Here is a 57,671-nt window from a genome sequence, read left to right as displayed (position 1 = left end):
GATCACGATCGCTATCGAGAGGACGGAAAAGTGCCCGATGCGCGCCATGGAGGCGCGAGCGAATATAATGGCCGGTAGCCAAAGCATCCGCCCCCAATTCACGTGCGGTTGCTAATAAATCAGCAAACTTGACAGTTTGATTGCATGAGACACATGGCACAGGGGTCTCTCCATGCGCATAACTTTCTGCAAAAGGATCAATCACTGCTTCGCGAAACCGCTTTTCATAATCAAGAACATAATAAGGGATCCCCAATGTTTCTGCTACGCGGCGAGCATCTTCAATATCTTGTCCAGCACAACACGACCCTACCCGATGTGTTGCAGCGCCATGATCATAGAGCTGCAAAGTAATGCCAATGACATCATAGCCTTCCCTTTTTAAAAGACCTGCAACAACCGATGAATCAACTCCCCCCGACATTGCTACAACAATACGGGAGTTCTCAGGTGGTCCTGGTAAATCAAGACTGTTCAAAAACATGTACTCATTCTCTATCAATAATCATCCATTGGTTAAGAGCGTTATGCGCGCCGTTCATTCATTTTTTATATTGTTTTTTTATTTTTTTCACAACCAATAGCATCACTTTCTTTAAAGAAGCTGCAAACAAAAAAGACTGATAGAAAGAAGGCACGATGAAAATCCTTTTTACTCTTAAAAAAACGCCAACAAAAGCATTGTAAGACGCTCTTCTATGCCTTTCACTTTGGAGCCTAATTTTTATATGCTAGCTTAGTTTATTAATTTTTTCTTTCAACGTGTTTAGTTCTTTTTTAAATTTCATGTTTTATAAACGAATCAAGTCCTTGACTAAAGGTAGAGGATACAATGACCAATTTGATAAAAACACAAATGAAATATGTTATTGGGCCGGATGGAAGTCCACTGACAATCGCTGATCTACCGCCAAAAACAACACGGCGCTGGGTGATTCGTCGCAAAGCTGAAGTTGTTGCGGCTGTTAGAGGTGGATTGTTAAGTCTTGATGAGGCGTGTCAACGCTACACTTTGACCGTAGAAGAATTTCTTTCATGGCAAAGTTTGATCGATGAACACGGTTTAGCTGGATTACGAACGACCAGAATCCAACATTATAGGCATTAGTTACGCTTGATAATGATTTGGTAACGGCTATCCCCCTAAAACAGCCGAACTTTTATCAAGTTTGGCTGTTTTTTTGTGTTTTCGGCATAATTATCGCAAAGAATGTCTTTTCAAGCTATAGCCTTTATCATCCAGTCCCTTTATCATCCAGTCATTGAGTTCGAGGGAATTAAAAGACTCTCATCATCTACTGCGGCCTTCTTTTCCCGTGCCTCAAGAAGCTGTGCGTGTTGCAACTCCGTATTGACTTCATGGAGAGCAATTTCAGCATTTGTTTTTTGAACCTGCAAATCACGAATCGAATTTATAAGATTATCGCGCCTTTGCCGCGCAGCCCGAGCAAAAGCAGAATAAGCAAAATGGTGAACGTCATTATTTCCAGATTTACGTTCTTCGTTAACAATTTGCGCTTCCAGTTCTAACACCATTCGCTCAAATTCTGCGATCATCATATCAAGCTGTGCAATTTCACGACGCTTCCCACGTGCTTGAAACATCCTCAATTGCACCATACTTTTTCGTGGCTTCATACTTACTACTCCTCGACTGCGCAAACTCAAAACTTGCATTCGCACTTTTACATATGCTTTCAGCTATACCCTTTCTGACGAAAACATCCGTTTTTAATTTGTAACTCGATCGTTCGTCTTCCCCTAAAGCACCTGTGAACACAGCCTGCTTTAAAGAGATATAACTTTTTCTTTACTTTTCACCTACACTATAGAAAGAGATTTAAAGCTCAGTAAATAAACACTGAAATTTAAAAAGTACTTTAAAAAAATCTTTTAATAAGGTGTTTTTTAAAGTTAAAGTGAGTGAAACAAGCGCAATTTTTTTTATTTGTTAAAAAGATGCAATTTTTCTAAAATAATTTTATAACCTCTTTTAAAAATGAAAATATTTTGTTAACCACTATCATAGATAGTGGGGGAACTCAGTGGTGATTGTTACGCGTACCGCTGAAATATTCATAGACACTTTCATTATAAGTGTTTGATTTCATGAATTGTTTTTATAAACAGTGGTTTTACCAGCTGTATAAAACAAAACTGTTCCTCTTGATTCGGAGGAACAAAGTGAGGGATCTAAAATGCGCGTATTATTAATTGAAGATGATAAAGCGATGACTCAAAGCATTGAGTTAATGTTAAAGTCCGCAAACTTTAATGTCTACATCACCGATCTTGGTGAAGAAGGAGTCGATTTAGGAAAGCTTTATGATTATGATATCATTTTGCTTGATTTGAATCTTCCTGATATGTCAGGATACGATGTTCTGCGGACCCTGCGACTGGCAAAGATAAAAACTCCTGTTCTTATTCTTTCTGGTATGAATGCCATTGAAGATAAGGTGCGTGGTTTTGGCTTTGGTGCAGATGATTATATGACCAAGCCCTTCCACAAGGATGAGCTTATTGCGCGTATTCATGCCGTTGTTCGTCGCTCTAAAGGGCATGCGCAATCCGTTATCGTTACCGGCGATCTCACCGTTAACCTTGACGCAAAAACAGTCGAAGTTGCTGGGCACCCCGTTCATTTAACTGGTAAAGAATATCAGATGCTAGAGCTTCTTTCTCTACGCAAAGGCACTACCCTCACCAAGGAAATGTTTCTTAATCATCTCTATGGTGGGATGGATGAACCAGAACTTAAAATTATCGACGTGTTTATCTGTAAACTACGGAAGAAATTAGAAGCAATCTCTTCTCATGTAAACTACATTGATACAGTTTGGGGACGTGGTTACGTTTTACGTGATCCAGTTGAAGAAAACGTACGTAAAACCGCTTAAGCAGTAAAAATGCACATCGTAAAATCTCGGAGTATAGCGGGCCGAGATTTTTTCTCTGTTGCAATAAAAGTCTCGTACACAAAAAATCTCTTATGTATGAGAATATTTAAAGCGCAGAAAGACCAACATTCCCCTTTACGGGTATAACCTTATCGCTCACCAATACAATCTAAACCCTCTTTTCTCGACATAGCTCAATCGCCTTTATCTTATTCAAAGCTTTTTTACGCTTTCCAAAAGAATACAATTTTCCGTTTCATTAATATTTATTTGCATATCTGTCATCTCAACAAGTAACATCGTATAATAAAATTGGATAGCATGAGCATCGATACATTTTTCCTGAATTTCTCTATTATATAATGCAATAAAATGAGAAGGAATACGTAAAGATTTACCGGAAATTTTAAAACGAAAAGAACGTTTATTTTCTTCCTGTAAAATCATAACAACGATTTCGCCCCCACGAGAAGCTGTTGCATTTGCAATCAATACTAAATTAAGCAAAAGTTTAATTTCATTTTTTGGTAAAAGGAGAGAGGGAGCTTGCCAATTTAAAATTGCTTTTTCTTCCTTCATATATTGTTGTGCAACCTGCTCAGCAGAACGTGTCTCTATTTGTTCCCCATTAGCCCCTGCAAATCCAAAAGCCAACCGTGCAAATTGTAGACGTGCGGAAGCACTGGCAACGGACCAACGCACCAATTGCAAAGCATCCTCTTCAGCCCCCCCTTCATCATAGAGCTCCATCGCATTTTGAATAGCACCAACAGGTGAAATCAAATCATGACAAATACGACTACAGAGTAAAGCAGCAAGATCGGCAGGCTTTAAAGAAACAGCTAACATCATAATTTTGAGAACTCCTAAGATTTAAAAACAAGCTTCATTTTAAAGAAAAACTCTTAACATCCCATGCACACATACACGGAATTTTAACAATCACATTAAAAATGTTTAAAAAAAAACAATTATTTAAATAATCTTCCATCTTATTTTTTATTTGAGTAGAATGAAAATGCTAATATTATCTTTTTGTTTGTAACTAAGGGAAAATTTCTATGGCTCTCTCTCTTCTAAACCGCTGGTACAAAAAGATTGTATCTGTAATCTTCCTTTTATTCATCATCACCAATACGGCAAACGCTCAATTCCGACAAATAGAACAAAACGAACCCCATTATTCACTACAAGAAATTATCGATTCCGGTCATGCTTTTTTTGGAAAAACTGCTAGCGGTATAGCAGTAGCAATTCAAAATATCTTTTCACAGTACGGTTATCCAAATGCCTATATTTTAGGGGAAGAAGCTTCTGGTGCTTTTTTTGCTGGATTAACCTATGGCGAAGGAACAATTTTTACCAAACTTTATGGTCAACACAGAGTTTTTTGGCAAGGTCCCTCTGTGGGATGGGATTTTGGCGGACAAGGTTCTCGTTTAATGATCTTAGTTTATGATCTTAATCATATAAATAATTTATGGGGACGCTATGGTGGTATTTCGGGTTCGGCCTATTTAATTGCAGGTGTTGGTTTTCATGTCCTCAAACACCACAATGTTTTGTTAGTTCCAATCCGCACAGGAATTGGTGCACGTCTTGGCATCAATGTGGGGTATTTAAAATTAACACCGAAACCGACATGGAATCCATTTTAGAGCCAACTCTTATTGAAAAGAGAACTTATGTTTATACAATCGTTTCTTTTTTTTATTTTTGGAATTGCTTGCACTTCGTGGTTACTTGTGCTTTTTGCCCCTCTTATTTGGCGCAAAGCCATTCATTTTGCTCATAAACATGTTTCTGCACAAATTCCCCTATCATCCATTGAAATGCAAGCAAACTATGATTTTCTTCGTGCAAAACATGCTGTAGAACAAGTGCAAAATGAACAAAAGTACAACTCTTTGTATAAAAAATATGCCCAACAAAAAATACAGCTTAGCCAAGTAACCGAGCAGCTTTATAAATTATGTCTCCCCACACAAAACACATCTTCTCCTTCACAAGAGAAACTTGTAACCGAGCAAAATGGTCTTACAACAAACAGTTTTACAATGGAAATCAAAACTATGCGTGAAAAAATCGCACATTATCAGCAACTTTTACAAAAAATTCAAACCAATGCACTTGACACCAAAACAAACCGCCAACTCTTGGACGAATTGCGTGAAGAAATAAAGGAATTAGCAGCAACATTAGCTGCACAAATAGCATTACAAGAAGGTGAAGCATCCCCAATCAACACATTGATCCAAAATGCTAAAAGTAAAAACGATCTAGCATCACGTATTCGCGAAAAAGTAACCTCCAGCAAAAAAACGCCCCTTCCATAAGTTACTTAAGAAAATGACTCAAGCGAATATGCCGACACTCTCATGATGCAAACATCTTCATTGTCATACTGTGTAAAGTTTATAAGGGATGTCTTGGAGAAGTAAGCTCTTCTTTTAACAGAAGAGATAATCATTCTAACTTTATTTTTAAATTACAAATCAAAAATCTCTTCCAAGAAGAAAACCAACAACCAAGCCCCCTCTTAAGCAACTTTAAGGGTAAAAATATTTGCTCAAGAATGGTAAAAGTCTCTTATTGTCTGGATAATCATATCCTGATCAGTTTTCATTAAATAAGGATGCATTGGTAAACTTAAAACACAGTTTCCTAAAGTTTCAGAAACAGAAAGAGAGTCTTTTACATAGGAAAAATGTTTATAAGCTAGCTGTTGATGCAATGGAGTCTTGTAATAAACTGTTGTAGGAATAGATTTTTTTTGTAAATATTCCTTTAATTTATCACGTTCTCTCACCTTAATAGTATATTGTGCATAGGCACAACGGACATTCTCTTCCATTTGTGGAACGGTGACAATATCTCTTAAACCCTCAGAATAATGTTGGGCAATTGCCACACGTTTTTCCATCTCCTCTTCAAAGATCACAAGCTTTTCAAGCAAAATTGCTGCCTGAAGAGTATCGAGACGTGAATTCATACCGATACGCACATTGTCATATTGAGTCTCACCTTTCCCATGGAACAAAAGAGAACGTAAAAGTGCTGCCAAATTATCATCATTGGTCATCATAGCACCTCCATCACCATAACATCCCAATGGTTTTGCTGGATAAAAACTTGTTGCAGAAACATTACCAAAAGCCCCACACATAATATTATCGCGTCTTCCCCCTATCGATTGAGCAGCATCTTCAATAACAAAAAGATTTTCTTGTACAGCTATTTTAGTAATTTGCCTATAATCAGCAGGAAGGCCAAACAAATCAACAGCAATAATTGCCTTTGGTTTAAGACGCCCCTCTTTTTTAATCATTTCGATTGCTTCACAAAGTTTCTCAACATCAATATTGAATGTATCGGGAAGGACATCAACAAAAACAGGTTCAGCCCCTACCAAAGCGACAACTTCAGCAGTTGCACAAAATGTGAAGCTAGGACAAAACACAGCATCCCCTGGACCAATATTTTGAGCCATAAGAGGCATTTTCAAAGCATCGGTTCCATTAGCACATGCCACCACATGTTTAACACCAAGATAATCTGCTAATTTTTCTTCAAACTCTGTTACTTCTGGTCCTAAAATATACTTACCACTCGCAACTACTCGTGCAATTGCAGAATTAATCCTCTCTTCAATATGCGCACGCTGCGCTCCAAGGTCGATGAATTGCATATTAACTCCATTGCTCATCATAATAATGCAAAAGTGCTGCTTATCTTTTTTATCTAATAAGATTTGACACTCGCAGCAGTTAGAATCCGTAAAACAGCAAGAGCATCATCACCATTTGTGCGAGGTGATCGACGCGTTTCAATACAATGTAGGAAGTGTCGCAATTCGCAAGTAAGTGGCAAATTTTCACAAACATCGATATAATGCAACGCATCAGTGCTAAAAGCCCACTCTTGTTTTTCCTTCCAAACAGCAAAACGATGCAATGCCAATTTACGATTCCATGGTTCCATATCATCAAAAACAAGTATAGCCTTTGTACCAACAACAGTTAAACGCCTTTCACGATAGGGGCTAACACGTGAAGTAAAAAGGTGACTCCGTATACCATTTGGAAAAATCATATGAATATGGGCAAAATCAGAAAGCTGATCAATGACAGCAGAACCTTCACCACGAACTTCAGAAGGTTCACATCCTGTCAGAGCTAAAATCATTGAGAGATCATGAGGAGCAAGGTCCCATAAAGCATCGCTTTGAATATGGAATTTTCCAAAGCCTAATCGATGAGAATAGATATAGCGTACCTCCCCTAATTCTCCCTTTTCTACCAATTCACACATTTTTTCAAAAGCAGAATGAAATCGCAAAATATGGCCCACCATAAAAATTCGTCCATATTTACCAGCAACTTCGAGTTGATTTTCAGCATCTGCTACATTCAAAGCAATTGGTTTTTCAACCAACACATCTTTGCCATTTTCAAGAGCGCATAGCGCATTCTCTGTATGGAATTGCGGAGGTAACGCGAGCACCATTGCATCAATATCTTTACGCGTAAAAAGATCTTCAGGTGCAACAACATCAACACCGTACATGCAAGCAAAGCTTGCAGCACGCTCAATATTCATATCAGAAACTGCTGCTAAAGCACCAAGTCCATGGAGAGTTCGTATATGATTCCCACCCCAATGACCGCACCCTAAAACCGCTACACGTGGCACCATTTTTATGCCTTACCCTACTCATCCCATAAAAATTATATTCTTCTATACTCCATATCGAGGATAAAATAGAATGACAAGCAAAAAGCTTAAAACGATGCTTGACATCTTACTATTCTACCTCTTATATCCGCAAAAGATGAGATAAGTTACAATCATATTTATTAATTTCGGCGGAGTAGCTCAGTAGGTTAGAGCAGAGGAATCATAATCCTTGTGTCGGGGGTTCAAATCCCTCCTCCGCTACCATTCTCTTTCTTGGAATATTTTTCAAAGCATTGTCTTTAGCTTTATATCTTGCCACTAGGTTTTGCAACAATTCACTTTTTTCACAGCATTTTTAGGCGGTTTTCAAAGCAGCTTTAAGAGAGGTGTTTAGAGCCGCTTTCATGAATCTTATTTTGCTCTGCTCAGAATTACAATTTATGATGATCCATCTTTTGCAGCACCATATCATTTTACACCTAAAATCTGTAAAATATGTGCGTAGACATCAATGAATTTTATATAATTTGCATCATATTTTGTAAAAATAACCTCCTTTTCAAGGGATTTTCATTTTTTCAAAGGGCTCTCAAAGGGGCTTCAAAGACCTTTCCAAAGATCATTTGAAATCTCCAAATACTTTGTAAGAATTTCTCAAAACCTCTCCATCTGATTTTGACCTTCCTATCTGATTTTGAAATGACAACATAAAAAAAATCTTCCATTTGCACGGTTACAGTTGCGCAAATCCCCCTATTCTCAATGATTATTTTTCTTCTTGTTTTATTTTCTCTCTTATTTTAGATCAATTAAGATTAATACAAAATGATGTTTAATATTAATAAAAACATCAATATAACAATATAATTCTTATAAGAATTTAATTTTATTATAGAAAAACAATATTAATAAAATTCAAATAGAACGGAATATAAAATCAAACAAAGCATTCTGTATTTTACTATAAAATTATTATTATACTTTACATAAAAATAAAAACAATCTAAGTCATCATAAAGATAACCATCCATTTGATATCCTTCTTGTAAGCGGGGGAGGAATGTGTGGGTTTATAAGTTAGGAAAATATCAATGTATAAAAAATTTCTTTTATCCTGTACAGCTGCCGTAGCTGTTATGCTTCTTAATACCCATTTCAACGCGTATGCCGAAATTCTTAGCGCTAAAAGTGGAGAAGAAAAGACTGCCCCTAGCGGTAGTTCCTATGATGCAATTGAGGTAACAAGTGGTGGAAAAATAAACGGCGAAAATTTAAACGTAATCTCTTCTGATCCTCAAAAAATTCACACTGGTGCGTCATCAAAAGGTGCTGGTAGTGAAATTAATTTAATGGGGACGACAACCATTAAAAATTTCAAAAATGGGCTTGAGGTAAGCAATGAAGCAACAATCAAGATGACCGATGGTTCTATTGTAGCTTCTCAAATAGGTGCTCTTTTTAATGAGGGCAAGAATGCTGTAAGCATGCTGGAGAATGTAACGCTATCGAGTGGTAAAGATGACACCTTGATGGATAAGGGAATAAGTGCCGAAAAAAGCACCGTGACTTTAAACAAAGTAACCGTCACTCAAGCAACGACAGGCATATTTGCAAATAATGACTCCACAATAACAGTTTCTGGAGGATCATTCGATGGAAAAGCTGATGGTGTATATGCTGGAAGCAACAGCACCGTTATATTAAAAGACAGTGCTACAATCACATCCTCTGAAGGCAGAGGTCTCCATGCAGAGGGTCTAGGATCTCAGATCACAATGGCAGGAGGAACAGTAACAACAAAGAATGAAAGCCCTGCATTAACTGCGGAAAAAGAGGGACGGATTGATGCCACGAATGTTTCTCTAACAACAGGTGGCAAAGGAACTGGTGCGGTTGCACTTGGCAAAAACAGCATAATTCAATTGCATGGCGCTACAACAATTAACAATACTTTAAACGGACTTGAAGCCGTTGACAGTGGTAAAATTACCAGCGAAAATTTAACAGTCATTGGTGGTGAAGTAACAAATGAAAAATCCAACAAAGAACGCTCTGGTATATGGGCCGCAGGCTCTGGGAGTGAAATTAAGTTAACGGGCAAAACAATCATTAAACATGTTGATGAAGGTTTTTATGCCGACGGTGGAAGTAAAATCATTAGTGGAGATTTAACAATAACCGGTAGCGATTCCGAAGAAATAACAACCGTTGGTATAGGAAGTTATGAGCCTAATAGTGCAATTGAATTAAATGGTAAAACAATCATACAAAATTTTGATACTGGACTTGCTGCAGTCAATAATAGCACGATTAAGATGAAAAATGGTGATGTTGGTGCAACACAAAATGCAGTAGAAAATAAAATAGCGGCAAAAAAAATTGCACTAACCGTAGCAGTTGGTGGACATATTGAAGTTACAGATGTTACTCTAACAACAAATGACTTCGGGATCGGTGCAAATGCCAATGACTCTGGAAGTATAATTGAATTAAAAGGCCAAACAACCATTGAAAATGTTAAAAATGGACTTATAGCAAAAAAGGGAAGCAAAATCACCAGCGAAAATTTAACAATCATTGGTGGTGAAGTAACAAATGAAAAACCCAGCGATAAAAATTTCGACAAAGACCGCTCTGGTCTATGGACCGCAGGCTCTGGGAGTGAAATTAAGTTAACGGGCAAAACAATCATTAAAAATGTTGATGAAGGTTTTTATGCCGATGGTGGAAGTAAAATCATTAGCGGAGATTTAACAATAATCGGTGGTGAAAGTAAAGAAATAACAACCGTTGGTATAGGAAGTTATGAGCCTAATAGTGCAATTGAATTAAATGGTAAAACAATCATACAAAATTTTGATACTGGACTTGCTGCAGTCAATAATAGCACGATTAAGATGAAAAATGGTGATGTTGGTGCAACACAAAGTGCAGTAGAAAATAAAATAGCAGCAAAAAAAATTGCACTAACCGTAGCAGCTGGTGGACATATTGAAGTTACGGATGTTACTCTAACAACAAATGACTTCGGGATCGGTGCAGGTGCCAATGACTCTGGAAGTATAATTGAATTAAAAGGCAAAACAACCATTGAAAATGTTAAAAACGGACTTATAGCAAAAAAGGGAAGCAAAATTACCAGCGAAAATTTAACAGTCATTGGTGGTGAAGTAACAAATGAAAAACCCAACAAAAAACGCTCTGGTATATGGACAACAGGCTCTGGGAGTGAAATTAAGTTAACGGGCAAAACAACCATTCACAATTTTGATAAAGGTTTTCTTGTAGAGGATGGAAGCAAACTCATTAGCGGGGATTTAACAATAACCGGTGGTGATTCCAAAGAAATAACTACTGGTATTAGCAGTTCGGAGCCTAATAGTGTAGTTGAATTAAATGGCAAAACAACCATTCAAAATGTTGATATTGGTCTTGTTGCAACTGATGATGCTACAATTAAAACAAGTAACAGCACTATTGATGCTCATTCTGAAGGTTTAGATAACAAATTCAGTGCTTCGAAGAAAAATAAAATAGCAGTAAAAAAAGTTGCTATATTTGTAATAAATGGCGGATATGTTGATCTCCAAAATGTTTCTATAACAGCAGAAAAAAGTGGTTTGCAGTTCTTAGCTATCTCTGATATTGATAAAAGTGATCCATATGATCCACTAAAATGTCAAAGCAATGAAATTAATTTAACCAATGCAAATCTTCACGTTGAAAATGGCACAGGAATTTTTGCTGGAGGTTTTACGAACGATAGCATTCAAGATTTTTCAGGTTTGTCGGTTGGTAGAGTCAATCTCAAAAACTCAGAAATCCATGCCGACGTCCTATTAGCAGACGGGATGTTTGAGGATCCCCAATTTACACTAAAAAGCACTTATTGGGACGATAAAAATGTTAAAGCGATCTCCAATGGTACCTTCACATTAAACGCAGATCATTCTACCCTAGAGGGCAGAGCGAGTATTGCTGAAAACAGAAATGTACACTTTGATCTGAACAACACCACATGGACATTAAAAAACAGCACGAAAGAAAAAGATAAGGATGGCAATCTACTTGATATTGCGCAAAGATCACGGTCTGATGTTTCTGTGCTTAATCTCAATGACAGCTCTGTTATTTTTAATGATCCAACAGAAGAGCATTATCACACATTGCACATAGGGTCTGGTAAACCAGACACACAAGAAGTCTACAAGGCAACAGGGGAAGCGAAGATTTACTTTAATGCTGAATGGAGTGATGGTGCAGCAATTGCCGATCAAAAAACCGACAGACTTTTGATCAATGGCGATGTATCTGGAACAACAGCGGTTTATGTCACAAGGCGCTTAGGAGAAAACAATGTTGAAGAAAATACCTCTGCCGCTGCCAATGGACGTGGTCTTTCACTCATTCAAGTTTCTGGAAAAGCACAAGAAGACTCCTTTAAATTAGCACATGGCTATACCACAAGAAGTGGTTCACCAGATATGTATACACTCCGTGCCTATGGACCAGATTCAAGCCATGGGAAAGCCGATATTGCGCAAAACCTATTGGATGAAAAGAACGAAGACTTCTGGGATTTCCGCTTACAACCTGAACTGCTTAAAACCGATCCTAGTGGTAATTCAAGCTCCAGTGGTGGCTCTGGTGGTGCTATAGCTGCCCCTGTCCCACAAACCGCGAACTATTTGGTCATGCCAAATGCTCTCTTCTACACAGGCTTAACCGATATGGCCAAGCAAAACGCACTTTTAGCTAATATCAGAACATCCATCCCAAGAAAAGAAGAAGAGAAAAACACCGGTTTCTTCCTCTATACTTATGGAAGTACTGGAACATTATCCTCTGAACGTGGTCCTCTCAAATATGGTTATGGCGCCGATATTCGCTATGCGGCTCTCCAAGCCGGTGTGACTTTGGCACCAATTGAGAGACAAAACGTCAATACTCGTTTTGGTCTTTTAGGAACCTATGGGCAACTGTCCTTCACACCAAAGGATATAGCAGATGTCAGTAAGAGCACAGTGGATAAATGGTCTCTGACAGCCTATGCAAGCCTACAGCATGACAATGGTTTCTATCTTGACACTCTGTTATCTTATGGAGTTATAAAAGGCGAGATCGGCAATGCCATCAGGGGCAAAACAGCAAAGTTAAACGATGCCAAAATGTTCAGTCTCTCCAGCACCATTGGCAAACAATTTGCTACCGGAATGGAAGGCTTAACCTTTGAACCGCAAGCACAACTTGCCTATCAACATTTGATGTTTAAACCCATTGAAGATGCTGATAATCTGACCATTGATATAAACAATCCTTCTCAATGGTTGATCCGTGTTGGTGGACGCTTGACAAAAGCCATTGCCACTGAAAACAACCGTCCTGTATCTTTGTATGGAAAAGTAAACTTTATCAAAACTTTTGGGGATGATGGTAGCATTCATATTGGTAGAGACTTTGACCTTGATCCGATGGGACCTGCCCTTGAAGGCGGCGTTGGCATCAATGCGCAACTCTCCCACAATTTCTCTCTACATGGTGATATGAGTTACCAACAAAAACTTCAAAAAACCGGAATCTCGGGAGCAAGTTTTTCTGGTGGAGTACGCTATCACTTTTAAAGCAAGATTGTAGAAATAAGCGTATATTATTCTATACGCTTCACTAACAAGGGCAACAGACTATGTTGCCCTCTTTAGTCATAAAATCTGTTTTTCTTTCAAAAATCTCTTTTCAAGAATAGAAAACAGCAAAAATGATTGAATCATTATCATGTATCATTGAAAAATTTTCATAATAACTTCTTCTTTTGAAAAGAATAAAACACAGCCTTTTTGGTTAAACAAAACCTAAAACTGTAAAAAAGACACAACAAATCAAACAATACCCAAAAGAGTCAATTTTTCTGAAAAATACAGCATCATTATGACTCCGCTGTAATCTCTTACAAATCGAATGCCCAAAATTTATACAATAAAAACTTCTAAATATAATTTATAATCAAAAAAAACAGTTTAAGTAATATCATAAAATAAGACATGCCATGAGTCATCTGCACGTTTCATAACATAATACGCCTAACAGAATTAAAGTATATAGCTAACTTCTCTCAGCAAATTATACTGGTAAAATTTCATACTATATAAATAGACAAACTCTCTGTTGTAATAACAATGTAAAATATTCATAGAAACCTATAACAGAGAGAATTCCATTTTCTCTGTTATAAAATCTATCCAACTCTTTCCTCTCTATGAACAATAGGCTCTATACTTGCTTCAAAAAACATCTTCGTGTAGTGATGTTGCGCGTGCAAATTGCGCAAATCATCATTGCTAAGCTCTTCAAGAATAACCCCTTTATGCATAATTCCAACACGTTCACAGATGTGTGCAACAACAGCAAGATCATGGGATACCATCAAATAAGTAAGCTTCTTTTCTTCTCGTAATGATTTCAACAAATTTAAAATTTCAGCCTGTACTGACACATCCAATGCAGATGTTGGCTCATCCAGTAACAAAACCTCTGGCTCAATAATGAGAGCACGTGCAAGAGCAATACGCTGGCGTTGTCCTCCAGATAATTCATGCGGATAACGATAAAGAAAGGAAGAATTTAAACCAACGGAATTTAAAACATCGCGTACCCGTTCTCTTGGATTATCCATCCCGTGAATTCTGAGAGTTTCAGAAAGAACAGTATGAACCATTTTTCTTGGATGAAGCGAAGCATAAGGATCTTGAAAAACCATTTGAATACGGCGTAGAAAATTCTTATCTCTTTTTTTTGCAACTTCTTCTCCATCAAAAATGAAGCATCCACTATACTCTGGAATAAGCCCAACCAATGTATTCAAAATCGTTGATTTTCCACAGCCTGATTCACCAATCAAACCATAAGCTTCACCACGCTTAACATGAAAATTAACATTTTTAACAACCGTTACTGCCTTGTGCCTATGCCCAAAAGTTACCGATAAATTAGAAACATCAAGGATATTCTTACAATTGGTCATGGGGCAACTCCTTCAACACCATTAACAATGGTAGGATTATGCAACCAATCAGGATCACGTTCAGGAACAGCTAAAACATCAACAGGATTATCAAGCCGTGGCAAACTTGCTAGCAAAGCTTTAGTATAAGGATGGCAAGCGCGAGATAAATTACAGGCAGGCAATTCTTCTAACACGCGGCCAGCATACATAACCAAAACACGATCACAAAAATCAGCAATCATATTCAAGTCATGGCTAATAAAAATAAGTCCCGTTCCAGATTTAGTCACAAGTTCATCCAAGACTGATAAGACTTGGCGCCTTACGGTAATATCCAGTGCAGAAGTTGGCTCATCTGCAATAATTAAATCAGGCTTAGGAATAAGCATCATCGCAATCATCACACGTTGCCCCATTCCACCTGATATTTCATGAGGGAATAATCTCATCACATGTTCAGGATCACGAATATGAACAGATTCTAACATAGCGATGGTGCGTTCCCGCGCATCAACTTTTGAAACACGGTAATGTATACGATAAGCCTCCATAATCTGTTCGCCAATTCTTATTAATGGATTAAGCGAATATTTTGGATCCTGTAGAATCATTGAAATACGCTTCCCTCGGATAGTGCGCATCTGAGGTTCACTTGCCCGCAATAAATCTATACCATCAAAACACATTTTTTTAGCTTTGACAATTGCTGCTCTTGGACTCAATTTGAGTATCGCACGCCCAGTCATTGATTTTCCAGACCCAGATTCACCAACAATTCCAATTTTTTCTTTCCCGACAGAAAAGCTAACACCACGTACAACTTCTGAAAGCCCACGCGTTGTCGGAAAAGAAATACGTAAATCTTCTATCTCTAATAATTTTTTAGCCATTGCGTGGATCCAATACATCACGAAGTCCATCACCCAACAAATTGAAAGCAAGACTTGCTAACAATATTGCACAACCTGGTATTGCTGCTAACCACCAATTTGTCATCATAAATTCACGACCAGATGAGAGCATTGCACCCCATTCAGGACTTGGAAGTTGAGCTCCTAATCCTAAAAAACCAAGACCAGCAGCCGTTAAAATAATTCCAGACATATCTAATGTTAATCGTACCACCACTGAAGGAATACACATAGGTGCAACATGAAATAAAATGATCCGTAAAGCAGAGGCCCCTTGCAAACGAACTGCCGAGACATAATCAGAGGAACGGATAGTCAAAGTTTCAGCACGTGCCAAACGCGCTATTGGCGGCCATGCTGCGATTGAAATTGCAATAGATGCATTTTCAATCCCTGGTCCTAGCGCTGCTGAAAACGCAAGAGCTAAAATTAAAGCTGGAAAAGCAAGAAAAATATCAACAATACGCATCAAAACAATATCAACCCATCCTCCTATATAGCCAGAGACGGTCCCTACAATCAGCCCTATCGGCCCCACAATAATTGTCGTAAGAAAAACAATATAAAGAGTAATACGCGCACCAAAAATAAGACGACTAAAAATATCACGCCCTAATTCATCCGTGCCAAAATAATGCACCATAGAGGGTGGCTGCAATCGATGTGCAAGATCATTGCTAACAAAATCATAAGGAGCAATCCAAGGAGCGAACAGTGCACATAAAACAATAATAAAAATAATAATCAGACCGAATAGGGCTGAAAAATTATGAGAAAACTTGACCAATGCATAATAAATTCTTTGTACGTTTGCCTGAAAGACTGACCGTGGAACAGCTTCATTTAACCAACGCCCCAAAGAAAATAACGATTGTGATTTGTGATGATTAACTATTGTCATATTCAACGTGTCCTTGGATCAAAGATTCGATAGAGTAAATCAGAAAATAAATTAATAACGACAAAGAGAAAGCCTACAAGGAGAGTACATCCAACAACGGCATTCATATCTCCAGCCAAAAGAGCATTGGTCAAGTAATGCCCAAAGCCAGGCCACGCAAAAACTGTTTCTGTTAATACAGCACCTTCTAATAAAAAAGCATAAGAAAGCGCCACAACAGTGATAATCTGAACAGCAGCATTTCGAAAGGCATGCCCCCAAACTGTTCGAGCCAATGATAATCCCTTCACACGTGCAGTAATGATATATTCCTGATTGAGCTGTTCAATCATAAACCCACGAGTCATACGGCTAATGTAAGCCATAGCACCGGACGCTAAGATTAAAGCAGGCATAATAATATGACTGAAGGCATTTCCAAAAGCCTCCCACTGCCCCTGACGAGCAGTATCCCAAAGAAAAAATCCTGTTTTAGGTTCAAAAGAATATTCATAAATAAAATCGATACGCCCTGGACCACCGATCCAACCAAGCTTGGCGTAAAATATCAATAAGGCCATTAACCCAAGCCAAAAGGTAGGAGTAGAATAACTCAGAAGTGTAAAAGTACGAACAAAATAGTCAATAAATGAATCGCGATACATTGCCGCAAAAACACCAAATGGAATACCAAGAGTCGTACCAATAACAATAGCAACTGTAGCAAGTTCTAACGTTGCAGGAAACACGCGCATAATATCTGTTAAAACAGGACGTCCTGAAGTTAAAGCATCCCCAAAATCAAACAAAAATATATTGTGAAGATAATTCCAGTATTGAACAATCAACGGCTTATCAAGACCCAACTTATAAAACATTGCATCATAAGCTTCTTGACTGATATTATCACCAAGAATAGCAAGCACAGGATCTAAAGGAAGAAGATGACCAATAAAAAAAGTGATCGTTACCAGACCAAGTAACGTGAAAAAAACTGAAATGAGCAATTTTAATCCCTTGGAAAAAAAGTCCCATACCAACATTTCTTTCCGCTGTTGTGATACACTTTTTTCAGATTCTGAAAATGGTAAAACCATTATAATATCCCCCTCCATAGCTACCAAACATAACGCTAACACCTTTTTATATAATTAGGAAAACCCTAGCCTCTTCTTCATAACATGATAACATGCGTTATTTTTCTACATCATTGTAATAAAGTCTAAACATATTCCAAACCCATTTTTTTACTGCGGGTCCCACACCAACGGTATAATATGTCTGGAATAAATAGACCATAGGACCATGCTCAAACACATAATGCTGTAGAGCATGATATTGTGAAATACGCTTATTTTGATCTTGTTCAAACAAAGCATCCATCACCATTTTATTGATATTTTCATCATAATACCCAGCGCGCCAAGCCAAATACATACTGTGTTTTTTTGTAAATGTTGGATCAGGATTAAAAACGTGATTTAATGAAGGGGGATGTCCATCAGGATCAGCACTCCCCCACCCCATAATAGCAGTATCATAATTTCCACCACGCACACGGCTTAACAACTGATTTTGTGCCATTTTTTTAATTGTGAGCTCAACACCAATTTTGCGTGCATTGGCTTGAATAGACTGCGCAACAGATGACATATAACTAAGGCTGCCTACCAAAAGATTAGCCTTAAAACCATGAGGATAACCGGCCTCAGTAATTAACTGTTTTGCCTTCTTTAAATCTAACTTAAACGGTAGCCCCTCTTTTTCATCCAAAGCACCTGGAATACCCAATGGCATATAACTTGCCCGTGGAATTGCTATACCCTTTAAAACAGTGTTACCAAGACCTTCATAATCAATCAAATAACGAAGGGCTAATCTTACTTTTTCATGAGCAAAAACAGCATTCTTGTTGTTCAATGATAGATAAATAATCTGTGGTCGCAAAACACGATTAATTTTAACTGGTCCCCCCTGTTTTTCAATATCCAAAACATCTTCTGAAGAGAGATCACGTGCGATATCCACATCCCCTTTTTCTAAAAGAAGTCTTTGACTTGCAGATTCAGCAACATGTTGCACAACAATCTGCTTAACTTTAGGCATATCTCCCCAGTAATGTTGGCTAGCTTCTAATACAACTTTTTCTCCTGGAGACCAGCGTACCAATTTATAAGGTCCGACACAAGCCGAATGCGTAGCCAAATATTTATTACCCATATCCCCATTAATACTCTGTGCTTCAAGTGTTTGCCGATCAAGCAAAGCAGAAGCATAGGATTGTCCAATCACCGTCAGGATAAGCTGAACAGGATAAGGCTTCTCTAATTTTAGTTGTAACGTTTTATGATCAAGAGCCTGAATATTTACTTCGGCATTATCTTTCGTAAACCCATAATCGATCAAAGATTGAGCATAACTCAATCCTAATTTAAGAATTCGTTGCATTGACCACGCGAGATCTTGGGCTGTTGCAACCCTTCCATCATCAAACTTTAAATCATCACGAAGATGAAAAACTATTCTTTTTCCATTATCTAACACATCCCAAGATTTTGCCATAGCTGGACGAATTTTTGTAGGATCATGCTTATCATATTGCACCAGCGCACTGCAAATATTCGTCAACAATTCACTTGCTACAACCTCTACCGTTTGTGCTGGATCAAAACCGCTAATTGAATCAATATTCCAAGCCATTGTCAATGTATCTTTAGATGATACACTTAGCGCTGATGAAAGAGAGCCATTAAAAAAACCAATGAGACCTAATAAAAAACAAAAGTTTTTCAACAATCCTTTTTTTGTCATTTCATTCTTTACCTTTCGCATTTCATTTTAGCTTTTTGACAAAAAATACTTCTGATTTTGCTATTTCATTTCTTAAACAACACAACGCAACACGATCACCTTCACTGATTGACATCCATAAAATTATCTTTCAAGCATCAGACTCTAATAAAATTGCATACCATCTGTACTACAATCAATGATACCTTAAGAAAGATTATCACCTATACTTAAAAGACTACCGTTTATACTTATCAATATCACTTTCCCCCATAAAATGATCTTAATAATATAATCATATATTGAACAAGAAGCCCCCTGCAATTTTACACCTTAAGCTTAAAAAACTTCGCAGGGGGAATATTTTCATCATTTACTTTATAATCACGTTCTTTTTGTATTTCAGAACACTTAATACGTGTTTATTTTTCAATTGCGCTATAAAAAATACGTGGTGCACTATTCCAAACCCATTTTTTAACATTAGGTGTCATAGCGACAACACCATATTTCTGAAAGATAAAAGCATAGGGGCCTTTTTGCATAAGTTCACGCTGCAAATCGCCATATATCTCTATCCGTTTCTGTGGATCTTTTTGAAACAATGCTGTATCAACCTTTTTATTCATCTCTGCATCAAAAAATCCGTGCTGCCAACTCGGATAGGCTGTTTTTTTAGCCTCCAATCGATTATCAGGATTGTAAACAATGTATGCAGCCATCGCATGGGGATCTGCAGAGTCATTATTCCATCCGACAAAAATCGTATCAAAAGCACGTGCATAAAGCTTTGAAAACAACTGTGTCCCTGCCAAACGTTCAATTTTAAGATTCACTCCCACCTTTTTTGCATTGTCTTGGATGGACTGAGCAATTGACAAAGCATAAGGAGATGTCCCTACTAGAAAATTGACCTCAAAACCATTTGGATACCCTGCCTCCGTTAAAAGCTGCTTGGCTTTTTGAAGATCAAGTTTAAAGGGTTGTCCTTCTTTTTCATCCAAAGCGCCAAGATTACCAAGAGGAATAAAGCTTGCACGGGGAATACCAACACCTTTAAGAAGAGTCTTTCCAAGTTCTTCATAATCGATAAGATAACGCATTGCCAAACGCACTTTTTCACTGGAAAAAATCGGATTTGTCATATTGAAGCCCCAATACATCATGGAGGGCTCCAACACTGTTTCAACCTTAATATCGGTTTTTGCTTGGAGATCTGCGAGATCGACAGGCGTCAAATTCCGTGCAACATCAATATCATGTTTTTGCAACAATAAACGTTGCGTTCCAGGCTCTGCAACATGGCGAATTAAAATCTTCTTCAATTTAGGTGCTTTCCCCCAATAATTAGGAGTTGCACGCAACAAAAGAGCTTCCCCAGGACGCCAACTTCTTATCTGATAGGGACCAACACACGCAGCATGATTGGCTAAATATTGGTTTCCCATATCACCATTTTTTTCGTGTTTCATAATTGTTTTACGATCAAGCAAAGCAGTGGCGTGACTCGCAACAATATTGTTAAGAATGAGCTCTGCTGGATAAGGTTTATCAAATTTCATCACCACCGTTTTGTCGTCCGGTGCTTGAAGAGCATCATCCATGTTTTGTTCTGTAATACCATAGTCATTAAAGAGCGACGCTCTAGCCATTTTTAATTTAACAATTCGTTTCATCCCCCAAACAATATCACTGGCATGAGCGAGCCTACCATCGTTAAACTTTAATCCTTCACGCAAATGAAAAGTAATCACCGTACTCTTATCATCACCTGAAACATCCCAATGGGTTGCCAAAGCAGGAACTGATTTAGCTGGATCATCTGTAGCCGTACTAACCAAATTATCACAAACATTAAGAACGACTTCATTTCCATAAACGTCATTGATTTTTGCGGGATCAAATGTACTTATTGCATCGATATTCCAAGCCATTACAAGCGTATCAGCGGGTGTTTTTGCAGAAACATGTTGTACAAACATCCCCAGTGCAACAACAGCAGAAACAAAAGAAGTGCTGCTTTTCAGTATTTTTCTCTTTATATTCATAGACTTTTCCTTTTAAAGTTTATCATATCAAATATTCTAATAATTATTCTAAACTGACACAGCAAATTTATAACAACAAAGCTTGAATAAACACCTGACCATCTCTACAGAGTCTTTCACTTTTAAATTCACTCGCTCAATCCCCATTAAAGCAGAGCAAACACGCAAAATATCTTTCGACAGCCAATATCCTATCTGCACCACAATAGTTCGCTTGCCCACCACAATAAACGACATCTTATTCTCGTATCGAAACTATAAGCCTTGTGAAAAGACATCGCACACAGATCCATAATTTCACTATTCCATTCCTTTAAACTATACTAAAAATAATAATACGCAAATCTTAAAAATAACCGTATCATCTCAAACACTCAGTTTCAAAATGCCCATCCCCATCCTTACTGCCATCAAGACTAAACACAACAAATAAAAAACTAAAAAAACATCTTTGCTAGAACTTTATATTCCATAAAAACTGCTTAATTCTTTGAAATTTAATTTAAAAATGTAACTTCTTTTTTATAAAATACTAAACAAGTCAACAGAAATAAAATTGCAGTACAAAAGACCAATTCTTCTAAGCTTTATCTTTTCAAAGAAATCACCACCAATAAAAGAATAAACAGTAAAACGTATTTCTATTGGTAAAAACAAAATTTATCATACCCCCCGCAAAAAACATGATTGACTATAAACCGTTTTCAATTTTGAGGTTCATCACTGCTTTACAACTACCACAAAAAGACTCTAAAGAATACCTCACCGTAATTCTTGCCTTCAACTCCAAATTTAGAGATTTAGCGAACAAAGGTGGTAGGAAAAACCTTCTGAGCCAAAGATATCCTTCCCCTAAAAACGGTAACTCATACGCAGCAAAAACACTCTCTCAAGAAGAAAACTATCAGATAATAGAACCTAATACAAGCATTTGATAAGGAGACACCATACAAATAATAAAAAATGTCCTCTTCTATAAATAACACTTTGTTTATTCTTATTTTTTAGAGAGATAGATGCACAAACAATACAAGGAAAGAATATATACAACATGCGTCTATTAAAGCGCAAATTTTTTGCTAATCTTTTCTAAATCAATTTGCGGAAAACCATTTAAAATGCTAATAAACATGTAAACAATTTCATAACTTAATAGATCAAAAAGCTTTAGTGTAAAACTCTCATGACAAGTATAAGCTTCACTTTTTAAGCGTATTTTATGTTCTTTTATCTAAATTAAGAGAGTCCAATCAGATTTTTTCTATTTCAAATAAAGACAGATTTTTTCTCAATCTCTACAGAAGGTAAAAACGCCATCGACACAACACATTTCTCAACCGTATCTCAAATACATTCAGCATGATCAATCAAAATATGCGGAAGATTTAACCCAATCGTGTAAGCCTAAAAAATTCTATTAAGAAGTAATATTTATTTTGATCTAGCAGAAAATTTCAGTTTCTCATCTTCCATGAATTAGGAATAAAGACCTCTTTTAAAATATTTTTTGAAAAGATTTCGAGTTAACTTCTTTAGCTACCATTTAAAGATTTAAAGTCTTGAGATAATCATCTATGTCCCATATGAATATAACATTAATATCGAATGACAACCATAGAGATTATCTTGCTGAGATGTAGAGTTCACTTCGATATAAAAGCTCCAAACCTCCCCGCACTTCATGTTGCTTTATCAACGCAACCAATTTTCGCAAATATTCTTCCCCGTGGTTAGCAATGGCGCGTTGCACTTGAGTTGAAGAACGGCTCATTCCAATAAAGACTTCAGATGGCATCCTCATCGTCCAATTGTGGGTATGTAAAGCAATCTTTTCTGGATTTACCCCAAAGCCATTGCTCATTTCCTGTAAAAAATCAAAATCACGATAATAACGAGAATAGTTAGGGTTCATTTCCTCCAACAACGTCTCATAAGCAGCTAGAAATTTGCTCTGCTTAAAATCGCGATTATTTTGAATGACCGCCATGACACCACCAGCGCGAAGTTGATTTGAGACGGCGTAAAGCAACTTAGGACGATCCATCCACTGAAATGCTTGTGCTGCAACGATAAGATCAATATCGCCGATTTTGGGCAATAGATTTTCGGCTTGCCCCTGATACCACTGCACGGCAGAAAACTTTCTTTGCCCCTGCTTAATCATATCTATCGATATATCGATAGCATGATAGTGGTGGTCATGCCCCAAAATCTTGGTAATCCCCTCTAAAGCAATCCCTGTTCCAGCTCCGACATCCACGATGGACAAATGCTTTTTATCCTTAAAAGGAAGGAGCATGGTTTTAAATAAGATGAGAGGATAGCGCGGACGATAGCGATCATAATCATCAGCCAATCCATCAAACTTTTCACGGTGTGGTTGAATACCTTGTCTCATGAGTATTGCCCTCCCTGCAATTGCTGACAGATATAATTGAAAAACCCTCATTTGACTAGGGTATTAACAGACATTCGAAAGAGGAGCCGAAGGGGAACTCTCTTTATACCTTCTCTCTTTTCTTCTCTATGATTGCTTCTTGCATGTCTCTTTTCTTCAAAGAATATCCTTTGAAGTCCAATCGCAATTGTAATTTATCACAAATTTGGTCCTCATTGATTTTTACAGTATTATGGAGCACTTACACAAAGCTACTATAACTAAATTGCCCTAAAATCCTCGTTAAATTTATAATAACGAGGACTTTTTGTTATAGGAGAAATTAGCGCTGAAAACTGAAATTATTGAAACATTATTAGTGTTGCAAACTAAGCAAGGTAAATTAACACACTAAGCTTACGTTATGTCGCAAAACATTCAACAGCTTTTAGCTAAATTACAATCTAAATCTACTCCACGAAAACGAATTTTTACTCGTCCGCTTTCTGAATTACTTGCTCAAATTTTACAGGAAAATAGGAATAATCCGATTTCAGTTGCTGAAATAACGGCAAAAACAGTTGCTTTTAACGAACAATGCTAATTTCATGAATTGGATAGCAAAGAATACCAAGAGATTAGAGTAAAGTTAAGACAACTCAAGAAATTATGAATTATTATTTTCGGTTAATAATAAATAGTATTATTTTGCGTTCCATGGCCAATAAACTTTCTGACAATTGATTTGTGTGCGAGTGATTAGCCTTTGTTGATAAAAGACGTTGAGGTGCTTACGAACAGAATCAAAGTGCTTTTCTAATGGTGGTGTATCGACATTTTTTTCAATTATAAAAATACGTTGCGTTAGTTTAACGATAATAAAACTTTTATTGGTTCATTACGCAATATTTTGTAGAATGTACTTACGAATTTTGCCTTTAAATAGCCTAAATTTGCGGCGGAAAATAAAGTTTTCCGTGTTATATAAACTCACATCATTTTCACTTTGCATTAAAGCTATCGCTTTCTTGAGTCTATCAATATTGGTATCAAGCAAGACGAGATGATGCACCATTTGTTTCCGTTCAAATTCAAGTTTTTTTATTTTGCGGTCGAATTGATAAGCCATTATTGGCATACCATTTCTTGATGAATAATTTTACGCTGCCAAGAACCACACTATTCATCATTTTGCTTGGTATTGGCTAAGCCTTTACCAAGAGAATATCGTTGAATTGCCAGCCGTTTGATTTTCAGCGATTATCTTCTCAATAAGCTATTTCGTTGCTATAATTGAGTAGATAGGTGTTATTTATTTTGTGAACATTTCCATAGTCCATATGTTTAAAACGGCTAAAGAAACTTTCTGCTTGATTGTTGGTTACACCAAAATCACTACAATATTCGTCTTTATAGTTTACAGTGCGTAAATCATAATCGTCTAATAGAATACCATAAGCATAACTTTTATCGGTAGTGATACGGTTGTTACGCTGAATAAATTTGTTTGCAAAATTCTTAACAAAGAATTGGCTTTCTGTGTAGGCAATAAAAACGTGAAAGCGCTTAAGCTCCACGATTTAAATCACTTTCTGCCTTTTCATCAGCAGAAAAATGCTCACGAACAGCAATTACACAACGTTTATTAGGGGGGTGATTTTTCTTTAAACGATAGTCTAAATAGTCAGTTCTCTTATTTGCTTTGCAAGGTGCAGGGTAAACGTATGTACCGTCCATATCAATTTTACCTGATAAGGATTGAATAGTACACTTTTCAAGTAATACCTTACACAATTTATGAATTAAAACAAAAGCAGTGCAATAGTTTATTTTGGCATCACGAGAGATCTTTAAGAAGAAAACACCTTTAACTGCATTAACAAATCGAGCTAATACATACAGGGAGGTTTGAATAGATGCCTTGCGATTAGCAAAAATTGCGCCTGACGTAACCGAAAAGGTATGATTGCAATATTTGCGTCTCCATTATTTACGGCTAGAAATAAAATAAGCCTGATGTTGTAGACCACATTTCAGACAAATGACATTCTCTTTCCTTCCTCAACGCATTTCACAAGGCAAATCGAGCGCTTACTCATCAGATAGGCGTACTATCTGAAGCGTTGAAAGCGTTTTCGCTTTCGGATTAAGGAGGAAGTGTTGAGTTATATATTCTTTGCGGTTGAATTTAATTTATATTAAAATGAAAAACTATTCATATAGATTATGCATAATATATCACAATCATTGACAATGCATCAATAGGAATGTGAAACAATGTCCATACCTAATAGGTTAAAACAAATCTTAGAAACAAAAAATATGAGTATCAAAGAATTTTCTGATATAACTGGTATCTCCTATCGTTCAACAATGAATTATCTCAATGAAGGGTGTAATCCAAATGTAGAAGGGTTAGTTAAAATCCACAATGCTCTCGGTATCAGCATTACTTGGTTATTAACAGGTAATGGAGCAATGTTCCAAGCCATTACACAAGAAAGTGATATGTCTAGTCAAGAAGAAAATTTGATTGCAGACTATCGTTCTATGCCCATAAATTTGAAAGATGCATTTTCGATTTCATTTAAAGAAATTTCAAGAAAATTAACGAACTAACTATTTTTTCATTAAAGTATTTATATGACAATATTACATTGGTATGGCAAAGATAAAGCAGTTAAAAAAGTGAAACAAACACCTTACCGTCTATTGCGTGAAGTACCTGAATTTTCATACAATTTTACCGAAAGTGGACAGCAGACAACAGATCCTCTTGGACTTTCTGATCCCATCAAGCATAACCTTATTATTCAAGGCGATAATCTAGATGCCTTGAAATCTCTTTTGCCCTTTTATGCAGGGCAAGTCAAATGTATTTTCATCGATCCTCCCTACAATACAAAAAATGCCTTTACCCACTATGATGATAACTTAGAGCATAGTCTTTGGTTATCAATGATGTATCCACGACTTGAATTATTACATAAACTATTGGCAGAAGAAGGCTCAATTTGGGTAACGCTTGATGACAATGAAAGCCATTATTTTAAAGTGATCATGGATGAGATTTTTGGACGGCAGAATTTTATATCTAATTTAATTTGGGAGAAAAAGAGGAAACCCTCCTATTTAGGAAAAATTGCTAAAGTTACCGATAATTTATTTTGCTATGCAAAAAATAAAATGAAACTTGAAGAATTAACTTTTAAAGAAACTTCAGGGAATGAAACTTATCCATTATACAATGCTGGAAATACTCGTGCTAAGTTAGTTTTTCCTCCTCATACTTTAAAATTTTTAAAACATTCTGATGGTATTTATCAACCAGCAACTTTTGCCAAGAAAACAAGTACAGTGAAATTGATTAGCAATTTAATTATTGAAAATCAGTGGAATAAAAATGAAGTAACCATTGAGGGAGAATGGAGATATAGCCAAAAGTCACTCAATGAACAATTTGAAAATGGTGATTATTATATTATTAAAAGTTTAGATTTTCGCCCAAGACGAGTATTTGAAAGAAATGTCGAAAGGAAAAAAATTCATAATTTAATTAGTCGAAGTCATTATGATATGGCAACGAATGAGGATTCAGCAAATGAACATTTAATATTATTTAGTGAAAAAAAATCAGAAGATTCTTTTGATTATCCTAAACCTGAAAAATTGGTTCAATTTGTCCTAGAAGTTGCCACCAACGAAAACGATCTCGTCTTAGACAGTTTTCTCGGCTCGGGAACGACCATCGCAGTTGCCCATAAAATGAATCGCCGTTATATCGGTATTGAAATGGGAGAGCAGGCTAAAACACACGTTGTACCACGCTTGAAGAAAGTAATTGATGGTGAACAAGGTGGTATTTCTAAAGCGGTTAATTGGCAGGGGAGCGGTGCATTTCGTTTTTGCGAATTGGGCGAAACCGTCTTTGATGAGTTTGGTTCGATCAATCCTGCTATTCAATTTAATGAATTAGCTGCACATATTTGGTATTTAGAAAATTGTATTCCTTTGCAAAAAATCAATGAAAAATCACCGTTTCTCGGTGTGTACAATCAAAAAGCTTATTACTTACTTTATAACGGTGTTTTGGACGACAAACATCCCAATAGCGGCAATGTTTTAACAAAAAAACTTTTTGAAGACCTCCCACTCTTTTCTAATTTTGTAAACCAACAAATGGAAATCGTGATTTATGGAGAAGCCTGTCGTTTAACAGAAACGGCGTTAAATGAATATAAAATCACATTTAAACAAATCCCTTATGATATTTAAAGAGCCAGCAATGAAACTGAAAAAATATCAACATGAAGCATTAAACAGTGTAAGCGATTATTTTGCAGAAAGCCTTAACGTTGGTGCACAAAAAGCATTTCAATTATTTCAACCTTTAATACCTTAAAAATCCCAAGTGAGAACTGGCATTAAAACATATTCCTTATGTGCGTGCGTATTCCGACTGGCGGTGGTAAAACCTTATTAGCGGCATATAGCATTTCGTACATCGCTAAGCAGTTTTTAGAACAGGAATACTCCATCACTTTATGGCTTGTCCCAACCAAAACCATTAAAAAACAAACCGCAAAAGCTCTTAAAAATCCGCAGCATCCATATCGAAAATCCTTAGAGGAAGCCTTTAATCGAGAAGTAAGAGTCATTGAATCAGAGGATTTCACTCTAATTCGTCCGCAAGATTTAGGTTCAAAAGCGATTGTGGTGGTTTCAACCATTCAAAATTTTCGTGTTGATAAACCAGATGAAGCAGGACGAAAAATTTATGCGTTTAATGAAAAACTTACACCACATTTTGAACGGTTGCCAAATACGTTCCACGCAATGCTGGATAAAGTCGAACAAACAGATTTAAAACAAAATGGTCTGCAAAATAAGCAATTAGGCAAGGTGAAATGTTCATTTGCCAATTTATTGAAAACCTTTCAGCCCTTAATTATTGTGGATGAAGCACACAATGCGCGCACAGATTTAACCTTTGATGTATTGGCAAATCTATTACCTGCCGCCATTTGGAATTTACCGCAACGCCGAATACAGATAAAAAAACAGGGAGTAATGTGCTATACCATGTTTCTGCCAATGTGTTAAATGAGCATAAAACATGGCAAGAGGCGATTAATAGTACAGTTGCCAATCGCAATGAATTGGCACACTAAGCCCAATATGAACAAGATTATGAACACCCGATTGCACTATTTCAGGCAGAAAATAAAAGCGGCGAAGTGATCGTTGAAAAATTAAAAGCCTATTTAATTGAAAATTTAAAAATTAATGAAGCGGAAATTGCCATTGCAACAGGCAATCAAAATAAACTCGATCAGATTAATTTATTTGATCGCAGCTGTCCGATTAATTATGTGATTACCGTTGAAGCCTTAAAAGAAGGTTGGGATTGCCCTTTTGCGTATGTGTTTTGCTCGGTATAAAATGTGTCGTCCAGCTTCGAAGCGGAACAACTTTTAGGACGCGTATTGCATATGCCTTATGCCAAACGCCGACAAATAGAGGGTTTAAACCATGCTTACGCTCATCTTTCATCGTCAAAATTTGGCAAAACCGTTCAAGAAATGGAAGAAAAACTTATTACGATGGGCGTTGAATCGTTAGAAATGACAGAAATGTTGCGTACACCCAAACAACATTATTTTGAGAGTGATGAAGCAGATTTTCCATTATTTCAAAAGCTACCTACAATGGTATTTAGCTTGTCTAAAATGCCTGATTTAACAACATTAAACGATGATGAAAAATCACAAGTTAAAAGGACACAAGAAAACGGTACTTTTGTGTTACAAATTACAGGCAATATCAGTGAAAACTTGGAAAAGACCTTAACCAAAACCACAACAGGTCAAGCAAAAGAAAAAATCATTAATCAAATTAAATTTCATAATGCCAAAGCTACCCAACTCGCTTCATCTGCGAAAAAAAGCGAACAATTTAAAGCCATTGCGCAACTATGCGTCAATATTCAGGGGGAATTGACATTAGCCGATCCCGATGAATTATTAGCCCATTATGGGTGGAATTTATTAGACTATTCTGCAAATTTGGAAAACCTTAATTTAGAAACGGATAGTCCAACCTTTGAGATTGATGTGGAAAACAACCGACTTGCCAGACGTTTAGGGAAATATCAACTTTCTTTTTCTAATGAATGGTTGGAGTTAAGCGAAAACGATCTAGTTCACTGGCTAGCTAAACAGGTTGGTGTCCCTGATATGAAACAAAAAATTACGCTAAAATTTTTGCATCAAATTATCAGCAATCTGCTTGCCAAACCAAATACCACACTCACACAATTGATAAAAAACAATTTGTGCTAGCAAAAGAAATCGAACATTTAATTAATCGCTATCGCCAACAAGCATTAACCACTTGCGATCAACAACGTTTGTTTTCAGATAATAATAATGTTGAGGTCTGCTTCAATGCAAACCATCAATATCCGTTTGATCTAACAAAATACACGCCTAATCCCCCCTATTACGAGGGACGCTATCAATTTAAAAATATTATTTTGCCCAAATAAAAGCCTTAAAAGCCAGCGGCGAAGAATTTGAGTGTGCGAGGACTTTAGACAGCTTAAAACAGATTAAATATTGGGTACGAAACCCAGTCAAACGGTTTTTTTTCTTGCCCTTAGCCAAAGATAACTTCTATCCTGATTTTATTGCTGAACTGAATGATGGATGCATTTTCGTGATGGAATACAAAAGCGAGCCTTATAAAACCAATGATGACAGTAAAGAAAAATGTTTAATTGCAAACCAATGGGAAAAGTTAAGCAATGGACAATGTTTGTTTATTATGACAGTAAAAACTGATGATAAGGAGCGAGATTTAAATAAGCAGTTAATAGATAAAATAGCTTAATTTTTAAAACTAAATACCACCGTCTTCTCAGAAGGATGGTATTAACTAAGGCTTGAACATATAAATATGTTCCAAACATCGTTCTGTTTATTCTCAGCTTTTTCTAGTGAATTAATCACTGCACTAAACAAATCATCATTTCTATTCGACATATAGTTTAATGCGGTATCTAGCTGTCTTTTTTCATATTGACTTAAAGAAGATTTTAATAAAATCTCACCATATCATTTAATGCAAGAGAAACTTGTTCAATATCCATAATTTTATTTAACAATGGATCAGCTTCAATATTAGCGACATAAGCCGTAGCCAGCTTATCAGGGTCTTGTGAAAATCTGTTTAACCTTTCAGCTAATTCAAGCGCAAAACTGTTTGGAGAAAGTTTAGCAAAAAGTGTAAATCATATAAATCACGCCCATTTGCACGAGTATTTTTGCCATTAAAAGCCGCATTGAATTTATTGTCAATAATACGCTCAACAGAGGAATAACAAATACCATCTTTTATGGTAATTTGCTCATCAAACGCACAAGTGCGGTACAAAATTTCTAATTTCAATTTATCTTTATGCCTCATATCTTTTACGGATTTATACAAGGATTAGCTGCTCTGTACTCGGGTGGGGATAACTGTGATAGCTATCCATTTTATGATGCATTTTATAAAATAAGCAAAGCTGTTTCTACACGTCCATTTGAATACCATAGCATTTATGGTGCGTATGAAATTGAGCATAAGCAGACAGCTGCAGCTATCATTGAGGTGCAATTTGGTGGAAATTTCATCGCAAATATGAGTTTTTCCGAAGATGGCCTACACTTAACTTATCCCTCAAAAATACAAAGACGTCTCACTCAACAAGACTATATCACCGTAGCAGAACAAACTTACCCAAAAATTGTAGAAGATCGAATGTTTGAGAAAATGAAAGCGTGGAAAAATCGGAAAAAACTGTTCCACTTACTAAGGAAAAATTAGAATTCTTAAAATAGGATTTGATATACAATTAAAGTAAAATGCCTTTACCTATAAATTTTTAATGCAGTTTAGATTGAATTTTTGGACTTTGTGCAACTTCTCCATAATACCGGAATTTTCCCCAATTCCCCCTTCTGAAGACAGAACAAATCTTCCATCTGTTTGTCGACAGATACGCTAGCACTGCTACTTTCATTCCCTCTTAACTGTTTTTCCTTGTTTGGTGGTTCTCGTGTAAATTTTGTAATGTCACCGTTTTGACTGATCATAACGATAGATCAGCGTAACGGCTTTCTATAAATAATTGAGTTTTCAAAAAAAGATTAGAATACAAGAGATTAATAATCGTAATTTCCACTCCCTCCTCCATCATCAAAGAATCTACTTTCAAGGACATAAAAGACTTGCGTTAACCCGATCTAGTCCCTCATCACCACCTCTTCCATGCAATAGAGCTAAGTAAAAATAACGTATGAGATCAGAAAATTGCTCTGAGGTTCAGCGTATCCCTCTTCCACTTTGGCGCAACTAAAAGAAAAGACTTCATCTGTACTCCATTGCATTTATAGCGCGAATGTAAATTCACAGTAAAACTGATGGTCTGTATAAACATAATTACGAATAAAGGTTTATATCTTGAAATAAACTCCGTGCGGTTCTTCTCATTCATAAAATACAGTGTATAAAATACACCTCGTTATAACAATGAATGAGAGGAAGATTTATCTCTATTTTTATCTCCAGAGCCCTGTAAATTTTTCAAACATGTTTTTTCAATTATTCGCTTGAAAAACAAACGATATCTGAACCAAAAGGTAGAAAAGGATAAGCAGCAGCGATAAGAACTAATATTAATATTGTATAAGTTTGTCTTACAGTATTATTATTGTAATATAAGCTCTTCACTAAAATACACAAAAAAATTAAAACTTATAGAAATATAAATTTCTTTACAAAATATATATTTATGAAGTTCAAAAGACTTTCCACTGACAAGCGAGATCCTATATGATAATAAAACAGCTGTGGAGATATTTTTATGCTAAATGGACAAATGACTTCAATGATGCTTCCTTACCCCATGTTTAAAATGTTAAGATACTTTTCAATCATTATTTTCTTAGCACTTTTACCATTTTTAAGTGGCTGCGGATTTAATACGATACCAACAAATGAAGAAAAAGCACATGCGGCATGGAGCGAAGTGCTGAATCAATACCAGCGTCGTGCAGATCTCATTCCAAATCTCGTGGAGACTGTCAAAGCTTATGCAGCGCATGAACAAGCTGTTTTTACAAATGTTATTGAAGCACGTGCCAAAGCAACGCAAGTAAACATTAATGCCGATATGTTGAACAACCCAGAAATAATGAAGCAATATCTCAACAATCAAGCCAATTTATCAAGCGCACTTTCACGGCTTATGGCTGTTGTTGAAAACTATCCTGATCTTAAAGCAAATCAGAACTTTCTTGCTCTACAATCACAATTAGAAGGAACTGAAAATCGGATTTCTGTTGCACGCCGTGATTATATCGAAACTGTACGTGTCTACAACACTGCTCTCAAAACAATGCCAACGATGATTTGGGCAAAACTATGGTTTCGTGATGCTAAACCTATGCCAACTTTTACGATTGACACCAATAGCCAACAAGTACCAAAGGTCAATTTTAATTAATGAAATCGTTTCGATATTCTCTGCAACGCAGTATTCTTCCATATCTATGGGCTTTTTTGAGCGCTCTATGGTTGGTCGTTGCATTGAGCAATATCACTTACGCGCAAACCAAATTTCCTCCCTTAACGGGCTATGTTAACGATGTCGCTCATTTGCTTGATAAGACAACTGAGCAAAATTTAACAGAAAAGCTCACGAAGCTCGAAGAGAAGACTGGAGACCAAATTGTTATTGTCACTCTCCCTACCCTTTCAGGAAACGATATAGAAACATATAGCAATGCTCTTTTTCGCACATGGAGATTAGGGCAAAAACAACTCAATAACGGTGTATTGTTTGTCATTGCACCGAATGAGCGCGAAGCACGTATTGAAGTGGGATATGGTTTAGAAGGCGTGCTAACAGACGCTCTTTCTTCAGTGATCATTAATAGCTTTGTTCTTCCCAATTTTCGTGAAGGAAATTATCAAAAAGGTGTTATTGAAGCAGTTCATGCAATAATCAACGTTCTTACAGAAAGTGATTCTGAATTTTCTTTTAGAATGAGAGAAAAGGCTAAAATTGTTGAAGCGCAACGTAAACAAGCTGAAAAAGAACAAATGATAGCAAATACAATTATGCTTTTCATTCTTTTTATCGTATTTGGTTTGCCTATTCTTGCCATGGTTTTTGGGAAAAAAGTAGGCCCACAAAAATATCTCTGGATGGGTATCATCTTCACACCTTGGTTTCTTAACTTAAGATCCGGCGGTAGATATCCTCCTGGAGGATTTGGTGGTCCACCAGGAGGAGGAGGCTTCAGCGGTGGTGGTGGATCCTCTGGTGGTGGCGGTGCTACAGGAAGATGGTAGAGCGCGTGTAGATTTTTCAATGAAGTGAATTTTCTCATAAATAAAATTTATGACTGTATTATCTTCATTTTAATAAAAAAATCTATATTTTACTCTGTAATTCTTTTACTGATTACACGACGAACTTGGACACCAATGTAAATATTGCTCATGTATGAATTCAAACAGATTGATCGTAACCACTTACCGCATCACTTCAAAGCACTTCCTGGAAATCCACCAGTTGAATGGAAAATAAGTCATAACTTGGTCGAATATCCTGAAGCCCTATGTTACATGCAAGAGCGTGTAGAAAACATTTTTACAAAAAATGCGCGTGAGCAAGTTTGGCTTCTTGAACATCCTTCCCTTTATACAGCTGGGACCAGTGCCAATAAAAAGGATCTTTTAACACCTAATTTATTTCCTGTTTATGAAGCTGGACGAGGTGGTGAATTTACTTATCATGGTCCAGGACAACGTATTGCTTATATTATGCTTGATCTTAAACGTAGAAAACAAGACATCCGCGCCTTTATTAGTGCCTTAGAAGAATGGATTATACAAGTCCTTGCGAAATTTAATATAAGAGGTGAACGTCGTGAAGATCGCGTTGGGGTCTGGATTAAAAGGTCGAGTTCCTCGTCAAATGTCTCTTCGGAAGATAAAATCGCTGCTATTGGCATTCGAGTGCGAAAATGGGTAAGCTTTCATGGCGTTTCTATCAATGTTAATCCTAATTTAGCGCATTATTCAGGAATTGTTCCCTGTGGGATCACAAACCATGGTGTAACCAGCTTTCTTGATCTAGGTTTCCCTATAACAATGCGTGATATTGATATTGCCCTAAAACAAGTTTTTGAAGAAATTTTTGGTCCAACAATTGATGTTTCCTAACTGCATTGATTTTTAAATAAAAAACAGGCATAAAATTTATTCTAGTGAGATTTTTATTTATGAGGTGGATAATCAAACGCCATGAGCGATAATAGCAAGGATCTTTTCAGTATTTTAAACAATGTTCAGTCTCGGGTAAATATAAAAGAAAAAAAACTGCAATCTCCAATCAACTCAGAAGCGATAACTTCGAAAAAAAGTACGAAAGATAAGCAAGAAGGTAATTATGATGCCTCTTCTATTCGCGTTCTTGAAGGCTTGGAACCTGTACGTTTACGCCCTGGAATGTATATTGGTGGAACAGATAGCAAAGCCTTGCATCATTTGTTTGCTGAAATTATTGATAATGCCATGGATGAGGCCGTTGCCGGTTATGCAGACTTAATTGATGTCCTCTTAGACAAAAACGGTTATTTAACAGTTACAGATAATGGACGCGGTATTCCTGTCGAAAATCATCCTCAAATGCCGAATAAGTCTACTCTTGAAGTCATTATGACGCAACTTCATTCCGGTGGGAAATTTGATGGAAAAGCTTATCAAACCGCAGGTGGCCTCCATGGAGTAGGAATTTCTGTCGTTAATGCTCTTTCTGATGATATGGAAGTTGAAGTAGCACGAGAACGAAAACTTTATCGACAACGCTTCTCACGTGGTATTCCACAATCTGAATTGGAAGATTTGGGTGATGTTTATAATCGTCGTGGTACGCGCGTTCGCTTTCATCCTGATAGTAAAATTTTTGGTGAAAAAGCAGCTTTTGATCCAGAAAAAATTTATAAGATGACACGCTCTAAAGCCTATCTTTTTGGTGGCGTAAAAATTCGCTGGAATTGCGATCCCGCCCTCCTTGAGGGGACAAAAAATATTCCTGAAAAAGCTGTTTTTCACTTCCCCGACGGACTTAAAGACTATTTAGTCTCATCATTAAAAGATGAATATCGCGTAACATCAGAAATTTTTTCTGGAAGAACAAAACACTGTAATGATCATGGCTCCGTTGAATGGGCCATCGCTTGGCATGGTGGTGATGCCAGTGTACAGTCTTACTGTAATACCATTCCTACCGCAGAAGGAGGAACACACGAAACAGGACTAAGGATGGCTCTTTTACGCGGATTGAAATCCTATGCTGAGTTGATAGGAAATAAACGCGCTTCTATCATTACATCTGATGATATCATGATTTCAACAGCAGCAATACTTTCAATCTTCATCAGAAATCCTGAATTTGTTGGACAAACCAAAGACCGCTTAGCGACAATTGAAGCCCAGCGTATCGTTGAAAATGCAATACGCGATCCTTTTGATCATTGGCTGACTAATTCTCCTCAAGAATCAACAAAACTTCTTGATTGGGTTATTGAACGTGCTGAAGAACGCGTTAAACGACGCCAAGACAGAGAAATAACTCGAAAAACTGCTGTCCGTAAATTACGTCTGCCGGGCAAACTCGCAGATTGCAGCCAAAACTGTGCTGCTGGTGCCGAATTATTCATTGTTGAAGGAGATTCCGCTGGTGGTTCTGCTAAACAAGCGCGCAACAGAGCAAACCAAGCAATTTTACCTCTTCGTGGCAAAATCTTAAATGTAGCCAGTGCTGCACATGAGAAAATGAACTCAAGCCAAACAATTAGTGATCTTATCCTAGCTCTTGGATGCGGAACACGCTCTAAATACCGCGAAAAAGATCTCAGATATGAACGTATCATCATTATGACCGATGCAGATGTTGATGGTGCTCACATTGCCTCACTGCTCATTACCTTCTTCTTTCAAGAGATGCCCGATCTTATTCATCAAGGACATTTATACCTTGCTGTACCTCCCCTGTACCGAATATCACAAGGGGGAAAAGTTGCCTATGCCCGTGATGATACCCATAAAGATGAATTGCTCAAGACGCAATTTACTGGAAAAGCTAAAATCGAAATTGGCCGTTTTAAAGGTCTTGGCGAGATGCGCGCTGAACAACTGAAAGAAACCACTATGCATCCTCAAAAGCGTACATTGCTCCGCGTTTCTATTGATGCAATGGAAATGCAAGAAACTAAAGATACAGTAGAAAGTCTCATGGGGACAAAACCGGAAGCACGGTTTCGTTTCATACAAGAAAATTCTACTTTTGCTTCCAATCTAGACATTTAATTTTCAAAAAAGACCCTTTTAAACCACCGCGGCGGCATCAATCACGCGCATTTGTGGATTAATCATTCCATTCCAATAATTCAAACTGAGATTACCAGCCAAATGGATCATTTCACCAATATTTTCAGCAAGAAAATGACCAAGTGGTGTTCCTACAGCACGAAAAGCAATTCCTTGTAGTTTCTTTCCCTCAACATTAGAAACAACGAGGCGAAGATGCCCCTTCCCCACCTCACTCAAATTGATTAACCTGTGAGAGGGCAGAACGAAAACAGGTGTCGTATTCCCTGAACCAAATGGCCCGGCTTTTTCGATCATCTCAAAAAGCTCTTTATTGACACCAGAAGCAGAAAGGCAACCATCTACCTTAAGAGACTTTTTAGCACGCAACTGTGATACCATTAAAGAAACTTTCTCTTCCAGCCATTTTCGAAAAGTTTCAATTTTTGTTGCTTGAATTGTAATCCCTGCCGCCATACTATGCCCCCCACCCTTTTCTAATAAATTCAAGGTAACGGCTTCACGGACAAGTGCTCCTAAATCAATACCACTTATTGAGCGTCCTGATCCCACGCCACTTCCATCTTCTTTCAAAGCAATTGCAAAAACAGGACAAAAAAAACGCTCTTTTAAGCGGGATGCAAGAATACCAATAATACCTGGATGCCATTCTTGATGGGCAATCACAAGTGACAGAGGAATATCCTGATTTTGATAAAGAGCATCAATATAAGATTCTGCTTGTGCTAATTGAAAACTCTCCATTTCTTGGCGTTCTTGATTAAGCTGATCCAATTGTTCTGCTATTTTCTCAGCTTCACCTTTATCCTCACAGCTAAGCAAACGTGCTCCCAAAGCTTGGTCACCGATACGCCCTCCCGCATTAATTCTAGGACCTAACAAAAATCCCAAATGAAAACTATTAATCGGCTCCCCTATGCGTGCAACCTTTGTTAAAGCCACTATGCCGTGATTATACATCGAACGTGCAACTTGGAGTCCTTTAACCACAAAAGCACGGTTAACACCCTGTAAAGGCACCACGTCACAGATAGTTGCCAATGCAACAAGATCAAGCACACTGAGAAGATCAGGAAGATCTTCTTTCAGCTTCTTTTTTTTTAACAAATGATTAACCCATGCTAACGTGACAAAGACAACGCCAGCAGCGCACAAATGGCCTTGTCCAGAACAATCATCAGGGCGATTAGGATTAACAAGGGCAACAGCTTCTTGATGAACCTCAGACATTTGATGATGATCTAAAATCACGACATCGGCACCAGCAAGCCTTGCTGCTTTCACCGCTTCTGGACTGTTAGCGCCACAATCAACTGTAATAATTAAACGGGCACCTTCTTGCGCGAGCATCCTCATCGCTTGTTCATTAGGGCCATATCCTTCCACAATACGATCAGGAATATAAATTGTTACTTCTACACCAAAATAACGCAGAAACCGTGCTACAAGTGCTGATGAACAAGCACCATCAACATCATAATCGCCAAAAACCGCAACCTTTTCTTTTTTCACAATAGCGTTAACGATGCGCTCTGCCGCACATTGCATATCTGCAAAACTTTCTGGATCAGGCATGAGCGTGCGCAATGTTGGATTGATAAAAGCAACGGCTTCAAATTCGTCCACATCTCGTGCCGAAAGAACACGCGCTAACGCATCTGGAAAACCAAATTTTTGAGAAATAGCACGAGCATTATTGATCCCGTGGATATCAAGAGCATCTAACCATGCTTGACCACAAGAAGAAGATTCAACATTGAGAAAATAACGAGACTGCTGCATCACTCTTTATTCTTACAATGAAAACCAATGAAAGACAATTAGGGTTTTAGAGACAAAATACTCTTTCGCAGCATCAATTTTAGCATAAAAGATACATAAGCACCTCATAGAGAGTGGTATTATAATACCTCAATTATAAGATACTGTTTTACAAGTTTTTATTTTCTCTTGACGTCATTCAAAAGACATTATATCAGAGCAGATAATATGCGTTAAATATCTCGCTATGATAACAATTTTCAACGCAAAACAACAAAGTAAAGCAACAAAAATGCCCTCATAAAGGGTCTCAACAAAGGATACTTCTATGGCAACTTTTTCACAAAAGCCAACTGAAGTGGTGAAAAAATGGGTTATTATTGACGCAGAGAACCTTGTTTTAGGTCGTCTTGCCACATTCGTTGCTAACCGTTTACGGGGCAAACATAAAGCCACATTTACGCCACATGTCGATGATGGTGACAATGTTATTGTGATCAATGCAAATAAAATATCTCTCACCGGCAAGAAATATACAGACAAAAAATATTATTGGCATACCGGTTATATTGGTGGAATCAAGGAGCGTACAGCGCGTCAAATTCTTGAAGGTCGTTTTCCTGAGCGCGTTGTTGAAAAAGCTGTAGAGCGCATGATTCCTCGTGGCCCCCTTGGTCGTCGTCAATTGAAGAATCTACGTGTTTATGCTGGGAGCCAACACCCGCACGCAGCACAACAGCCCGAATCTCTTGACGTTGGTGCTTTAAACCGCAAAAACAAAAGGATTGCTTGATTATGGCTGAAATTAATTCTCTTTCTGAGCTTAGCGTTGTAACAAATATTGCGCAAGCACCTGAAAATGCTGCTCCTGTTCATGTGCAGAAGCTCGATTCACAGGGCCGTGCCTATGCGACAGGAAAACGTAAAGATGCCGTTGCTCGTGTGTGGATCAAACCAGGCTCTGGAAAAATTACCATTAACAATAAAGAATTCGACAAATATTTCGCTCGTCCTGTTTTAAGAATGATTCTTCGTCAACCAATCGTTGCGACAAACAGAGATACGCAATTTGATATTGTTGCAACTGTTGCAGGTGGTGGTCTTTCTGGACAAGCTGGTGCTGTGCGCCATGGTATTTCCAAAGCACTAACCTATTACGAACCAGAACTTCGCACAATCTTGAAAAAGGGCGGCTTTCTCACCCGTGATAGCCGTGTCGTTGAACGTAAAAAATATGGTAAAGCGAAAGCACGTCGTTCTTTCCAATTCTCAAAGCGCTAATTCCAATTTTTACGCACTCTTTAGAGCTCCGTCAAAACGGGGCTTTTTGCGTTTACTAAAGCAGGTTTTTAAGAGAACAGAACGATCAATCTCTATCTATCAGGAGAAAATACAAATATAAAACAACAATTTTTTTAGCGAAGAACTAAGAAGAAATTGTTCTAAAAAGCATCGTATTTTTCATTTCAATTTTTAGAAGCTATACTTTGTTCATTCAGCTATATCCGTACAGTTGTTCAAAAAGACCTTTGCAATATAACTTTAGTTATATCAAGAGCTTTTCAGTTCCTTTTTTTCATCATCATTTACAAAGTTTCAGTCTAAGAAGTGCTTTACCATTGAAATAAAATGAGGAACGGAAATGGGCTTTGACATATATTCTTCACATCCACTTGCACGAATTCGTTCTTCATCCCCTTTCATAGCAAAAGCGGTTACAGCAATAACAGGAATAGATCTCAGTTCCTCATCTGCTTTTAATTGTTTAATAACATCAATCCCTGATACCTCCGGTAATTGGATATCCACAAGAATAAGGGAAGGCCTTGATGAACGAGCCAAATCTAATGCCATAAGACCATTGCGCGTTTCAACTGTTTCATAGCCACTCGCCTCTACAAGATCACGGAATAACTTCATATTCAGTTCATTATCTTCCACGATCATAACTTTTTTTGACATTCGTATAATTCCACCCTTTAAGCTAAAAAATAAGACACTTTACCTTTTCACTAAGATAAAATGATAAAAAAAATTGTAAACCAGAAAGAAACGCAACAACTCATGCTAAAAGCATTTTTTCGCAAATATTTGTAATTCTAAGCATGACACTTTTCCAGTTCATAGAGGAAATCTAGAATAATCCTAAGATTGTGGTAGCTTGTGATACCGCATATTTTAAATTGGCATTAATTTTGAGTTAGCCAAAGTCTATAGATATTGAAATCAACACGTAAGTTTTTTAGCTTAAAAAAAATATAAAACATTGCAAATCAATTCACATAACAGCCTTTGAAGAAAAAATTTAAGTAACGTTGCTATGCGTAGATTATTTGATCTGTAAGCAATCAATGCTTTCTCTATTAAACGAGAACATTGTTATAATATTTTGTTATTTCAGACGCTTTTATTATCCATCAATACAGCTATTCAATAACAACTTAAAATAAAGGCGATCTCTGAATTTTTCAATGAAACCCTAGAATGTTCCCCATGCAAAGAATGCATTGTAAAATATAAAAGCGGTAGCAATAAGCGAAGATTTCATTATAAATTTTTAACATCTCCTCCCAACTACTTTCCTCTCTTTTATTATTTTTTAAAAGATATTGGTCAGAAGATACGAATTACAGACAAAAATTCTTGCAGTCTTTTATCACCACTATCCTATCAATTATGTTTGTTTTATCACCGATAAGCAACAATATTTACATGGCTATCGATTTATTTCTCATATCAAATGAAAAGATTAGATCTGTTGATTGAAAGAGAGGCTGTCGACTTTACTTTACGCTTTACAGCTTCAGCAAAATACAAAGATAAGCACACTCTATAAAAACTTATTATATAATAAAATATAAAAATTGCGATAAAACTTCTTATATCAATTAAATTTATATATATAATATATTTTAACATTTTAAATTTATTCAGAATTAAATAATTTAGCGCAATTTAAAAACGTTAAAAATATAAGATACTATAAAAAATAATGTGAAAAAAATTACCAAAAATAAAATCGCTATCATTCGTAGCTTTTTTTTACTATAACCTTTATACCTCAAGTAAAAATATAAATAAAATAAAATCGTAGTTACGCTTAGTATCGAAAAAAGCATATTTACAATAAAGCTGCTAAAATCACCCCACATAAACAATATCCATCACAATAACAATTTAAAAAATTTACAAATAATATTATTACTTTAAGTAAGTTATAATATTAGTTTAAATTTTAGATAATATAAAATTAAAAATAAGTTTATTAATAAATAATTATACTATTTTATTATATAATAAAGTCCAAAATATATCAAAAAATATACAATAGTTATATTAATTCCTAATTTTATAGCCTGCCGCCAAGTAGGAAATTTTACTTTATAAAAGAATATACTTAAAACAATAAAAATATTTGTCGCAAGCAATGCATTTGTAATATTAAACATAATATCAATCATAATAAATTACATTAAAAATACTAAGTTATATAAAAATTAAATAAAGAAAATAAGAAAAAGAAAAATATAAAAAATGAACTTATCATTATAAAGGATCTTTTTTTAATTTCTAGGAATGACCTTTTTTTAATATCTTTTTTTACAGAATCCCTAGATTCATAATAAAATTCAAATAAAGATATAAATATAATTAAATAAATAATTATATAAAGTAAATCAGAAAAAGTATTAAAAACATACATAAAACATAAAGTTCCAAAATCAAATAGAATGTTAATCAATATATTAATAAAATCTATTTTATCAATATCTGTAGACATATTAATAAATATATGTCTACAAAATTATCACAGTTTTAGAGATGGATAAATATTTTATAAACTAATAATAGCATGCATTAAACCGAGAGCCAAATCCTACAACAACCCCTGCCTCGTACCCAAAGCTGCTACCGATAGCCGCAGCACCTACCATCCCCAGCCCCCCCCTATTCCGCTTGAAAATGCCTCAACTGCACCTCCTACAACTACTCTCGGCACTGCATCCTATATCATTCTCTACTACTCTCGATGAATTTTCTGATGACAAATAATCTTCAACAGTATACCCAGCCTGTGAACCACCTCTTGGAAAATTTATCGATGAAATATTAGAGAAAGTAGAAAATATTTACTTTATAAAATTTAATATAGCATTAAATAAATTAAATTCATAAAATATAATAACAAATGTTATTACAACAGACGTTATAGAAAAAAATATAAGCCATAACTTTATTATTGATGCTAATATTTTCTTAGCTTCTTTTTTACTATAACCTTTAGATTCATAAGAAAAAATAATGAAAAACATAACAGTAATTACAAAAAGGATCGAACGCAATATTTCTACAATAAAATCAACAAAATCCATCCACATCAATAACATCCACCATAACAATAAAAAACTAAAATATACAGATATTAAACAACATCAATCGATAGCATACACTTACCTCATATGAGGATTTTTTTTGTAGAAATGAAAAATAAATATTATTTTAGCAAGTAATAGAGTCCAAAATACATTGTAAAATAAATAATAATAATCATTAATCCTAATTTGATAGACTGAAATAACGTCGGAAAAGTTAATCTATAGAAATATATACTTAAAACTACAAAAATATTTGTCGCAAACAATGCATTTTTAATAGTAAAAATAATATCAATCATAATATATCCTATTTAAAAATGATAAATATTTATTACAAAATTATCATACTTTTATAAAAAACATTATTTAAAAACATCATCAATTACATAAAATTTAATATAGTAAAATAATATAAAGAATAATATAAAAAATGAAATTATTATTATTAATGATTTTTGTATAATAAAATTGCTACGACAATCTCTATGTCCATAATATACTTTAAATAAATATATAAATACAAATAAGCTACAAAAATATAACAACAAATCAGTAATAATATTTAATTTATCCATAACGCATAAAATTTCCAAATTTAAATCTATTAAATTATTATAAAATTTATTTTATCAATATTTGTAGACATATTAATAAATAAGTCTACAAAATTATCATAAATCTAAAGATATACCGATAAATAGTTCGTAAATTACCTTGTTACACAAAGATAACTATGATGTGCAAGTCCTACACCTGCCCCTATTAATCCACCTTCAACATTCCCAGCTTTTTCACCTACGTAGCCACCAGCTGCACCAGCCCCTAAGATAGCGGGCAAAGCAGCACCACCTGTTTCAACTGTCGCGGCTGTTGCTCCAACTACCCCAACCACTACTCCTGCTTTTGACCCAATGTTTCCTCCTATATCTGCCCCTGATTGTGCTGTTGATTTCACCTCATTCCAAAAGCCTGAAGGACTACATGAAAAGCGTGAATCACTCGAGGAACTTGAACTACCCATTATTATTCTCCATTATTTCTATTACAAATGTTTCTATTACAAAACGTATCATTATAATACAGAGAATTTGCTATCATGCATACCAGATTAATGTAAAAATATATTTTCTAAATTAGAAATAAAAATTGTTCACAATGAACAAATACATTATGTATAATATAGTTATACGTAATGTATACTTCAATTAAATAATAATATTATTTATAATACTGTTAAAATATGAGACGTGAAGCACTGTTTCTTCTTAACAAAAGCATAAAACAAACGAATTATCCCCGCGAAAATTCGGGGCATCTCTTAGTTAGTAAAAGTCATGAAGAAAGAGCTTTACACTGTCATCAAACTCAGTCTTACTGCTATTGTCCTGCGTTTTCCTTGATTAAACAATCCTTGTATTTTTCAGGTAATAGAGACCGTATCCACTCCATAAAATTATTGATTGCAAATGTAATTTATAGTTTTAAATATTGAATGAAAGCCCTAAGTATCGTGGGATTCTTTTATTTCATTACCTCCCATAATGAATTAAAAAACTCTTCACTTGCCTATCATAGGCAGGAGCAGTGTATGGGTAAAAAACTGTTTAAGACAGAAGCAAAACACCTCTAATAAATTGTTTCAACACAAGAACTATCGCAACATTTCAGCGAGTAAAAAGCCTTTATGTTACGCTTGATCCTGATTTGCTAGCTGTGGTGCCTAGCACAATCCTTTTAGCATTCTATCAGGCATTTTAGAGCTTTATTGAGCCAATCCGCTTACACTAGAATTTGAGCGTTGCATTTACTGTCATGTTTTCACGAACAACATTGCTTAAATTAATTTAAAGAATACAAAAAAACTAAAGACAAAACAAAAACATTATAGAAAACATTACCAAATTTCTAATGGACTCAATACATCTTATATTTTCTATTTATAGTGTCCATTTTTATCTTAAAATCACAAAGATACCAGAGCGCTCATTGTCATTGATAGTTTTCCACAAAATTGACTAAAAAAGATAACGCAATCCACCAGAAAGACGAATGCCAGTAAAACCAGCCTTAGTAAGCTTATGCTGGTAGATTAAATCACTGTGAAGTATAATCTTTGAAGACAGTTTTGAATGAATACCAAATCCAGCTTCTAAAGAAGAGCCAAAAGAACCCAACGAAAATGCATCTTTAAAATGCACAAATTGTTTTCTTCCAAAACCATGTGTAAAATGAAGTTTTCCATAGAAAGAAAGAAGGCGATCCTCTTTAGAGGCTGCGAGGGTTTTGGTTAAACGTCCACCAAGACGCATCACCCATTGATGAAATTTTCCCATCTCAATATCAAAGTTGTCAATATCACGAGCATTATCAAATTGAAGATGCTGATAAATAAGCTGAATCTGCGGATCAAAAGTGAGATCTTTATTTCCTGCCATAAATGCTTTCCCAGCGGATAAAGAAACATTCACTGGAGTTCCTTTTAATGTTGCCGTCTTTCCCCTTGCAACAGTCAACACATCACCTTTAAACAAACCATAGGATAAAAGTCCATTCACATAAAAACCAGTATCATGTTCGATATTCCCATATGCTGTCATTGACCATTTATGAAATGTACTTTTTTGACTTTGTTCAACATCAAGAGGGAGCAAAGAAATCTTCCCATAAGTCGCCATGATCCCTAAAGACGTTGTGCTATATGCACTTTCAACCGTCTTCAATGAAAGACCTGCCTCTATGGCACTATAATCAAGATGACCTCTGTAACCATATTCAAGTGCGGAAAGATCGGAAACATAACAGTAACTTCCACCATAACCTTGAACAGATAAAGCAAAAGTCTTATTAGCCTCGAGTCCACTGGAAACAGATCGCATAATCTCTAACCACTTATTTTGGTTACTTATATCTATCAGCCCAGCATGAAACAAGGCATTCGGCAAAAGAAGATAAGTCGGTATTTGTGGAACAACCTCTCTTATTTCTGATTTAAAATGAGGAGGAATGCTAGGTGGTATGACAACAGGTCCCTCTGGAACAGGTTGGATATATTTACTTTCGAGGCGAAAATCCCAAAAATCTGCATTACCTTTAACTAATCTTTGATCAGTTCGTGCATTTCCAAGAGAGGAACTTGGACCATATGCATGGAGATAGTATTGGTAAGGCAACCCTCCCCATGTGATATAAGGACTACTCAACTGAAAAGAATCTTCTGCCGCTTTTCCAGAGACTTGAATCAGTGAAACACTGTGCGCACTTTCACTGTCTACTACTTCCCCTTTATTTCCTAGAATAAATTGCACATGAAGCGTCGTCTGTCCAGAAACATCACCCTCAATCAAAAGCCGATCAGTCTTTTGATGATTGAGCGAACCATCACCATTGAGATACGTATTAAGATAAAGATGCGCATCCCCCTGCGCACTATAAACTTCTTCTTCCCCATTGCCAATACGAAGCGTCTGATACTCTTGAGATGTTGGAGTTTCGAAAGTAATGAGACTATCAGCAAGTTTTAAAAACGAAATTGATGAAATTAAGCGCTCTGAATCTTGCAAATTTATTACTTTCCTCTTTGTGAGAACCCATTTTGAATGTCCTGTCAAGTAAAGTTCAGCAAGGGAATCATCAGCAACACGGGTTCCCCCTACAAGTGAAGAAGAATCAGCTAAAACCGCCATAGAAGCTTTCTTTTCAGCTGTTAACAATAAATCTCCAGAGATTTTTGTCCCCCCCGATATTCCAATATAACCACTACTTTTATGACTGTGAAGAGCCGTACCCTCTGGAACCTCAAAGGTCGTCTTTTTTAACAAAACAATTCCTTGTCCGTCATCATTCTCTCCTTTGTCCATATCGAAATGTATCCCAACCTTGTTACCCATCAGAGTAATTTTTGAATCTTCAATATTAACCCGTGAAATTAAAATATTCCCTTCCGGTCCTCTCCTTAATTGCGCATTAGCATCTAATCCGATCCACAAACCACTAACATCGGTAGCAACAACATTGGTATTCTTTAGCAAGATAGAACCATGTTGATTGACATTGAAAACAGCATGAACAATATTATCTCCTTCATTTATTTTTTTACTTTTTGAAGTAATGGTCACACCATCTAAAGCTGCTCTTCCCTTTGTTTTCACATAAAGTGCAGCTGCATTCGTCACATCGATTGAGCCACCCGTCATCTTAATATCTGCGCCAGCACCACTGAAAAGAGCTACTCCCTGACCGGTATCTTGACCTTCTACTTTAATTTTTACATCCTTTAAAACAACAGACGCCCCTTGTTTGTCTGCATAAATACCCACTTGAGTAACTTCAACTTCTCCACGCTCCCCCTCTATCACTCCACTCTCAGCTTTGAGACCCATTGAAAATCCTTTAAAAATTGAATCTCTTAAAAGAACTTTTCCCCCTTGCGCTGCAACGACACCATAGGTACCCTCTCTATTACCAGCAGCTTCAACTTTCACACGCGTTGCTTGGATACTTGTATTTGGCTTCTGTGCTCCTATGGCAGCAGACGACAAAAAAGAATTATCATCTCCGTTCTTTGCTTCAGGAGATAGGATAAACTGGTACGTTTGATCACTAATCTTATGCTCTGCACCATCACTACATCTATAAGGGAGTTTGCCTTCATCACACGAAAGTGACACAGACGAATGAGAGCGCGCCTCAACACCATTTATGTTTGAAAAAAAACAAAAAACAACGCTCATAAAAATACATGAATATAAGCGATTTTTAGATACTTTGATTATCATTTTTTTCAAACTTTCTTTTTTCTCAACAAAACAAAAATGGAGGCTAAAAAAAGAGTATTTACAGCTTACCTGATTGCGCATATACGCTTAATACGTTTTGTATTTTATGTAAAGCTGTAATAAAAAAGTCAATATTTCCTGTTATTTTTAAAAGAGTATTATCTTAAATACTAATTAAAGAGAGTAACGAAAATTACCAAAAAATCAGTCTCAATAAGCTTATTCCGATAAAGAAAAATGCTATAAAAAGCAGCTTCTAGAAAAAATGAAATCTCCATAAAATTGAATAACATGCATCTCTACAAGAGTAAGAAAAATATAGAAAATATTTATATATCAATACAATATTCAATTTCAATATCAAGTTTAACCCCTAAATGAAACCACTCACTTAAGAGCAGACGAAAGTGCTTTTATTTTGCTCATTATCTCATTATGATTTTGCTTCATCAAATTACTTCTGAATGAAATAAGAGACCTTAATAAAACAGTTACGAGAGTTTTTTCGTTTGCTAATTTTTCTATTATTCTCAATATTTTTCATCAGCTTACAGTCATTTTTACTTAAATTTATTACACAAAATGTATTATATTTTCATAAACCGCTGATATTCCGCTATCATCAGATCCTCTAAGAGTTCTTCATTCCTTAGAAATGATGAACAAGAGAGCCTCTTTAAGTCTTGCAACTTGTATTGGAGTCCTGCGTTATTTATGCACTCAAAGCCGAAACAAATTCATACACACATTTGTCTCTTCAAAAAAAAGATCTATGATGATATCCAATCACATTGTGAAAGTGCTTTTAATTGTAAACCCATCAAAATTTAAGCCTTCTCCATAGAGCTACCCCCATAGAGAAAGCCGGCTAGAAATCCCACTACGATAACGCTATCCCACTCAATAGTTTCAAGATTTTCTTTCTCTCTTGTAATGCGCTTATTTACTGAGAAGGTTCTTAAACTTGTTGATATTTTATCTTGAAAAGAGTTCATTAAGAAAGCAACCCACCCCATGCACATCAAAGCAAGAACAAGGGGAACTTATCATTACCAACAGCAAAACTTAAGGCTGGCATTCCGGTTGATCTTTATTCTCTTGACAATAAGGACTATTCAAACGTTTTGTGACACTACGCTGAGGAATAACAGCACCAGGTTGACAAATGGGAAGATTATCAGCTTTATACTTCTCACACCAATTCACCACCCCAAATTTATCACGAAAACCTTCTCGTATCAGGCATGCATCCACTGATGCATCTCTATTGATTTTTTCACGAAAGTCCTCCTTTTCTGTAGGAAAACTAGAAAGGGACTCCAGCCCACATTCTAACACCGCTTTTTTTACCTCCAGCTTATCCGCACCAGACTTTTCCCATGCATCAAAAGCAGTTAAAGGAGGCTCTTCTGTTAAACATCCAGATATAGTGAACAAAGCCATCCCGCTCAATAATATTAATATTTTCTTCATTTTATTCTCTATAAATAAACTCTCATCTTACAAGACAATTCCTCTATGTTTCATATTATAGTTTCTTACTTGAAAAAAATTATAGCTGTTGTTAACGTCCATTCTGTATTATATCGATTATCTTTTTCACTGGTTCATTAAAAACGAATTCTACTAGAGAAAAATTGCCGTTAACCGACTCTTTAAACAACATCTCATTTATGGCTTTTTTATGTTTTCTGAACTGATCTGTATTGGGATGTCTCGCTGTTTCCCTAAAGTATTCACCATAAGTTAAGAACTAAAAACTAACAAAAAAATTACTATCTGTTTTTCTTTCTATACTCTATACACACCAAACTGTACATTCTTCTAACTCTGTTCTTTGGAATGAAGATCTTAAGGTTTATTTTTAGACCGATATGAAAATATCAACGCAATTTTAAAGAACACCCGCTTTACAATAGCACCCTTAGCCGTTCGTGCAGAACCAGTAATGGGCGATCCGCCTATTAAGCCAAATGGAAAGGCATGAACACCATAGCAAGCGGCAAGTCGTACTTTCAAAAACTTACTGGAAAAATATTCTTCACACACACTGCTTCAATTATTGAAAATAACAATAGATCAACTTCTCTTGCCCTATCTTCCAAAGGGAAAAACAGATATTATCAATGAATTTAGTAAGGATTATAGTGTGCTTGTTACATTCATGGTCTTAAGCTTACCGATAGTTCGCTACAAACGAAATATTCCTATGGTATAAGAGGGCATCTTTTGTTACCAGCCTACATTAATCAAAAGAAGAAAAAAATTTTGTTTATGGTGCAGTTAAGAGATATTTTCTGATCTCCCGCCCCCTTATAGAAAAATGGGACCAAAACGCATCAGCAAATTTAATCTCTATTTTATGTTAGAAAACAAATGATGACAACAGTATAACAACGTCTAAAAGAGTTGCACTCATCCTTAATGTACGATTGACTACCATAGAACCTACCGTAAAAATTATCTTATCTTTTTTACCATTGACTCACAAACCCGAAAGAATGAGAAAAGATCCCAAAAGAGTGGACGATTCTTGGCGAAGCAATCGCAGAAACATTGCACCTGACTTCTCCGGTTCAGCTTATACCGCGCCAGACCAATCAAGCAATGGAATTCGCAGGGGTCTCATTGCTGGCTAATTCTCTGTTTTTGCATGATTGGAGCAGCTAACCGTCATCCTGATGTTTTTATGAACCCCAACAATTTTATACCAGAGTGCAAACGAATTTGTAAAACTGGACCGGAGGTTACAAGAACCGCAAATCATTTAGCCTTTGGAGCAGGTATGCACGTCTCGTGTAGGTTCTGCTTTTGCTCTCATACAGAGTGAATTGACAGCGAATAGACTCCTTGATAGGTTAACTAAGATCAACTTAACCGATGGCTTTGTTTTGGAGGAAGCGGGGTTATATACAAGGGGACATCAGCGCTTTCAATCACATTCGTCCCAACATCAGAGCCGAGACCATCATCAACACATCCTCATTCTTAAGGCTCTGCGATATATGGAGCGGGATCGGTATTTAAATAATATCTTGGAGAGAGCATAATTATGCTAAAGGAAGATTCCTATACTAAATCAGAATGGTATGTAATATATACTGTCATTATTTCCAGCATTCTTCCCTTGCTGGATGGAAGTATTGTCAATGTCATCCTTCCTAACCTTGCTGATTATTTTTCGGTGGAGGAAAATAATATACAATGGGTTGTAACATCCTATTTTCTAGCCACCGTGCCAGGACTGTTGATGTCCGCTTTTGTGCAAGGAAGAATAGGCATCAAAAAGACTTGGCTCCTTGCAAATTTGATTTTTATGCTTGGCTCATTGGGGGTAGGATTAAGCTATGATTTTCCAAGCATCATATCTGCCCGTATCATTCAAGGTTTTGGAACAGGTCTTTTGCTTCCCCTTAGCCAAACCATCATTGCCTTGCAATTTGGACAAGAACGGGTACGTCAAGCCATGGGTACCATAGCCGTACCAACGGTTTTTGCTCCTGCCTTTGGTCCACTGGTGGGCGCCTCACTTGCTCAGTATATGTCTTGGCGTTTGTTATTTTTTATAAATATTCCACTTATTTTATTGGCACTCACCCTTGGAGCAAAATATTTAAAGAACAGCGAAATAGCAAAAACAAAATTTAACTTATTTGCATTTTTAGCGTTTTCCATATCTCTTATTTCGTTTTTTTATCTAACAGAAGCCAGAAATATAAATAACAACAACTCCTTATATATTATAGCCCTTATAGCGGTGTTCTCTCTCATATTATTCATTGTTTCTAATCAGAAAGCAAAAAACAAATTAATAGTCTTTAGCGGATTTCAAAATGCGCGCTACACGTTACTCATGATAATGGGGCTTATCGCTTCATTTCTTTTTTATAGCTTCCTCGTTTATTTCCCAATAGCTGTTTCCATGGAAGGAAACTACGAAAATAGCCTTCTCATCATTGGCACAGTTCTTGCTTTGCAAGGGGTAGGAGCATGGATTGGAAGAAAATTTATTTACCAGAAATGGAAAGAAAAATCCCCCTTTTTCATGATCGGAATTGGTTTGGTCATATCAAGCTTTGGATTATTATGCTTCGGCTATAATATAAGTATGGATGGGTTAGGATTCTTGCTAAGAGGCATAGGTCTTGGCATCACCACCATTGTGTGCCTGTCTGCCCCCATCCAATATGTCAACAGTTTATATGTCAAAGATACGGCAGTTATTACACGCATATTACAGCAAATAGGTGGAGCCTTAGGGGGAATATTCGCTGGCTTTTTGATACATTTTCTAACAGAAGAATACCTTTCCTTAAGTCAAACATATCTTATATTCTTCATATTCTCTATCTCTACATTTTTACTGTTTTGCCTAGCATTCTCCTTATCACGTAAAGAGAACAACTCCGATTTATGATATACTCTGTTGAAAGTCCTTATAACATTGACAATGGCATAAGCTTATACAGCTTCTACCATTGCGGAAGAATACTAGTACGCTAGGACTAAAATCTCACTCGTCATCATTTTTATGAAAGGTACTGAACAGACAGGTTTCCTAAATGGGGACCTCCGATAACTTGCGTAACTGGTCATTTTATGATTTCTTTATGCCTTTGAATACCTCTAAAAACCTAATGGAATATAAAATTTTCTGATAGTATCCTTGGAGGTATTCATGGGGGAAGCACACATTTTCAATGTGGGTTATATCCATTAAGCACAATAACAAAGCCCCCTATAGCCGTAGTAGAGATATGATTCCCCTAAAACTCTCAATGCTAACCATCTCTGTCACGCATCGCGATATAGAAAATCGCACTCCACTTCCACACCACTAGCCCCAACAAACGCACTTCCGATTCCACCCTTTGTCTGATCATCAATATAGTAGCAACAGGTCTATTGATAAAAACAATTCATCGTTTTCCCTGTTGAATTAGCATCCCACATATCACAAGATTCTCTCCTTTCACACCTGTTTATGTTAATCACTCAACCTCACCCACTTATCCATGACAAATAGGATCTCTATGTAGATAAAAACACTTGAAGAAAAGTAACAAAATGCTTCTCATGAACACTCTCAAATGCAAAAGCTATTACAAGATTAGGAGCTAGCAATAGTGTGATAGAGCCAACTTTCTGCTATTCACCGCATAGTGGAAAAGCTAGAGGGTGATGCAAAAAGAAACATAATCGCATTTTTACGCAGGAAACTTCCCACTATAGAACCGCCATCCTCACTTTTATACCTCTCTTTACAAAGACAGACTTTAATTGCACAAGGGATTGAAAGAGGCTTTTACAACGCTATGCAAATAAATATCAACGCGTACGTTAAAAGCAAAGAGATTTAGTAATACTTTCCAAAGATATGATTGAGACAACTTTTCATAGGGTTTTTGCTTAGTATAAAGTAAATACGCTTCATCTCAAGCAATTTTCAACATGCATGATATGCTTTTTGTTATTGGATAAAAGATATGGATATTAGAGCCAACACTATGTTCTTGAACCATTTTATAAAATAGAATGTGCGATACTTAAGAACAGAGGCTCTTATAGAACTCTCCATGAGGATAAGAGAATAAGTCTCTCACTCAAAAAGGTAATCTCATAAACTTTATAATGTCATAAAAAATATGTCATCACCCTCTCTGACAAATTTCTCTCATGAAATCACAAATTCCTCCCGCAACTATTGGACTTCTTAGCCAAATATTATCAATGCATTATACATTGGAGCAGTTGAATAATTTATTCTTTTTTACACCATCTGCTCTTAACGCAGATCCTTCTGATAGTAAAGCGACTATGATTAAAAAACGGCTCCAAGCAATCAATAAAGAATGCCCTGAACCACTTGAGGTCCTTGGTCAGTTGCTTGGTGATTTTATGACTATAGAACTACATGATCAAAAAACACTATACGCAGTGGATCAATTAGAAAAAATCAATGTAAAATCCTAGAAACCTTAGCTAAAGATGGATTGCGGTATTTACGTAGGGGGACATATCACTAAATTAGGACTCCTCCCTACACAAGAGTTATAAGATAAGGTTGCAAAACAGCAACTCTCCGCAATAGGAATCGAAATTGAGAGAGCGTTAAAAACCGTAGAAAAGGATTCGATGAACGCAGTTCTCTATGCCGCAACGGTATTGGAAGCCTCCTGTAAAGCTTATCTCAATCACCATTCTATCGTCTATAAAGAAAATTCTGATACACTCTCCAATTTATGGGACAAAGTCTCTACCCATATTGGTCTCCAGCCCAAAAAATTTTCTGACGAAGATGTAAAAAAGATCGCCTCTGGGCTGTATGAAATTGTAAAAGGTACCATGCATTTAAGAAATAAAAAAAGTGCTGCCCACAGCAGATCAGAAGAACATTTTAGGCAAAACATTATTCGTCCTCGCCATGCGCGCCTAACTATTCATGCCGCACATACCATTTCAGTTTATATTTTAGAATTCATAAAAGAAGTATAATAAAAAATTTTATTTGAGAAATCGTAAGTATTTTTTAATGATGCGATGCTTAACATAAATATATGCCTTTCTGCTCCACTTCAATATTTTCATAGTTTAGACATCAAAGATACGGCAGCTATCACAAGCAAACTGTCCCTACGATCCCATCTTTTATTTCATCAGAATATGAATCCTTTATTTTTAAACCCGTCAGTTCAGAAATGAGATTTTTTGTTATTCAATCAGATGGATTACAACATGCAATAAGTATAGGAAATTTTATCCCAACCTCCTCTGCTCAATATTTTTAATGCCTTTTATAAAAAAGACACAAGATATAAGATTTTTCTTCCATTTAAGAAAACTGATTTTTGTAAAATTCCGCAAACCTCAAGGGAAAAGCACTGTTGAAAACAGTGCCCATGGAAGCCAAAAAATTATTCTTAATCATGCAGATTTTATAACCTCATGCAGCAAGAAAAAATTCTCTACTGAGATGTTGGATGTTTCTAAAAACATTGTAAAAGAAATAAAAAACAATATTCTCGCAAGAGACTGACGAGTGAAATCAAGAGGGGGGATACTTTCAATGAAATGTGCACCGCTAAAACAGCGGCTTTTGCAACTCCCTCAAGATAGACAACAAAGCGTTTTTGATCATTTAACTGCGCTTATAAGGAAATCCCATGAGCAAACATAAAATTACTTTTTTATATATGGTACCGTTTTTCTTTCTGAGTTTTCCTTTTTCTTTGTCCTCCCTCTTCTTGGAATCTCTTCTCTCATCACTGCTGAAAATGTTGCTTTTTATCTCTCTGGATCAGTAATTCTTGAAAGCATTCTCATGGTAACGACAACAAAATACCTTGAGAAATATTCTCGTAAATTATTAATGACTACCGCCTTTATTTTAAGAAGTGCAGCTTTTTTTCTTATGACTCTATCAGTCATGCCTTCTGCTTGGTTAGCCTTTTTTACTTTAACAGCTCTTTCGAAAGCGATTTCAAAGCCATTTCTAAGAGAGATTTTAACAGAACATCTCAATGGAAAAGCTCTTAAACGTGCATTAACCCTTTATTCTTTTTTTCAAAATGCTGCTGTTTTTATTGCCCCTCTTGTTGCAACGTGTGCCATAAAATACAACGCATCCGTTTTTATGATGTTTTTTTTCGTAGTCGTTGGTTTGTCTTTTTGTTTTCTCTCTATAAAAATTGTTTACAACTACCCACAGAAAAGAAGATCCCTTGAAAAAGGAAAAAAACACAAACGGCTTTTCTTTCTTTTTTAAAAAAAATAATAAGGAATCGTTCACTTCGTTATTTACTGGTCACAGCTTTACTTTGCTCGTCCATTATGGGAATCTTCCTCACAACCACGACACTTCTGAGTAAATTTGATAGCAATCTCGCTCCTTATAGTGGTCTTTTCTTTTCAACTGTCGGGATCGGTATTTGTATCTGGCAGGGGATAATTAATAAACATCTCACCCTTTCCGATAAAACAACTTTTTATCTGATATGGCTTACGGGAAACTTAGCCTCATTCTACCTCATAGGTGGAGTCTCTACCGCCATGATTGCCTTAATTTACAGTGTCTACGAATCTGTCATTATTCCAGAAATATATTATAATGCAGGAAAGACACCAGCACCTTTATCTTCTAGTGTTATTTTTAATTATATCCTTGTTGTTTCAAATATTGGCCAAGCTGCAGGCTCATGGATGAGTGGATGGATAATCAGCCATTTAAACAGCCATGTTTCTTTAATCTTTTTCATGATCATTATTGCCTCTACATTTGCATCCTCCATGTGCCTTATGCAAGCTAAAAAAACGAGGATTTTCAATATCATATATAGTTTTCACAACTGGAGGTACAACGAGAATTCCCAAAAGATTTCACCACAAGTGGCTCAATTATGAGTTTGTAACACACTCTACCGCAAAGAATCTAAAAACTGTCTTCAAGAACTGCTCTGTAAGCTCCGTTGCAAATTGCCTTACAGCTGGAGGACTATGGAATGGATTTTACTTTGTCCATGAAATTTGTTGCCTTCTCAAAGTCACCTATTATCCGTTTGCATCTATCGTTGATTATGACACTTTGAGTTCAGCCATCGAAGAATTTTCCATCGATACTATAATATGCCTTCCAAGTTTTGCGGATAAACTTATTACGGTATCTCGGGGAAAAAAATGACAATCTCTAAAAAACCTATTTTATCTTGGAGAAACCTTTCAATCGCAATCTGCGTTGAAAGCAAATAATATAATTCCTAAATTGCGTATTAGGCCTCTTGCTTATACGCCTCAAGAAACTGGTCCAATAGGGTTCCAGTATTTCCAAATTGATGGTGACATCTATCATCTTTACGATCACACTCAAATGAAATCAAATCCTGAAAATGATGAACACATTGTATCGGTTTTTTATCCTGATGATGAGCCGTTACTCGAGCACGCTACAGGCGATATTGCTACCATTGCATGTAATCAATCATGTATTTGTGGATACCGCGGGCACACCTTACATCTTAGAGGAAGAACTCCAGCCTTTCATAATGTCATGGGTGCTTCAATTTCTATTCACGATATCATAAATGTTTTGAATCTTCACGGCTGCAATATTTCAGCGGCAGACATTCAACGCATGATAATAAATAAATTTGAACACGGTGTTGGAATTTTATTGTTCATTGATTCAAGTTATAAGATTAAAAGAAGTGTTCTTTTATCATCGCTCTCATCTTCTTACCTCATAAAAGATATCATCAATAAATCACAATTTTTTCATATTTGTTTTATAAGGAAATCGCAATTCATTCAGTCCTCAAGCTCTGCAAAAATAAAATCTTTTGTTCAAACTCCTGACTATCCTCTAATCATTGATGGGGAATTAATGAAAATTAAATAAGCTGAGGGCTGAGATTATAGCTTTAGATGAATATTTTTGTCTTCTCCCTCTCTACTTTATTCTTTTTTTCTCTTTTCTGTCAGTGTAGTTTTAGTGTTTTGCTTAACGCATTCTTTATTGCGTAAAGAGGAGCGTTTTGATTTGAGATATGTTTTTTGCCCTTGAATAATCTGTTTGTCTACAGAGATTGGCAAGGTGATAGCCTGAGGGGTAATAAAGTTTGGGTTGATGCAAGAGAAGATTGGACTTCACAATATTTTGACAGCCAATGACGTGCCTCTACGCTTTCCCATGCCCTTTCTTTAGAAGGCATGATTTTAGGAGCCCGTCTTTATGAGA

The 57,671-nt window shown here is 36.2% G+C and carries 47 protein-coding genes and 1 tRNA gene (1 of these 48 running past the window's edge); 27 read left to right on the top strand and 21 right to left on the bottom strand.

Annotation, left to right across the window (positions count from 1 at the left end):
- Positions 1-484, bottom strand: the 5' portion of a protein-coding gene (mnmA, locus tag AC0QT1_RS04850; RefSeq protein WP_473201759.1) for a tRNA 2-thiouridine(34) synthase MnmA. The gene continues 746 nt to the left of window position 1, outside the view; only the first 484 of its 1,230 coding nucleotides appear in the window; its start codon is at positions 482-484; its stop codon lies beyond the left edge, outside the window.
- Positions 485-832: 348 nt separating this feature from the next.
- On the opposite strand from mnmA, the gene sciP reads away from it, so the two are divergent.
- Entirely contained in the window at positions 833-1,108 is a 276-nt protein-coding gene (gene sciP, locus AC0QT1_RS04845; RefSeq protein WP_004863244.1) for a CtrA inhibitor SciP, read from the top strand.
- Positions 1,109-1,251: 143 nt separating this feature from the next.
- Here sciP and AC0QT1_RS04840 read toward each other — a convergent pair whose 3' ends face one another.
- Positions 1,252-1,638 (bottom strand): flagellar export protein FliJ, encoded by a 387-nt coding sequence (locus AC0QT1_RS04840; protein ID WP_473200351.1) that lies wholly within the window; start codon positions 1,636-1,638, stop codon positions 1,252-1,254.
- A 560-nt stretch (positions 1,639-2,198) separates the two neighbouring features.
- Here AC0QT1_RS04840 and ctrA point away from each other — a divergent pair.
- Positions 2,199-2,900, top strand: a complete 702-nt coding sequence (gene ctrA, locus AC0QT1_RS04835; RefSeq protein WP_254769885.1) for a response regulator transcription factor CtrA — start codon at positions 2,199-2,201, stop codon at positions 2,898-2,900.
- A 213-nt stretch (positions 2,901-3,113) separates the two neighbouring features.
- Here ctrA and chpT read toward each other — a convergent pair whose 3' ends face one another.
- Positions 3,114-3,752 (bottom strand): histidine phosphotransferase ChpT, encoded by a 639-nt coding sequence (gene chpT / locus AC0QT1_RS04830; protein ID WP_473200352.1) that lies wholly within the window; start codon positions 3,750-3,752, stop codon positions 3,114-3,116.
- Between the two features lie 209 nt (positions 3,753-3,961).
- Between chpT and AC0QT1_RS04825 the strand changes: the two genes are divergently transcribed.
- Both AC0QT1_RS04825 and AC0QT1_RS04820 read left to right on the top strand, forming a co-directional pair.
- Entirely contained in the window at positions 3,962-4,558 is a 597-nt protein-coding gene (locus AC0QT1_RS04825) for a DUF1134 domain-containing protein (protein ID WP_473200353.1), read from the top strand.
- Positions 4,559-4,585: 27 nt separating this feature from the next.
- Positions 4,586-5,236: a hypothetical protein gene (locus AC0QT1_RS04820; RefSeq protein ID WP_473201758.1), complete on the top strand. Its 651-nt coding sequence runs from the start codon at positions 4,586-4,588 to the stop codon at positions 5,234-5,236.
- A 233-nt stretch (positions 5,237-5,469) separates the two neighbouring features.
- Here AC0QT1_RS04820 and AC0QT1_RS04815 read toward each other — a convergent pair whose 3' ends face one another.
- Positions 5,470-6,588 carry a DegT/DnrJ/EryC1/StrS family aminotransferase gene (locus AC0QT1_RS04815; protein WP_473200355.1) on the bottom strand — a complete coding sequence of 373 codons (1,119 nt, stop codon included), beginning with the start codon at positions 6,586-6,588 and terminating at the stop codon, positions 5,470-5,472.
- 53 nt (positions 6,589-6,641) lie between these two features.
- On the bottom strand, positions 6,642-7,595 hold the full coding sequence (locus AC0QT1_RS04810; RefSeq protein ID WP_473200356.1) for a Gfo/Idh/MocA family protein: 954 nt from the start codon (positions 7,593-7,595) through the stop codon (positions 6,642-6,644).
- Positions 7,596-7,764: 169 nt separating this feature from the next.
- Between AC0QT1_RS04810 and AC0QT1_RS04805 the strand changes: the two genes are divergently transcribed.
- Positions 7,765-7,841, top strand: a tRNA-Met gene (locus AC0QT1_RS04805).
- A gap of 827 nt (positions 7,842-8,668) precedes the next feature.
- Positions 8,669-13,198, top strand: a complete 4,530-nt coding sequence (locus AC0QT1_RS04800) for an autotransporter outer membrane beta-barrel domain-containing protein (protein WP_473200357.1) — start codon at positions 8,669-8,671, stop codon at positions 13,196-13,198.
- 611 nt (positions 13,199-13,809) lie between these two features.
- Here AC0QT1_RS04800 and AC0QT1_RS04795 read toward each other — a convergent pair.
- The 7 genes from AC0QT1_RS04795 to AC0QT1_RS04765 form a co-directional block, all read right to left on the bottom strand.
- The gene (locus tag AC0QT1_RS04795; RefSeq protein ID WP_473201757.1) at positions 13,810-14,595 is read right to left on the bottom strand and encodes an ABC transporter ATP-binding protein; all 786 of its coding nucleotides are present in this window, start codon (positions 14,593-14,595) and stop codon (positions 13,810-13,812) included.
- A complete protein-coding gene (locus tag AC0QT1_RS04790) occupies positions 14,592-15,467 on the bottom strand; it encodes an ABC transporter ATP-binding protein (protein WP_473201756.1) in 876 nt (291 codons plus the stop codon). Before AC0QT1_RS04790 ends, AC0QT1_RS04795 begins: the two co-directional genes overlap by 4 nt.
- On the bottom strand, positions 15,460-16,389 hold the full coding sequence (locus AC0QT1_RS04785) for an ABC transporter permease (protein ID WP_473201755.1): 930 nt from the start codon (positions 16,387-16,389) through the stop codon (positions 15,460-15,462). Before AC0QT1_RS04785 ends, AC0QT1_RS04790 begins: the two co-directional genes overlap by 8 nt.
- Positions 16,390-16,391: 2 nt before the next feature.
- Entirely contained in the window at positions 16,392-17,465 is a 1,074-nt protein-coding gene (locus AC0QT1_RS04780) for an ABC transporter permease (protein WP_473201754.1), read from the bottom strand.
- 97 nt (positions 17,466-17,562) lie between these two features.
- Positions 17,563-19,179, bottom strand: coding sequence for an ABC transporter substrate-binding protein (locus tag AC0QT1_RS04775; protein ID WP_473200362.1), 1,617 nt, complete (start codon positions 19,177-19,179; stop codon positions 17,563-17,565).
- A 401-nt stretch (positions 19,180-19,580) separates the two neighbouring features.
- On the bottom strand, positions 19,581-21,206 hold the full coding sequence (locus AC0QT1_RS04770) for an ABC transporter substrate-binding protein (protein ID WP_473201753.1): 1,626 nt from the start codon (positions 21,204-21,206) through the stop codon (positions 19,581-19,583).
- Between the two features lie 1,621 nt (positions 21,207-22,827).
- The gene (locus AC0QT1_RS04765; RefSeq protein ID WP_473201752.1) at positions 22,828-23,604 is read right to left on the bottom strand and encodes a class I SAM-dependent methyltransferase; all 777 of its coding nucleotides are present in this window, start codon (positions 23,602-23,604) and stop codon (positions 22,828-22,830) included.
- A 403-nt stretch (positions 23,605-24,007) separates the two neighbouring features.
- Between AC0QT1_RS04765 and AC0QT1_RS04760 the strand changes: the two genes are divergently transcribed.
- Positions 24,008-24,187 (top strand): hypothetical protein, encoded by a 180-nt coding sequence (locus tag AC0QT1_RS04760; RefSeq protein ID WP_473201751.1) that lies wholly within the window; start codon positions 24,008-24,010, stop codon positions 24,185-24,187.
- Positions 24,188-24,851: 664 nt separating this feature from the next.
- Here AC0QT1_RS04760 and AC0QT1_RS04755 read toward each other — a convergent pair.
- Positions 24,852-25,160, bottom strand: coding sequence for a transposase (locus AC0QT1_RS04755; RefSeq protein WP_473200367.1), 309 nt, complete (start codon positions 25,158-25,160; stop codon positions 24,852-24,854).
- Positions 25,150-25,320 carry a hypothetical protein gene (locus tag AC0QT1_RS04750; protein WP_473200368.1) on the bottom strand — a complete coding sequence of 57 codons (171 nt, stop codon included), beginning with the start codon at positions 25,318-25,320 and terminating at the stop codon, positions 25,150-25,152. Before AC0QT1_RS04750 ends, AC0QT1_RS04755 begins: the two co-directional genes overlap by 11 nt.
- Before the next feature lie 540 nt (positions 25,321-25,860).
- On the opposite strand from AC0QT1_RS04750, the gene AC0QT1_RS04745 reads away from it, so the two are divergent.
- The 7 genes from AC0QT1_RS04745 to AC0QT1_RS04715 all read left to right on the top strand — a co-directional run bounded on the left by AC0QT1_RS04745 (position 25,861) and on the right by AC0QT1_RS04715 (position 30,474).
- Positions 25,861-26,202: a helix-turn-helix domain-containing protein gene (locus AC0QT1_RS04745; RefSeq protein ID WP_473201750.1), complete on the top strand. Its 342-nt coding sequence runs from the start codon at positions 25,861-25,863 to the stop codon at positions 26,200-26,202.
- 24 nt (positions 26,203-26,226) lie between these two features.
- Entirely contained in the window at positions 26,227-27,858 is a 1,632-nt protein-coding gene (locus tag AC0QT1_RS04740; protein WP_473201749.1) for a site-specific DNA-methyltransferase, read from the top strand.
- Between the two features lie 165 nt (positions 27,859-28,023).
- Positions 28,024-28,686: a DEAD/DEAH box helicase family protein gene (locus AC0QT1_RS04735; protein WP_473200371.1), complete on the top strand. Its 663-nt coding sequence runs from the start codon at positions 28,024-28,026 to the stop codon at positions 28,684-28,686.
- A 134-nt stretch (positions 28,687-28,820) separates the two neighbouring features.
- Positions 28,821-29,024, top strand: a complete 204-nt coding sequence (locus tag AC0QT1_RS04730) for a P-loop NTPase family protein (RefSeq protein WP_473201748.1) — start codon at positions 28,821-28,823, stop codon at positions 29,022-29,024.
- A gap of 51 nt (positions 29,025-29,075) precedes the next feature.
- Positions 29,076-29,924: a hypothetical protein gene (locus tag AC0QT1_RS04725; protein WP_473201747.1), complete on the top strand. Its 849-nt coding sequence runs from the start codon at positions 29,076-29,078 to the stop codon at positions 29,922-29,924.
- Complete coding sequence (locus AC0QT1_RS04720; RefSeq protein WP_473200374.1) at positions 29,918-30,130, top strand: hypothetical protein; 213 nt, start codon at positions 29,918-29,920, stop codon at positions 30,128-30,130. The genes AC0QT1_RS04725 and AC0QT1_RS04720 overlap by 7 nt, the downstream gene beginning before the upstream one ends.
- Positions 30,131-30,234: 104 nt before the next feature.
- Positions 30,235-30,474 (top strand): hypothetical protein, encoded by a 240-nt coding sequence (locus AC0QT1_RS04715; RefSeq protein WP_473200375.1) that lies wholly within the window; start codon positions 30,235-30,237, stop codon positions 30,472-30,474.
- A 351-nt stretch (positions 30,475-30,825) separates the two neighbouring features.
- Here AC0QT1_RS04715 and AC0QT1_RS04710 read toward each other — a convergent pair whose 3' ends face one another.
- Positions 30,826-31,032: a nucleotidyl transferase AbiEii/AbiGii toxin family protein gene (locus tag AC0QT1_RS04710; protein ID WP_473200376.1), complete on the bottom strand. Its 207-nt coding sequence runs from the start codon at positions 31,030-31,032 to the stop codon at positions 30,826-30,828.
- A 9-nt stretch (positions 31,033-31,041) separates the two neighbouring features.
- Between AC0QT1_RS04710 and AC0QT1_RS04705 the strand changes: the two genes are divergently transcribed.
- From AC0QT1_RS04705 to parE, 5 genes are all read left to right on the top strand, one after another.
- Positions 31,042-31,452 (top strand): hypothetical protein, encoded by a 411-nt coding sequence (locus tag AC0QT1_RS04705; RefSeq protein WP_473201746.1) that lies wholly within the window; start codon positions 31,042-31,044, stop codon positions 31,450-31,452.
- A gap of 1,039 nt (positions 31,453-32,491) precedes the next feature.
- Positions 32,492-33,133, top strand: coding sequence for a LemA family protein (locus AC0QT1_RS04700; RefSeq protein ID WP_473200378.1), 642 nt, complete (start codon positions 32,492-32,494; stop codon positions 33,131-33,133).
- The gene (locus AC0QT1_RS04695) at positions 33,133-33,984 is read left to right on the top strand and encodes a TPM domain-containing protein (protein ID WP_473200379.1); all 852 of its coding nucleotides are present in this window, start codon (positions 33,133-33,135) and stop codon (positions 33,982-33,984) included. Before AC0QT1_RS04700 ends, AC0QT1_RS04695 begins: the two co-directional genes overlap by 1 nt.
- 150 nt (positions 33,985-34,134) lie before the next feature.
- Complete coding sequence (lipB, locus tag AC0QT1_RS04690) at positions 34,135-34,860, top strand: lipoyl(octanoyl) transferase LipB (protein WP_473200380.1); 726 nt, start codon at positions 34,135-34,137, stop codon at positions 34,858-34,860.
- Between the two features lie 81 nt (positions 34,861-34,941).
- The gene (parE, locus tag AC0QT1_RS04685; protein WP_473201745.1) at positions 34,942-37,008 is read left to right on the top strand and encodes a DNA topoisomerase IV subunit B; all 2,067 of its coding nucleotides are present in this window, start codon (positions 34,942-34,944) and stop codon (positions 37,006-37,008) included.
- An 18-nt stretch (positions 37,009-37,026) separates the two neighbouring features.
- On the opposite strand, the gene recJ is transcribed toward parE, so the two are convergent.
- Entirely contained in the window at positions 37,027-38,811 is a 1,785-nt protein-coding gene (gene recJ, locus AC0QT1_RS04680) for a single-stranded-DNA-specific exonuclease RecJ (protein WP_473201744.1), read from the bottom strand.
- Between the two features lie 307 nt (positions 38,812-39,118).
- Here recJ and rplM point away from each other — a divergent pair, with 307 nt between their 5' ends.
- Together rplM and rpsI are read left to right on the top strand one after the other, a co-directional pair.
- Entirely contained in the window at positions 39,119-39,583 is a 465-nt protein-coding gene (rplM, locus tag AC0QT1_RS04675) for a 50S ribosomal protein L13 (protein ID WP_473201743.1), read from the top strand.
- Between the two features lie 2 nt (positions 39,584-39,585).
- Positions 39,586-40,071, top strand: coding sequence for a 30S ribosomal protein S9 (gene rpsI / locus AC0QT1_RS04670; protein ID WP_473201742.1), 486 nt, complete (start codon positions 39,586-39,588; stop codon positions 40,069-40,071).
- Between the two features lie 315 nt (positions 40,072-40,386).
- Here the strand turns inward: rpsI and AC0QT1_RS04665 are convergent, their stop codons facing one another.
- From AC0QT1_RS04665 to AC0QT1_RS04645, 5 genes are all read right to left on the bottom strand, one after another.
- Entirely contained in the window at positions 40,387-40,752 is a 366-nt protein-coding gene (locus AC0QT1_RS04665; protein ID WP_473200385.1) for a response regulator, read from the bottom strand.
- A 3,123-nt stretch (positions 40,753-43,875) separates the two neighbouring features.
- Positions 43,876-44,187: a hypothetical protein gene (locus AC0QT1_RS04660; RefSeq protein ID WP_473201741.1), complete on the bottom strand. Its 312-nt coding sequence runs from the start codon at positions 44,185-44,187 to the stop codon at positions 43,876-43,878.
- 994 nt (positions 44,188-45,181) lie between these two features.
- Positions 45,182-47,941, bottom strand: a complete 2,760-nt coding sequence (locus AC0QT1_RS04655) for an autotransporter outer membrane beta-barrel domain-containing protein (protein WP_473201740.1) — start codon at positions 47,939-47,941, stop codon at positions 45,182-45,184.
- Between the two features lie 1,065 nt (positions 47,942-49,006).
- Positions 49,007-49,414, bottom strand: coding sequence for a hypothetical protein (locus tag AC0QT1_RS04650; protein WP_473200389.1), 408 nt, complete (start codon positions 49,412-49,414; stop codon positions 49,007-49,009).
- Between the two features lie 378 nt (positions 49,415-49,792).
- Complete coding sequence (locus AC0QT1_RS04645) at positions 49,793-49,990, bottom strand: hypothetical protein (protein WP_473200390.1); 198 nt, start codon at positions 49,988-49,990, stop codon at positions 49,793-49,795.
- A 1,003-nt stretch (positions 49,991-50,993) separates the two neighbouring features.
- Here AC0QT1_RS04645 and AC0QT1_RS04640 point away from each other — a divergent pair.
- From AC0QT1_RS04640 to AC0QT1_RS04615, 6 genes are all read left to right on the top strand, one after another.
- The gene (locus AC0QT1_RS04640) at positions 50,994-52,358 is read left to right on the top strand and encodes an MFS transporter (RefSeq protein WP_473201739.1); all 1,365 of its coding nucleotides are present in this window, start codon (positions 50,994-50,996) and stop codon (positions 52,356-52,358) included.
- A 1,259-nt stretch (positions 52,359-53,617) separates the two neighbouring features.
- Positions 53,618-53,914, top strand: a complete 297-nt coding sequence (locus AC0QT1_RS04635) for a hypothetical protein (RefSeq protein WP_473201738.1) — start codon at positions 53,618-53,620, stop codon at positions 53,912-53,914.
- A gap of 162 nt (positions 53,915-54,076) precedes the next feature.
- A complete protein-coding gene (locus AC0QT1_RS04630) occupies positions 54,077-54,436 on the top strand; it encodes an abortive infection family protein (RefSeq protein ID WP_473201737.1) in 360 nt (119 codons plus the stop codon).
- A gap of 694 nt (positions 54,437-55,130) precedes the next feature.
- Positions 55,131-55,706: an MFS transporter gene (locus AC0QT1_RS04625; RefSeq protein ID WP_473201795.1), complete on the top strand. Its 576-nt coding sequence runs from the start codon at positions 55,131-55,133 to the stop codon at positions 55,704-55,706.
- A gap of 65 nt (positions 55,707-55,771) precedes the next feature.
- Positions 55,772-56,341, top strand: a complete 570-nt coding sequence (locus tag AC0QT1_RS04620; RefSeq protein WP_473201736.1) for a hypothetical protein — start codon at positions 55,772-55,774, stop codon at positions 56,339-56,341.
- Between the two features lie 331 nt (positions 56,342-56,672).
- Positions 56,673-57,332, top strand: a complete 660-nt coding sequence (locus tag AC0QT1_RS04615; RefSeq protein WP_473201735.1) for a hypothetical protein — start codon at positions 56,673-56,675, stop codon at positions 57,330-57,332.
- Positions 57,333-57,671 lie beyond the last annotated feature (339 nt).

The organism is Bartonella sp. P12B (genome assembly GCF_055796185.1).
Note: the sequence above shows the minus strand (reverse complement) of the source record. Positions and strands in the feature narration are given on the sequence as shown.

What these genes read in the sequence shown, in the direction of transcription:
- sciP (WP_004863244.1), top strand. Translation starts at nt 833, where the DNA reads ATGACCAATTTGATAAAAACACAAATGAAATATGTTATTGGGCCGGAT.
- AC0QT1_RS04840 (WP_473200351.1), bottom strand. Translation starts at nt 1,638, where the DNA reads ATGAAGCCACGAAAAAGTATGGTGCAATTGAGGATGTTTCAAGCACGT.
- ctrA (WP_254769885.1), top strand. Translation starts at nt 2,199, where the DNA reads ATGCGCGTATTATTAATTGAAGATGATAAAGCGATGACTCAAAGCATT.
- chpT (WP_473200352.1), bottom strand. Translation starts at nt 3,752, where the DNA reads ATGATGTTAGCTGTTTCTTTAAAGCCTGCCGATCTTGCTGCTTTACTC.
- AC0QT1_RS04825 (WP_473200353.1), top strand. Translation starts at nt 3,962, where the DNA reads ATGGCTCTCTCTCTTCTAAACCGCTGGTACAAAAAGATTGTATCTGTA.
- AC0QT1_RS04820 (WP_473201758.1), top strand. Translation starts at nt 4,586, where the DNA reads ATGTTTATACAATCGTTTCTTTTTTTTATTTTTGGAATTGCTTGCACT.
- AC0QT1_RS04815 (WP_473200355.1), bottom strand. Translation starts at nt 6,588, where the DNA reads ATGCAATTCATCGACCTTGGAGCGCAGCGTGCGCATATTGAAGAGAGG.
- AC0QT1_RS04810 (WP_473200356.1), bottom strand. Translation starts at nt 7,595, where the DNA reads ATGGTGCCACGTGTAGCGGTTTTAGGGTGCGGTCATTGGGGTGGGAAT.
- AC0QT1_RS04800 (WP_473200357.1), top strand. Translation starts at nt 8,669, where the DNA reads ATGTATAAAAAATTTCTTTTATCCTGTACAGCTGCCGTAGCTGTTATG.
- AC0QT1_RS04795 (WP_473201757.1), bottom strand. Translation starts at nt 14,595, where the DNA reads ATGACCAATTGTAAGAATATCCTTGATGTTTCTAATTTATCGGTAACT.
- AC0QT1_RS04790 (WP_473201756.1), bottom strand. Translation starts at nt 15,467, where the DNA reads ATGGCTAAAAAATTATTAGAGATAGAAGATTTACGTATTTCTTTTCCG.
- AC0QT1_RS04785 (WP_473201755.1), bottom strand. Translation starts at nt 16,389, where the DNA reads ATGACAATAGTTAATCATCACAAATCACAATCGTTATTTTCTTTGGGG.
- AC0QT1_RS04780 (WP_473201754.1), bottom strand. Translation starts at nt 17,465, where the DNA reads ATGGTTTTACCATTTTCAGAATCTGAAAAAAGTGTATCACAACAGCGG.
- AC0QT1_RS04775 (WP_473200362.1), bottom strand. Translation starts at nt 19,179, where the DNA reads ATGACAAAAAAAGGATTGTTGAAAAACTTTTGTTTTTTATTAGGTCTC.
- AC0QT1_RS04770 (WP_473201753.1), bottom strand. Translation starts at nt 21,206, where the DNA reads ATGAATATAAAGAGAAAAATACTGAAAAGCAGCACTTCTTTTGTTTCT.
- AC0QT1_RS04765 (WP_473201752.1), bottom strand. Translation starts at nt 23,604, where the DNA reads ATGAGACAAGGTATTCAACCACACCGTGAAAAGTTTGATGGATTGGCT.
- AC0QT1_RS04760 (WP_473201751.1), top strand. Translation starts at nt 24,008, where the DNA reads ATGTCGCAAAACATTCAACAGCTTTTAGCTAAATTACAATCTAAATCT.
- AC0QT1_RS04750 (WP_473200368.1), bottom strand. Translation starts at nt 25,320, where the DNA reads ATGGACGGTACATACGTTTACCCTGCACCTTGCAAAGCAAATAAGAGA.
- AC0QT1_RS04745 (WP_473201750.1), top strand. Translation starts at nt 25,861, where the DNA reads ATGTCCATACCTAATAGGTTAAAACAAATCTTAGAAACAAAAAATATG.
- AC0QT1_RS04740 (WP_473201749.1), top strand. Translation starts at nt 26,227, where the DNA reads ATGACAATATTACATTGGTATGGCAAAGATAAAGCAGTTAAAAAAGTG.
- AC0QT1_RS04735 (WP_473200371.1), top strand. Translation starts at nt 28,024, where the DNA reads ATGTGCGTGCGTATTCCGACTGGCGGTGGTAAAACCTTATTAGCGGCA.
- AC0QT1_RS04725 (WP_473201747.1), top strand. Translation starts at nt 29,076, where the DNA reads ATGCCTTATGCCAAACGCCGACAAATAGAGGGTTTAAACCATGCTTAC.
- AC0QT1_RS04705 (WP_473201746.1), top strand. Translation starts at nt 31,042, where the DNA reads ATGCCTCATATCTTTTACGGATTTATACAAGGATTAGCTGCTCTGTAC.
- AC0QT1_RS04700 (WP_473200378.1), top strand. Translation starts at nt 32,492, where the DNA reads ATGCTAAATGGACAAATGACTTCAATGATGCTTCCTTACCCCATGTTT.
- AC0QT1_RS04695 (WP_473200379.1), top strand. Translation starts at nt 33,133, where the DNA reads ATGAAATCGTTTCGATATTCTCTGCAACGCAGTATTCTTCCATATCTA.
- lipB (WP_473200380.1), top strand. Translation starts at nt 34,135, where the DNA reads ATGTATGAATTCAAACAGATTGATCGTAACCACTTACCGCATCACTTC.
- parE (WP_473201745.1), top strand. Translation starts at nt 34,942, where the DNA reads ATGAGCGATAATAGCAAGGATCTTTTCAGTATTTTAAACAATGTTCAG.
- recJ (WP_473201744.1), bottom strand. Translation starts at nt 38,811, where the DNA reads ATGCAGCAGTCTCGTTATTTTCTCAATGTTGAATCTTCTTCTTGTGGT.
- rplM (WP_473201743.1), top strand. Translation starts at nt 39,119, where the DNA reads ATGGCAACTTTTTCACAAAAGCCAACTGAAGTGGTGAAAAAATGGGTT.
- rpsI (WP_473201742.1), top strand. Translation starts at nt 39,586, where the DNA reads ATGGCTGAAATTAATTCTCTTTCTGAGCTTAGCGTTGTAACAAATATT.
- AC0QT1_RS04665 (WP_473200385.1), bottom strand. Translation starts at nt 40,752, where the DNA reads ATGTCAAAAAAAGTTATGATCGTGGAAGATAATGAACTGAATATGAAG.
- AC0QT1_RS04660 (WP_473201741.1), bottom strand. Translation starts at nt 44,187, where the DNA reads ATGGGTAGTTCAAGTTCCTCGAGTGATTCACGCTTTTCATGTAGTCCT.
- AC0QT1_RS04655 (WP_473201740.1), bottom strand. Translation starts at nt 47,941, where the DNA reads ATGATAATCAAAGTATCTAAAAATCGCTTATATTCATGTATTTTTATG.
- AC0QT1_RS04650 (WP_473200389.1), bottom strand. Translation starts at nt 49,414, where the DNA reads ATGAAGAAAATATTAATATTATTGAGCGGGATGGCTTTGTTCACTATA.
- AC0QT1_RS04640 (WP_473201739.1), top strand. Translation starts at nt 50,994, where the DNA reads ATGCTAAAGGAAGATTCCTATACTAAATCAGAATGGTATGTAATATAT.
- AC0QT1_RS04635 (WP_473201738.1), top strand. Translation starts at nt 53,618, where the DNA reads ATGAAATCACAAATTCCTCCCGCAACTATTGGACTTCTTAGCCAAATA.
- AC0QT1_RS04630 (WP_473201737.1), top strand. Translation starts at nt 54,077, where the DNA reads ATGAACGCAGTTCTCTATGCCGCAACGGTATTGGAAGCCTCCTGTAAA.
- AC0QT1_RS04620 (WP_473201736.1), top strand. Translation starts at nt 55,772, where the DNA reads ATGGGAATCTTCCTCACAACCACGACACTTCTGAGTAAATTTGATAGC.